This is a genomic window from Pyxidicoccus sp. M15, assembly GCF_056858435.1.
Genome location: NZ_CM166495.1, coordinates 1,601,563 through 1,659,233, shown reverse-complemented (window position 1 = coordinate 1,659,233; position 57,671 = coordinate 1,601,563). Strand labels below are relative to the sequence as shown.

General features: G+C 71.0%; 40 protein-coding genes, 1 pseudogene and 1 riboswitch (2 of these 42 only partly in view). Of the genes and pseudogenes, 19 read left to right on the top strand and 22 right to left on the bottom strand.

Translation table 11 applies throughout. The annotated features are described in order from the left end of the window. On the bottom strand, positions 1–621 hold the start of the coding sequence (locus ACX9TP_RS06610; RefSeq protein WP_482978868.1) for a DEAD/DEAH box helicase. 3,723 nt of this gene lie to the left of the window's left edge; only the first 621 of its 4,344 coding nucleotides appear in the window; it begins with the start codon at positions 619–621; its stop codon lies off the left edge, out of view. Positions 622–874: 253 nt separating this feature from the next. On the opposite strand from ACX9TP_RS06610, the gene ACX9TP_RS06605 reads away from it, so the two are divergent. Next, positions 875–2,362, top strand: coding sequence for a PAS domain-containing protein (locus ACX9TP_RS06605; RefSeq protein ID WP_482978867.1), 1,488 nt, complete (start codon positions 875–877; stop codon positions 2,360–2,362). A gap of 86 nt (positions 2,363–2,448) precedes the next feature. Here the strand turns inward: ACX9TP_RS06605 and ACX9TP_RS06600 are convergent, their stop codons facing one another. Together ACX9TP_RS06600 and ACX9TP_RS06595 are read right to left on the bottom strand one after the other, a co-directional pair. Beyond that, positions 2,449–3,042, bottom strand: a complete 594-nt coding sequence (locus ACX9TP_RS06600; protein ID WP_482978866.1) for a DUF2378 family protein — start codon at positions 3,040–3,042, stop codon at positions 2,449–2,451. 66 nt (positions 3,043–3,108) lie between these two features. Beyond that, positions 3,109–4,569: a hybrid sensor histidine kinase/response regulator gene (locus tag ACX9TP_RS06595; RefSeq protein WP_482978865.1), complete on the bottom strand. Its 1,461-nt coding sequence runs from the start codon at positions 4,567–4,569 to the stop codon at positions 3,109–3,111. A gap of 164 nt (positions 4,570–4,733) precedes the next feature. On the opposite strand from ACX9TP_RS06595, the gene ACX9TP_RS06590 reads away from it, so the two are divergent. The 8 genes from ACX9TP_RS06590 to ACX9TP_RS06555 all read left to right on the top strand — a co-directional run bounded on the left by ACX9TP_RS06590 (position 4,734) and on the right by ACX9TP_RS06555 (position 14,708). Then, positions 4,734–5,693, top strand: a complete 960-nt coding sequence (locus ACX9TP_RS06590) for a PLP-dependent cysteine synthase family protein (protein WP_482978864.1) — start codon at positions 4,734–4,736, stop codon at positions 5,691–5,693. A 90-nt stretch (positions 5,694–5,783) separates the two neighbouring features. Next, a complete protein-coding gene (locus tag ACX9TP_RS06585; protein WP_482978863.1) occupies positions 5,784–6,638 on the top strand; it encodes a peptidoglycan recognition protein family protein in 855 nt (284 codons plus the stop codon). Positions 6,639–6,709: 71 nt separating this feature from the next. Further along, on the top strand, positions 6,710–7,279 hold the full coding sequence (locus ACX9TP_RS06580; RefSeq protein WP_482978862.1) for a manganese efflux pump MntP: 570 nt from the start codon (positions 6,710–6,712) through the stop codon (positions 7,277–7,279). A gap of 64 nt (positions 7,280–7,343) precedes the next feature. Continuing rightward, on the top strand, positions 7,344–8,630 hold the full coding sequence (locus tag ACX9TP_RS06575) for a metal-dependent hydrolase family protein (RefSeq protein ID WP_482978861.1): 1,287 nt from the start codon (positions 7,344–7,346) through the stop codon (positions 8,628–8,630). 96 nt (positions 8,631–8,726) lie between these two features. Beyond that, positions 8,727–9,041 carry a hypothetical protein gene (locus tag ACX9TP_RS06570; protein ID WP_482978860.1) on the top strand — a complete coding sequence of 105 codons (315 nt, stop codon included), beginning with the start codon at positions 8,727–8,729 and terminating at the stop codon, positions 9,039–9,041. A 99-nt stretch (positions 9,042–9,140) separates the two neighbouring features. Next, entirely contained in the window at positions 9,141–10,391 is a 1,251-nt protein-coding gene (locus ACX9TP_RS06565; protein WP_482978859.1) for a TolC family protein, read from the top strand. After that, a complete protein-coding gene (locus tag ACX9TP_RS06560; RefSeq protein WP_482978858.1) occupies positions 10,388–11,581 on the top strand; it encodes an efflux RND transporter periplasmic adaptor subunit in 1,194 nt (397 codons plus the stop codon). Before ACX9TP_RS06565 ends, ACX9TP_RS06560 begins: the two co-directional genes overlap by 4 nt. Next, positions 11,571–14,708 (top strand): efflux RND transporter permease subunit, encoded by a 3,138-nt coding sequence (locus tag ACX9TP_RS06555; RefSeq protein ID WP_482978857.1) that lies wholly within the window; start codon positions 11,571–11,573, stop codon positions 14,706–14,708. Before ACX9TP_RS06560 ends, ACX9TP_RS06555 begins: the two co-directional genes overlap by 11 nt. A 62-nt stretch (positions 14,709–14,770) precedes the next feature. Here the strand turns inward: ACX9TP_RS06555 and ACX9TP_RS06550 are convergent, their stop codons facing one another. The 10 genes from ACX9TP_RS06550 to ACX9TP_RS06505 form a co-directional block, all read right to left on the bottom strand. Continuing rightward, a complete protein-coding gene (locus tag ACX9TP_RS06550; RefSeq protein ID WP_482978856.1) occupies positions 14,771–15,664 on the bottom strand; it encodes a hypothetical protein in 894 nt (297 codons plus the stop codon). Between the two features lie 157 nt (positions 15,665–15,821). Further along, positions 15,822–16,913, bottom strand: coding sequence for a Rieske 2Fe-2S domain-containing protein (locus ACX9TP_RS06545; RefSeq protein ID WP_482978855.1), 1,092 nt, complete (start codon positions 16,911–16,913; stop codon positions 15,822–15,824). 73 nt (positions 16,914–16,986) lie between these two features. Further along, the gene (locus ACX9TP_RS06540) at positions 16,987–19,461 is read right to left on the bottom strand and encodes a heavy metal translocating P-type ATPase (protein WP_482978854.1); all 2,475 of its coding nucleotides are present in this window, start codon (positions 19,459–19,461) and stop codon (positions 16,987–16,989) included. 104 nt (positions 19,462–19,565) lie between these two features. Continuing rightward, a complete protein-coding gene (locus ACX9TP_RS06535; protein WP_482978853.1) occupies positions 19,566–20,555 on the bottom strand; it encodes a GIY-YIG nuclease family protein in 990 nt (329 codons plus the stop codon). Positions 20,556–20,735: 180 nt separating this feature from the next. After that, complete coding sequence (locus ACX9TP_RS06530; protein WP_482978852.1) at positions 20,736–21,311, bottom strand: RNA polymerase sigma factor; 576 nt, start codon at positions 21,309–21,311, stop codon at positions 20,736–20,738. Further along, the gene (locus ACX9TP_RS06525) at positions 21,308–22,396 is read right to left on the bottom strand and encodes a cupredoxin domain-containing protein (protein ID WP_482978851.1); all 1,089 of its coding nucleotides are present in this window, start codon (positions 22,394–22,396) and stop codon (positions 21,308–21,310) included. The genes ACX9TP_RS06530 and ACX9TP_RS06525 overlap by 4 nt, the downstream gene beginning before the upstream one ends. 38 nt (positions 22,397–22,434) lie before the next feature. Next, the gene (locus tag ACX9TP_RS06520; protein WP_482978850.1) at positions 22,435–25,611 is read right to left on the bottom strand and encodes an efflux RND transporter permease subunit; all 3,177 of its coding nucleotides are present in this window, start codon (positions 25,609–25,611) and stop codon (positions 22,435–22,437) included. After that, entirely contained in the window at positions 25,608–26,648 is a 1,041-nt protein-coding gene (locus ACX9TP_RS06515) for an efflux RND transporter periplasmic adaptor subunit (protein ID WP_482978849.1), read from the bottom strand. The genes ACX9TP_RS06520 and ACX9TP_RS06515 overlap by 4 nt, the downstream gene beginning before the upstream one ends. A gap of 260 nt (positions 26,649–26,908) precedes the next feature. Continuing rightward, positions 26,909–27,457, bottom strand: coding sequence for a hypothetical protein (locus ACX9TP_RS06510; RefSeq protein ID WP_482978848.1), 549 nt, complete (start codon positions 27,455–27,457; stop codon positions 26,909–26,911). Further along, positions 27,454–28,815: a TolC family protein gene (locus tag ACX9TP_RS06505; protein WP_482978847.1), complete on the bottom strand. Its 1,362-nt coding sequence runs from the start codon at positions 28,813–28,815 to the stop codon at positions 27,454–27,456. Before ACX9TP_RS06505 ends, ACX9TP_RS06510 begins: the two co-directional genes overlap by 4 nt. 441 nt (positions 28,816–29,256) lie before the next feature. On the opposite strand from ACX9TP_RS06505, the gene ACX9TP_RS06500 reads away from it, so the two are divergent. After that, entirely contained in the window at positions 29,257–30,012 is a 756-nt protein-coding gene (locus ACX9TP_RS06500) for a hypothetical protein (protein WP_482978846.1), read from the top strand. Between the two features lie 40 nt (positions 30,013–30,052). Here ACX9TP_RS06500 and ACX9TP_RS06495 read toward each other — a convergent pair whose 3' ends face one another. The 5 genes and pseudogenes from ACX9TP_RS06495 to ACX9TP_RS06475 form a co-directional block, all read right to left on the bottom strand. Next, a complete protein-coding gene (locus tag ACX9TP_RS06495) occupies positions 30,053–30,262 on the bottom strand; it encodes a GMC oxidoreductase (protein WP_482982124.1) in 210 nt (69 codons plus the stop codon). Between the two features lie 203 nt (positions 30,263–30,465). Continuing rightward, a pseudogene (locus tag ACX9TP_RS06490) lies at positions 30,466–30,633 on the bottom strand (LysR substrate-binding domain-containing protein); the annotation flags it as partial. Positions 30,634–30,919: 286 nt separating this feature from the next. Continuing rightward, the gene (locus tag ACX9TP_RS06485; protein ID WP_482978845.1) at positions 30,920–32,347 is read right to left on the bottom strand and encodes a serine/threonine-protein kinase; all 1,428 of its coding nucleotides are present in this window, start codon (positions 32,345–32,347) and stop codon (positions 30,920–30,922) included. A 234-nt stretch (positions 32,348–32,581) separates the two neighbouring features. Next, positions 32,582–33,106 (bottom strand): GyrI-like domain-containing protein, encoded by a 525-nt coding sequence (locus ACX9TP_RS06480; protein ID WP_482978844.1) that lies wholly within the window; start codon positions 33,104–33,106, stop codon positions 32,582–32,584. A 160-nt stretch (positions 33,107–33,266) separates the two neighbouring features. Continuing rightward, positions 33,267–33,869, bottom strand: coding sequence for a TetR/AcrR family transcriptional regulator (locus ACX9TP_RS06475; RefSeq protein ID WP_482978843.1), 603 nt, complete (start codon positions 33,867–33,869; stop codon positions 33,267–33,269). 80 nt (positions 33,870–33,949) lie between these two features. On the opposite strand from ACX9TP_RS06475, the gene ACX9TP_RS06470 reads away from it, so the two are divergent. The 4 genes from ACX9TP_RS06470 to ACX9TP_RS06455 all read left to right on the top strand — a co-directional run bounded on the left by ACX9TP_RS06470 (position 33,950) and on the right by ACX9TP_RS06455 (position 39,336). Next, complete coding sequence (locus tag ACX9TP_RS06470) at positions 33,950–34,414, top strand: nuclear transport factor 2 family protein (RefSeq protein ID WP_482978842.1); 465 nt, start codon at positions 33,950–33,952, stop codon at positions 34,412–34,414. Between the two features lie 219 nt (positions 34,415–34,633). Next, the gene (locus tag ACX9TP_RS06465) at positions 34,634–36,100 is read left to right on the top strand and encodes a DUF4397 domain-containing protein (protein ID WP_482978841.1); all 1,467 of its coding nucleotides are present in this window, start codon (positions 34,634–34,636) and stop codon (positions 36,098–36,100) included. Between the two features lie 139 nt (positions 36,101–36,239). Next, complete coding sequence (pdxR, locus tag ACX9TP_RS06460; protein ID WP_482978840.1) at positions 36,240–37,733, top strand: MocR-like pyridoxine biosynthesis transcription factor PdxR; 1,494 nt, start codon at positions 36,240–36,242, stop codon at positions 37,731–37,733. A 112-nt stretch (positions 37,734–37,845) separates the two neighbouring features. Next, positions 37,846–39,336, top strand: coding sequence for a hypothetical protein (locus ACX9TP_RS06455; protein ID WP_482978839.1), 1,491 nt, complete (start codon positions 37,846–37,848; stop codon positions 39,334–39,336). A gap of 165 nt (positions 39,337–39,501) precedes the next feature. Here ACX9TP_RS06455 and ACX9TP_RS06450 read toward each other — a convergent pair whose 3' ends face one another. Beyond that, the gene (locus tag ACX9TP_RS06450; protein WP_482978838.1) at positions 39,502–41,493 is read right to left on the bottom strand and encodes a serine hydrolase; all 1,992 of its coding nucleotides are present in this window, start codon (positions 41,491–41,493) and stop codon (positions 39,502–39,504) included. Between the two features lie 103 nt (positions 41,494–41,596). Next, complete coding sequence (locus ACX9TP_RS06445; protein WP_482978837.1) at positions 41,597–43,666, bottom strand: serine hydrolase; 2,070 nt, start codon at positions 43,664–43,666, stop codon at positions 41,597–41,599. Positions 43,667–44,105: 439 nt separating this feature from the next. Here ACX9TP_RS06445 and ACX9TP_RS06440 point away from each other — a divergent pair, with 439 nt between their 5' ends. Beyond that, the gene (locus tag ACX9TP_RS06440) at positions 44,106–47,450 is read left to right on the top strand and encodes a hypothetical protein (protein ID WP_482978836.1); all 3,345 of its coding nucleotides are present in this window, start codon (positions 44,106–44,108) and stop codon (positions 47,448–47,450) included. A 111-nt stretch (positions 47,451–47,561) separates the two neighbouring features. On the opposite strand, the gene ACX9TP_RS06435 is transcribed toward ACX9TP_RS06440, so the two are convergent. Beyond that, complete coding sequence (locus tag ACX9TP_RS06435; RefSeq protein WP_482978835.1) at positions 47,562–48,494, bottom strand: YihY/virulence factor BrkB family protein; 933 nt, start codon at positions 48,492–48,494, stop codon at positions 47,562–47,564. A gap of 102 nt (positions 48,495–48,596) precedes the next feature. On the opposite strand from ACX9TP_RS06435, the gene ACX9TP_RS06430 reads away from it, so the two are divergent. Further along, on the top strand, positions 48,597–48,908 hold the full coding sequence (locus ACX9TP_RS06430; RefSeq protein WP_482978834.1) for a DUF378 domain-containing protein: 312 nt from the start codon (positions 48,597–48,599) through the stop codon (positions 48,906–48,908). Between the two features lie 109 nt (positions 48,909–49,017). Here the strand turns inward: ACX9TP_RS06430 and ACX9TP_RS06425 are convergent, their stop codons facing one another. Then, the gene (locus ACX9TP_RS06425) at positions 49,018–53,268 is read right to left on the bottom strand and encodes an Ig-like domain-containing protein (protein ID WP_482978833.1); all 4,251 of its coding nucleotides are present in this window, start codon (positions 53,266–53,268) and stop codon (positions 49,018–49,020) included. A gap of 150 nt (positions 53,269–53,418) precedes the next feature. Beyond that, positions 53,419–53,541, top strand: a riboswitch (SAM-I-IV-variant riboswitch). Positions 53,542–53,841: 300 nt separating this feature from the next. Here ACX9TP_RS06425 and thrA point away from each other — a divergent pair. The 3 genes in view from thrA to ACX9TP_RS06410 are tightly spaced (at most 28 nt apart) and all read left to right on the top strand, a layout consistent with a single transcriptional unit that may run on beyond the window. After that, positions 53,842–56,343, top strand: coding sequence for a bifunctional aspartate kinase/homoserine dehydrogenase I (thrA, locus tag ACX9TP_RS06420; protein WP_482978832.1), 2,502 nt, complete (start codon positions 53,842–53,844; stop codon positions 56,341–56,343). A 28-nt stretch (positions 56,344–56,371) separates the two neighbouring features. Beyond that, positions 56,372–57,499 carry an aminotransferase class I/II-fold pyridoxal phosphate-dependent enzyme gene (locus ACX9TP_RS06415; RefSeq protein WP_482978831.1) on the top strand — a complete coding sequence of 376 codons (1,128 nt, stop codon included), beginning with the start codon at positions 56,372–56,374 and terminating at the stop codon, positions 57,497–57,499. Further along, positions 57,411–57,671: the start of a trans-sulfuration enzyme family protein gene (locus ACX9TP_RS06410; RefSeq protein ID WP_482978830.1), read on the top strand. It continues 897 nt past the right edge of the window; the window shows 261 of its 1,158 coding nt (coding positions 1–261); its start codon is at positions 57,411–57,413; its stop codon lies off the right edge, out of view. Before ACX9TP_RS06415 ends, ACX9TP_RS06410 begins: the two co-directional genes overlap by 89 nt.

Genomic DNA, 57,671 nt, shown 5'->3' with positions numbered 1-57,671 from the left:
GAGCGCCTTGAGCCGCTCCATGGAGAGGGCGAAGTGGCTGCCCCGCTTGTCGCGCGCCAGGGCGTGGATTTCGTCCACGATGACGGTGCGCACCTTGCGCAGCGTGGCGCGGGCGCGCTCGGCGGTGAGGTAGAGGTAGAGCGACTCCGGCGTGGTGATGAGGATGTGCGGTGGACGGCGCACCATCTGCGCGCGCTCGGAGGCCGGCGTGTCCCCGCTTCTCACCTGCACGCGCAGGTCCTGGGGCGTGTAGCCCTCGCCGCGCGCGCGGGTGAGCAGCTCCTCCAGCGGCTGGAGGAGGTTCTTCTGCACGTCGTTGCCCAGCGCCTTGAGCGGCGACACGTAGAGCACCTGCGTGGCGTCCGGCAGCGTGCCCTCCAGCGCGAGGCGGAAGAGGGAGTCCAGCGCGGCGAGGAAGGCGGTGAGCGTCTTGCCGCTGCCCGTGGGCGCGGCGATGAGCACGTCCTGGCCGGCCTGGATGAGCGGCCAGCCCTCCACCTGGGGCCGGGTGGGCTCGCCCAGCCGCTCGGCGAACCAGCGGCGCACCACGGGATGGAACGACGCCAGCGCGGGATGCGCCGCGCACTCGGCGGCGAAGTCGAGGCTGATTTGCGGGGCCATGCGCACCTCTCTGGAAGCAGCCTGAACACAGGTACAGCCCGGCGTCAACGCGCCGCCAGTGTCTCCCGGCGCTACGTACTGCCCCACATTCGCGTGCCACGGCCCCCGACATGCATTGGGCAAACCCTGAACGCGCGTCTCCTCGCGGACGGGTGCGCGGACGGCGGTGTCACCTACTCCCCATGAGCGGCGACGCAGCGCGGCGGTACGAGGGAGTCGTTGCACCTCGCGTGCTACCTCTTTTCCAACCCCCATGGACTCCTCTTCCAGCCGCTACGCGCTCGAAGCACTCAACCCGGATGGCTTCCTTGCCCTCCGTCCTCACGGAGGCAGCGCCGCGGCCCCCGAGGACTTCCTCTGTGACTACGCCAACCCGGCCGCCGAGGCGCTGCTGGGGCCCGGACTGGTGGGCCCGCCGCTCCTCTCGAGCCGGCCCGCGCTGACGGGCATGCGCGCACCGTGGACGGCCACCCTCGCCACCGGCGAGCGCACCGAGCACGCGTTCAGCCACGGCGAGGGCGAGGCGGCGCGACAGGTGCGCGCCCGCGCCGTGCGCCTGGAGGACGGCCGCCTGGCCGTGTGGCTGGCGGACATCACCGAGGAGGCACGCTTCGTCGTGGACGCGGAGGCCTTCGAGGAGCGGATGAGCGCCTACGTGGAGTGCATGCCGGACGCCTTCCTCGCGCTGGACGGCGGCTTCCGCGTGCGCCACGCCAACCGCGCCGCGGAGAAGCTCCTCGGCCAGAGCCGGGACGAATTGCTGGGCCGCGTCCTGTGGGACGCCTACGCGGAGGAGCCCGAGTCGACGCTGCGCCGCCAGCTGCAGCGCGCGATGAGCACCGGGCGCACGGTGGAGTTCGAGGAGTGCCTGCCCACGCCCCAGCTCCACGTCCGCGTCACGGCGGTGCCCATGGCGGGCGGACTCCAGGTCTACGTGGCGGACATCACCCTGCGTCGGCGCACCGAGGACTCGCTGCGCCGCACCAGCGCCCTCTTCACCGCCGTGCTCCAGGGCAGCACGGACGCCATCTTCACGAAGGACCTGGCGGGCCGCTACACGCGCATCAACCCGGCCGGCGCGCGGCTGATGGGCAAGGCGGTGGACGAGGTGCTGGGCCACACCGACGCGGAGCTGTGGCCGGACGAGGCGCGCAACACCGCCTCGCATGACCGCGAGGTGCTGGCCTTCCGCCACACCTTCACCTACGAGGAAGCGCAGCGCGGCCCCAAGCCGCGCGTGTGGCTGTCCACCAAGGGCGTGCTCAAGGACGACACGGGCGCGGTGTTCGGCCTGTTCGGCATCAGCCGCGACATCACCGACCGCAAGGCCATGGAAGAGGCGCTGCGGCGCAACGAGGCGCGGATGCTCCAGGCGCTGTCCGCCGCGTCACTGACGCTCTTCGACTTGAGGCTGCCGGAGGGCACGCTGCACTGGGAGCGCAACGCCGCCGCCCTCTTCGGACAGGCGGAGCTCCCCGTGGAGGAGGCGCTGGGCACATTCTTGTCCCGCATCCACCCGGAAGACAGGCTGGGCGTGGCCGAGCGGCTGGCCCGCTGCGCCGAGGCCCCCGGCGAGGTGGTGCTGGACTACCGCGTGCTGCTGGCGGACGGACAGGTGCGGCGGCAGGCGCTGCGGGCCCGCTCGCGCGCGGAGGACGGCCGCATCGGCCGCGTGCTCGGCGTGCTGGCGGACCTCACCCACCGGCAGCCCGGCGCCAACGGCGTCATCCAGGCCGCGTGAGGCTCACGCGCGCGCCCGGGTGGCGCGTCACGTCCCCCGCTGGCGCTCGTGACGGCGGAGTGAGGCGCTCTTGCGGAGTGACGCCTTCAGCCGTGCACGCCCACCGCGGAGACCGGAGCCCGGGCCACACCGCGCGCCCAGGTGAGACGGAACGTCGCGGCGGTGCCGTCGAAGGCAATCGGCTCCACCTTCACCTGGCCCGCGCCCGCGCAGCGCAGCGTCTCCGCGAGGAAGCCGGCGGCGAAGTACGGGTTGTCCGCCGTCACGTCCTTCATCCACAGCGTGGCCGAGTCCTGCGTGGACTCCTCCACGCGCACCTCGTTGAAGTTGTTGCCGGCGCGGACGTTGTAGGGCACCCGCTCCAGCGTGCGGCGCGGGCCCAGGTGGGTGACGAGCGCCATGCTGGCCCGGCCCACGGACGTCTGCCGGAAGCCCTGGAGGTAGCGCGCGCCCAGCTCGAAGAGCGCCTCGTGCGGAAGCAGCGCGGGGTAGGCGTCCTGCGCGGCCACCCGGAGGAAGCCCCGCCACTGCTCCACCGTGTAGTGCGGGCGCAGCGGCTCCGACAGGTCCAGGCCCACCGCCTTCAGGCGCTGGCGGCCTTCACGGGTGAGGTGCGGGCCCAGGGCGCGCACGAAGAGGGCTTCCACGGACTGGGCGAAGATGAGCTTCTCGGACGGCATGACCGGAAGGTGGCAACAACTCCATCCGACCGCGAGGCTCAACGCACCGCATCCGTCCGCTTCTCATCACCGGGGTAGACGCACCGTGAAGGTCGTCCCACCCGGAGCGCTGGAGGCGACCTCCACGTCCCCCCCATGGCCCCGGACGATTTGTGAGGTGATGTACAGACCCAGCCCCAGCCCTCCGGCGGAGCCTCCCTCCGGCCGGGACTTGCGGCCCCGGCGCCAGGCGCTGAAGACGTGCGGCAGCTCCTCGGCGGGGATGGGCGGCCCCAGGTTGTGCACGCGCAGCACCGCGCCCTTCGGTCCGCCCTCGGCCTGCACCGTCACCAGGCTGTCCGCGGGGCTGTACTTCAGCGCGTTGGCCAGCAGGTTGCCCAGGGCCTGCTCCAGCCGGTCCGCGTCCCAGTCACCCCGGCCGTCCCCCAGCACCTCGAGCTGCACCAGGCGCCCGGGGTGGCTGGCGCGCAGCTCGTCCACGCTGCGGCGCACCACGTCGAACACGTCACACGGCGCGCGCGTCACGGGGATGCCGCCGCCCAGCCGCGCGCGGGCGAAGTCCAGCAGCTGGCGGATCATCCGGTCCATCCGCTCCGCGCTGGTGAGGATGCGGCCGGTGAGGTTGGCCTGGCGCTCGTCCAGCCCGCCGCGCCGCTGCAGCTGCTGCGCGGACATGGACAGGGCGTTGAGCGGGTTGCGCAAGTCGTGCCCGAGCATGCCGATGAACTGCTCGCGGAACTCCTCCGCGCTGCGCTCCTCGGTGACGTCGCGCAGGGAGGTCATCACCGACAGCACCCGGCCGCCCGGGCCCACCGCGGGCGAGATGACGAAGTCGAAGTACCGCGGGCCCCGGTCCGAGGACAGGCAGATGGAGCCGCGCTGCACCTGGCCCGTGCCCAGCGACTGCTCCACGAGCCGCAGGTAGGGCTCCAGCGCGGGGTCCTTCGCGCGCAGCTCCGCCAGCGTCAGCCCCGGGCCATGCGCGACATGGCTGCCGCGCGCCGCGTAGAGCGACTGGTTGGCGAAGAGCACACGCCCGGCGCCGTCATAGAGGACGATGGGGTCCGCGGCGCTGGAGATGGCCAGCTCCAGGAGCCGGCGCTGGTGCTCCACCTCCTGGGACAGCGCGCGGACCTCGCGCTCCGCCTGGCGCAGCCGCAGCAGGGCGTGCACCTGGGCGACCAGCTCCTCCGGGTCCACCGGCGCCACGAGGTAGCCGTCCGCGCCGTGCTCCAGGCCCTGCGCCCGGTCGCCCGGCCCCACGGCCTGCGCGGACAGGTGCAGCACCAGCACATTGTGGGTGCGTGGCGCCATCTTCAGCAGTCTGCACACCTCCAGCCCGCTGACGTCCGGCAGCCGCACGTCGAGGATGACCAGGTCCGTGTGCTCATCCGCCAGCGCCAGCGCCTCGCGGCCGGTGGCGGCCTCCACCACGCGGAAGCCGGCCAGGCCCAGCACCCGGGAAGTCACGTATCGGCTGGCGACGTCGTCGTTGACGTTGAGGATGACGGCGGGCTTGGAAGTCATTCGGTGGTCGGGACTCTTTCGTATCCGTCCCCCCCACCGCACGCAAAGCGTTACCGGCTCGGGAATGTCCGCTTCCCGGGTAGCCGGGCTACCGGAAGCCATCAAGTCTGCAAAAAGTTCAGAGACGCTCCCGCGAGGCCCGGTTTCGGGATAGTGAAGACCGCATGCGTCCTCCCTGTCGCCCGCTCCCCGCGGATGGCCGCTTCCTCCAGGCCGTGGGTCCCACGCCGCTCGTCCCCGTCCGCCTGGAAGAGGAGGGCCCCACCATCTGGTGCAAGCTGGAGTTCCTCAACCCCAGCGGCTCCACGAAGGACCGCATCGCCCGGTACATGCTGGAGAAGGCGTGGCGCCTGGGCGAGCTGAGCCCGGGCGGCGAGGTCATCGAGGCGTCCAGCGGCTCGACGAGCATCGCCCTGGCGCTGGCCTCCGCGCAGATGGGGCTGCGCTTCACGGCGGTGATGCCGGAGGGCGTCACCGACGAGCGCCTCATCACCATCCGCGCCTACGGCGGCGACGTGGTGCTGGTGCCGCGCGAGGTGGGCGTGCGCGGCGCGATTGCGCGGGCGGAGGAGTTGGCGCGCGAGCGCAAGGCGTTCGCCCCGCGCCAGTTCGAGAACCCGGACAACGCCGAGGCGCACCGCGTGTGGACGGGGCAGGAAATCCTGTCGCAGGTGCCGGGCGGCCTGGTGCACGGCGTGGTGAGCGGCGTGGGCACGGGCGGCACGGTGGTGGGGCTGTACCAGGCCTTCGCGGAAGCGGGCTGCCCGGTGACGGCCTTCGTGGCGCGGCCCATCGCCGGGCTGGGCTGCGACATCGAATGCTGCAGCTTCAGCCCCCGCGTGCCCGGCGTGGTGGACGGCATCTCCAAGCTGTACCGCGAGGCGGACATGCCGGGGCGCGTGGAGCTGGACGTGTCGGACGAGCTGGCCATGCGCACCGCGCGCGCCCTCATCCGCCGCGGCTTCCCGGTGGGCCCCTCCTCCGGCCTCAACTACGCCGCCGCCGTCGAGGCCGCCAGGCAGCTGGGCCCGGGCGCCCAGGTGGTGACGGTGTTCCCGGACCGGATGGAGCGCTACTTCTCCACCGAGCTCGTCCAGAAGCCCGCCCCCCGCGGCACGGCCTGAGGGGCACCTCGAAGTAGGAACCATGACGCAACTTCCCATGGTACCTCTCGATAATGGGGCAGGCTTTCCCACATTTTGAGAGTACCCCCCATGAGCGTCCGCCTTCCCCCCGTCTCCACCGCCACGACCTCCCGTACCGCTCCGGCGGCGACGACCCGCACCGCCGCGGTCGCAGCCAAGGTGACGGCGCCTCCCGCCGGCCTGCGCAAGGGGGATGAGGGCCCCAAGGTGAAGCAGCTCCAGGACGCGCTGGTGAAGCTGGGCTACATGACCAAGGCCCAGGTGGCCACCGGCCCCGGCACCTTCGGCCTGAAGACCGAGGCGGCGGTGAAGAAGTTCCAGGCGGACAAGAAGCTGCCCACCACCGGCTACTACGGGGAGCTGACGCACGCGGCGATGAAGAAGGCGCTGGCCAACGTGGACGGGCCGACGAAGCCGCCGCCGTCCACGCCGGGCACGTTCAAGAAGCCGCCCGTCGTCAGCGCGCCCTCGCCCAACTACAACGAGCGCGGCGGCAAGGACATCGACACCATCGTCCTGCACCACACCGCCTCCAACAACGGCGCGGGGGACCTGGCGTGGATGCGCAACCCGAAGAGCCAGGTGTCCGCGCACTACATGGTCGACCGTGACGGGAAGATCTACCAGCTCGTCAACGACCAGAAGCGCGCGTGGCACGCGGGCCAGGGCGAGCTGCACGGCGTGCCCAGCGACATCAACGGCCGCTCCATCGGCATCGAGCTCGTCAACGTCGGCGACGGCAAGACGCCCTTCACCGAGGCCCAGTACAAGTCGCTCACCCAGCTCACCGGCTACCTGAAGCAGCAGTACAAGGTGCCGATGAAGAACATCGTCGGCCACGCCGACGTCGCGGTGCCCAAGGGCCGCAAGAACGACCCGGCGCCCAACTTCGACTGGAACCGGCTGCGCAAGGGCATCTCCTGAGCCAGGGTGCTCCCTCAGGGGCCGGCCGCGGTGCGGTAGGCGGTCGGCACCAGATGCGATAGGGAGCGCCCATGCTCTCCCTGCCCCTGGTGATGCTGTCGCTCGGCCTGTCCATGGACGCCACGGCCGTGGCGATGACGAGCGGCTTCTCGGCGCCCCGGGTGCGGGTACGCGACGCGCTGCTGCTCGCGCTCTTCTTCGGCGGCTTCCAGGCGCTGATGCCCCTCATCGGCTGGGCGGCGGGCGAGCGCTTCTCGGACGCCATCGCCGCGTGGGACCACTGGCTCGCCTTCGTGCTGCTGGGCGGCATTGGCGTGAAGATGCTGCACGAGGCCTTCACCCACGAGGAGGGGGCCTCGGCGCCGCGCGCGAATCCGTTCAGCCTCCGGGTGCTGCTGGTGCTCGCGGTCGCCACCAGCATCGACGCCCTGGTGGCGGGCCTCACCCTGCCGACACTCGACGTGCGCCCGCTGCTGGCGGCCGCCTTCATCGGCGTCACCACCTTCGTGCTCTCCTTCGCGGGCGTGGAGGCCGGCCGGCGCTTCGGAGACCGCTTCGGGCGCAAGCTGGATGCCGTGGGCGGGCTGGTGCTCATCCTCCTGGGCGCCCGGACATTGTTCGAGCACCTGACGGCGGGCTGAGCCTCCGGCCGGATGGCCGTGTGGGGAGCCCGGCTCCAACGTCTCCTGGAACAGGAGGCGGCACATGGAGGTGTTCCGGTTCGAGAACGCCCGCATCTTCGACGGCCGGAGTGGAGCGCTCTCCGCGCCCTCGACCGTCCTGGTGCGGGGCGGGCGCATCGAGCGCATCTCCACCACGCCCCTTCCCGTGGACGGTGGCGCGCGGACCCGCGTCATCGACTGCGGGGGGCGCGTGCTGATGCCGGGGCTCATCGACGCGCACTGGCACTCGATGTTCACGACGGTGCCGGCGGCCGTCGCCGTCACCGCGGACATCGGCTACCTGAACCTGGTGGCGGGGAGGAACGCCGAGCAGACCCTGCTGCGGGGCTTCACGAGCGTGAGGGACCTGGGCGGTCCGGTGTTCGGCCTCAAGCGGGCCATCGACGAGGGCCTCGTCGCGGGGCCGCGCATCTACCCGTCGGGCGCCTTCATCTCCCAGACGGGGGGACACGGTGACTTCCGCCTGCTCAACGAGCTGCCCCGGGACGCCTCCGGGCACCTGAGCTACACGGAGCGCATCGGGGCCGCCGCCATCGCCGACAATCCGGACGAGGTCCGCCTGCGCGCCCGCGAACAGCTGATGATGGGCGCCAGCCAGATAAAGCTGATGGCGGGCGGGGGTGTCGCCTCGGAGCACGACCCGCTCGACTCCACGCAGTACACCGAGCCGGAGCTGCGCGCCGCCGTCGAGGCCGCGGAGAACTGGGGCACCTACGTCGCCGTCCACGCCTACACCCCGAAGTCCATCCAGCAGGCCATCTCCGCCGGAGTGAAGTGCATCGACCACGGGCACCTGGTGGACGAGCCCACGGTGAAGCTGATGAAGGAGCGGGACGTCTGGTGGAGCATGCAGCCCTTCCTGGATGACGAGGACGCCATTCCGATGCCGGACGAGGCCCGGCGGGAGAAGAAGCGGCAGGTCACCGACGGGACGGACAGGGCGTACCAGCTGGCGAAGAAGCACGGCGTCCGGCTGGCCTTCGGCACCGACATCCTCTTCGAGCCGAAGCAGGCCGCGCGGCAGGGGGCGCGGCTGGGCAAGCTGACCCGCTGGTTCACTCCCGCGCAGGTGCTGAAGATGGCGACGGGGGACAACGCCGCGCTGCTGGCGCTGTCCGGGCCGCGCAACCCCTACCCCGGCAGGCTCGGCGTCATCGAAGAGGGGGCGCTCGCCGACCTCCTGGTGCTGAGCGGCGACCCGCTGAAGGACCTCACGCTGTTCGAGGCCCCGGAGGAGAACCTGTTGGTCATCATGAAGGACGGCAGGCTCTTCAAGGACCGCCTCACCGCCGGGGGCCCCAGGCGGTGACGCCCCCTCGTGCGGCGGGAGGCCTGGCCCGCCCTCCACACCGCCCGTGAGGCCCGCGCGCGCGTTCCGTCCGGAAGCGTGCTAGGAACCGGCCTCGTGCTGCGCATCTGGCTCTGCCTCAGCCTGCTGCTGTTCGCCCCGAGCATGGGAGGGCTGCTGCCCACCCTGTCGGGCACGGCGAGCGAGGTGTGCACGCAGAGCTGCGCGGATGACGACGAGCGCGGGCAGTGCGCGCCCGACTGCGCCGACTGCACCTGCTGTGGCCATGTGCGCTCCGTGGCCGCGGCCGAGTTCGCGCCCCTCCTCCTGCCATACGTGGAGCGGCCGCCCCGCCTCGCGTACGAAGAGCGCGCGCCGCCCTCCGCCGACCTGGGCGACATCCTGCACGTCCCCATAGCCGTCCTCGCGTAGCCCGAGTCCGTCGTCTTTTCGCACGCGTCCGACAGGACGGGGATGCCTCCGGGGCATGCCCGCACCTGACGCTCGCCGACACTCCGCGAGGTCTTCCCCATGTTGTCCCATTGTCTCGCGACGGCCGCCCTCGGGCTCGCCGTCGCACTGCTCCCGCCACGCACTGGCGTGGCGCAATCATCCGAGTCCCCTCCCGTCGAGCTCACCCTGGAGGAAGCCCTGGCCCTGGCCCTGGCCCGCCAGCGCGCTCCCGCGTTGCTGGAGGCCACGGGCCGTGTCGCCGAGGCCCAGGGCCCCGTGGCCGGCGCCGCGCCCCTGCTGCGCAACAACCCCACCGTCGAGGTGCAGGCCGGGCCGCGCACCCTGGGTGATGGCACGCGGGGGGTGGAAGTGGGCGTGGGGCTCGTCCAGCCCTTCGAGCTGGGCGGCAAGCAGGGCGCCCGCCGGGAGTCCGCCCGCGCCGGCCTGTCCCGAGCGCAGGCGGACCAGCGCGACGCGGAGCGCCGCGTGCTGGGCGAGGTGGCCTCCTCCTTCCTGCGCGTCCTGCACGCGCGCGAGCGGCTGAAGCTGGCGCGCGAGGCCGAGGAGGCCGCCGCGAGCATGGCGCACTCCACGCAGCGCCGCTTCGAGGCGGGAGACGTGCCGGTGGTGGACGTCAACGTGGTGCGCGTGGCGCTCGCGCGGGCCCGGGCGGACGTGGCCGGCGCGGAGGGCGACGAAGCGTCCCTCCTCCACCTGCTGCGCGCGCTGCTGGGCATCGGGCTCGCGCGGCCCCTGGGCGTGCGGGGTGAGCTGCGGGCCCTGGCCACCGCCGCCGCGCCGGCGGCCCCCGGCGAGGAGCGCCCGGACCTCGTCGCGATGGAGGCCGAGGTGACGCAGGCCGAGGCGGACCTGCGCCTGGGCAAGAGCGGCGCCTGGCCCGACGTGGAGGTGGGCGTGCGCTACCAGCGCGAGGTGGATGAGACCGCCGTCCTCGGCACCCTCGGCGTGCCGCTGCCCCTCTTCTCACGGGCGCAGGAGGCGCGCGTGACGGGCGAGGCCCGCGTGCGCCGCCTGCGCACCGTGCTGGAGGCGGCCCGCTCCGCGCGGGACGCGCAGGTGGAGGCCGCGCGCGTGCGGCACCGCAAGCGACAGGACGCGGTGGACCTGCTGGAGCGCGAGGCCCTGCCCCTGCTGGCCGACAACGCCTCGCTCGCGGCCCGGTCCTACGAGGCGGGGGAGATGGGGCTCGCGGAGTTCCTCCTCGTCCGCCGCGACACCCTCGAAGCCCGCGTTGCCTACGTCGACAGCCTCCTCGACGCGGCGCTCGCGCGCGTGCAGCTCGCCGTCGAGACAGGAGCCCTGCCATGAAGCCCACCTTTCCGCTGCTGGCCGCCCTGCTCCTGCTGACCGCGTGCAAGTCGGAGTCACCCCGACACGAGGACGAGCACGGACACGAGGAGGCCCAGGGCGCCGAGCCGCACGGCGAGGGCCATGACGAGTCCAGCGTCCACATCGCCTCCGAGATGATGCGGGACTTGCGCGTCACCACCGCCCGCGTGGGCGAGCGTCCCGGCGGGGAGAGCGTCACCGCCCTGGGCGAGCTGACGTTCAGCGAGGATGCGTACGCGGAAGTGGCCTCTCCCATCGCCGCGCGCGTGGGCACCGTCTTCGTCACCACCGGCCAGGAGGTGAAGCAGGGCGACAAGCTCGCGGAGCTGCGCAGCCCCGAGCTGGGCAAGGCCCGCGCCGCGCTCCAGTCCGCCCAGGCCCGCGCCACCGCCGCGCGGCAGGCCGCCGAGCGCAAGCGCGCCCTCGCCGCCGAGCGCATCGTCGCGCAGAAGGACGTGCAGGCCGCGGAAGCGGAGGCGGCCTCCGCCGACGCGGACGTCGCCGCGGCCCGGGCGGAGCTGACGTCCCTGGGCGCGAGCGAGGACGAGCTGCGCGGCGGGCAGGGCGCGCCGGGCTTCGTGCTGCGCGCGCCGCTGTCCGGCACCGTCATCGAGCGGGACGCGCGGATGGGGCAGATGGCGGACGCCTCGCGCCCCCTCTTCCGCATTGGCGATTTGTCCTCGTTGTGGCTCATCGTCCACGCCTTCGAGCGCGACGCCGTGCGCATCCAGCGTGGCACCCAGGCGCGCGTCACCTTCGCGGCCTTCCCGGGGCAGGAAATCACGGCGAAGGTAGGCCACGTGGGGCAGCGCGTGGACGCGGCCTCGCGCACCATCCCCGTGCGGCTGGAGCTGGACAACCGCGATGGGCTGCTGCGTCCGGGCATGTCCGCGTCCGCCTTCCTTCCCCTGGGCGATGAGGGCGCGCCCATCACCACCGTCCCGGCGGCGGCGCTCCAGCGGCTGGAGGGCGGCTGGGTCGCCTTCCTGCCCACGGACACGCGAGGCGTGTTCGAGCGGCGCGAGGTGGGACGTGGCCGCACGCTGGGCGGCGAGGTGGAGGTGCTCTCCGGGCTGAAGGCCGGGGAGCTGGTGGTGGTGGAGGGCGCGTTCCTCCTCAAGGCCGAGGTGGAGAAGTCGAGCGGCGGAGGGGACCCCCATGCGCACTGACGGCCAGGGGCCTTCCTCCTCGGTGGTGGACCGCGTGCTGCGCGCGTCCTTCGCGCGGCCGGGGCTCACGGTGGTGCTCGCGCTGGCGCTCTCCGCCTTCGGAGCGGTGGCGCTCCACGGGCTGCGCCGCGACGTGTTCCCGGACCTGTCCGCGCCCATCTTCAACGTCATCGTGCAGAACGCCGCCATGGGCGCCGAGGAGCTGGAGACGGCGGTGGCCATCCCCATGGAGGTGGCGCTCGCGGGCCTGCCGGACGTGCGCCGCATCCGCTCCAACTCGCAGCTGGGCGTGACGCAGGTGACGGTGGAGTTCGAGCCCGACGCCGACTACTTCCGCAGCCGCCAGTACGTCGCCGAGCGCGTGGCCCAGGCGCAGGCGGAGCTGCCCCCTGGCACGGACGCGCCGCTCGTCTCCAGCCTCACGGGCCGGCTCAACGAGGTCTTCGAGTTCACCCTGGAGGCCGAGCCCGGCGCGGCCGACCTCATGACGCTGCGAGATTTGGCCGAGTTCGAGGTGAAGAACCGGCTGCTCGCCGTCCCCGGCGTCGCGGGCGTGGAGCGGCTGGGCGGCTACCTGCGGCAGTTCCAGGTGCAGCTGGACCCGGACCAGATGGTGGCGCGCGGCATCAGCCTGGACGCGGTGGAGCACGCGCTGGAGGGTGCCAACCTCAACGCCTCCGGCGGCTTCGTGGTGCAGGGGCCCATGGAGTGGACGGTGCGCGCCGTGGGCCGCGCGCAGACGGTGGAGGACCTGAGCGGCACCGTGGTGGCCCTGCGCGACGGGACACCCGTGCTGCTCGGCGACGTGGCGGACATCCGCGAGGCCCCCGCCGTGCGGCGCGGCATCGCCCACCGGCTCAAGGGCGAGGTGGTGAGCTGCCGGGTCATCAAGCAGTTCGGCGCGGACACGGAGCGGGTGGCGGCGGGCGTGCGCGACGCCATCACCGAGCTGAGCCGCGCCCTGCCTCCGGGCGTGCAGCTGCGCATCGTGTATGACCAGTCCGTGCTGGTGGACTCCGCGCTGGGAGGCGTCAGCCGGGCCATCCTGCTCGGCGCGTTCCTGGTGGTGCTCGTCCTCTTCGGGCTCTTGGGAGACTGGCGCGCGGCGCTCATCGTCACGCTCACCCTGCCCCTCTCCCTGGGCATCGCGGGCATCCTGCTGAAGGCGGCGGGCATCGGCATCAACACCATGACGCTGGGCGGACTGGCCATCGCCGTGGGCCTCCTGGTGGACGCGGCCATCATCGTCACGGAGAACATCGTCCACGACTTGCGCGAGGGCGCGGGGCGGAGGTCTCAACGCGAGGAGTCGCTCGCGGCCTCGCTGGAGGTGGGCCGGCCCATCGCCTTCGCCACGCTCATCGTCGTGTCCGTCTTCATTCCCCTGTTCGCGATGACGGGGATTGAAGGCCGCATGTACCAGCCGCTCGCGGCGGCCGTGGTGGCGTGCCTCGCGGCGTCACTGGGACTGGCCCTCACGCTGGTGCCGGTGGCCTCCGGCCTGTTCCTCCGTGCGCCCAGGCCGGACGCGCCGGAGGACGTGTGGCTGGTGCGCAAGGTGAAGGCCTTCTACGCGCCGCTCTTGGAGCGCTGCATGCGCCGGGCGGGGCTGGTGCGGCTGGTGGCGCTCGCCATCACCGTGCCGGCGCTGGGGCTGGCCTTCGCGGTGGGCAGCGACTTCATGCCCCGGCTCGACGAGGGCGCGCTGCTGCTCCAGACGGTGCTGCCGGCGGAGGCCTCGCTGGAGGAGGTGGACCGGCTCAACCACCTGGTGGAGGACGTGCTGCTGAAGTTCCCCGAGGTGGACGACGTGGTGCGCCGCACCGGCCGCGCCGAGCGCACCGAGGACCCGATGCCGCACACGCTCTCCGACGTGCTCGTGGTGCTCAAGCCGGAGCGGGGGCGCTCGCTGGAGAAGCTGGAGGCGGACATGCGCGAGGCGGTGGAGAAGGTGCCCGGCGTCAGCACCCTCTTCACCACGCCGCTGGGCATGCGCATCGACGAGGGCCTGGGCGGCAGCCCCGCCGACCTCTCCGTGCGCATCTTCGGGCCGGACCTGGAGGTGCTCGCCGGACTGGCCGAGCGCACCCGCGCCATCATGGCGAAGGTGGACGGCGTGGAGGACCTGCGCGCGGAGCAGCTGAGCGGGCTGCCGCAGCTGCGCATCACCGTGAATCGCGCCGCCGTGGCCCGCGTGGGCCTCACGCCCGGAGACGTCATCCGCGCGGTGCGCGTGGGGCTGGTGGGACAGGAGTCCTCCCAGGTCTGGAAGGGACAGCGGCGCTATGACCTGGTGCTGCGACTGGCGGACCACCGGCGCGGAGACGCCGCCGCCATCCGGAACCTCCTGGTGGACGGACATGACGGCACGCGCATCCCCCTGAGCCAGCTCGCGCAGATTGAGGAGACGTTCGGCGCGGGCAGCATCCGCCGCGAGGCGGGCAGCCGGCGCATCGCCGTGGAGGCGGGTGTCTCGGGACGGGACTTGGGCGGCACCGCGGCCGAGGTGCGCGAGCGGCTGGCGGCGGAGCTGAAGCTGCCCACGGGCTACTTCGTCGACGTGGGCGGCAAGGTGGAGAGCCAGGAGCGCGCGGCGCAGTCGCTGATGGTGGCCATCGCCGTGGCGCTGATGGCGGTGTTCATCCTGCTCTACCTCGCGCTGGACTCGCTGTCGGAGGCGCTCGTCATCCTCGCCACGCTGCCGGACGCCTTCGTGGGCGGAATCATCGCGCTGCTCATCGCCGGGGAGACGTGGAACGTGTCCAGCCTGGTGGGGCTCATCGGCCTGTTCGGCATCGCCGTGCAGAACGGGCTGGTGCTGGTGGCGCAGACGAAGCTGCTGATGGAGCGCGGCCGACCCTTCGACGTCGCCCTGCGAGAGGCGAGCATCAGCCGCGTGCGGCCCAAGCTGATGACGGCGAGCACCGCCATCCTCGGCCTGCTGCCGCTGCTGGTGCTGCCGCTGCACGGCACGGAGGTGGAGCGGCCCCTCGCGGTGGTGATGGTGGGCGGGCTCGTCACGTCCACCCTCTTCACCCTGCTGGTGCTGCCCACCTTCTACGCCTTCGTCCACGGGCTGCGCGAGCGCGTGGGCCAGAAGCTGGCGGCGCGGAGGACGGCGCCGTAGGCCCGGCGCTCCACACGGCGTGGAAGGAAGCTTCGTTCCACGCCGTGTCGCCGGGAGGAGGGCTACCTCGCGTAGGTGACGACGTCCTCGCGCACCTTGCTGACGATGCCCTGCCAGTTGCCGTTGGCGCCGTGGCTGAAGGCCTCGCCGTCATCGCGGAACTTCACCGAGTGGTAGCTCCACTTCGCCTTGCCGTCGCTGCACGCGGCGGTGCCGGTGTTCAGCGTGCCGCCGCAGAACCAGTCACCGGGGTTGCACTGCGAGCTGCCCGAGCTGCCCGACACGCCACCCGTCGTGTGGTAGGCGACGGCCTCGTCGTCCTGGCCCGGGAGGATGCCGGAGTACGCCGTGCCCTTGGAACCCGCGAACATGTAGAACCAGATGTTGCGCGTGGTGTTGTGGTTGTACATGGCGCGCGCCGTCGTCGTGACGAGGTCGCTGACGATGGCGTCACTCGTGGCCCACTCGCCCGCGTCCGCCAGCTCGCTGCCGCCGCCGGCGCCGGACGCCACGTCCACCCACTTGATGTTCCAGCCCGTCTGCGTGGTGCCGTCCGTGTTGCCGCACACGCCGCTGGAGTTGGGCACCGCGTTCTTCTTGTAGCGCGCCGAGCCGCCGTACAGCGACAGCGCGTAGCCAATCTGCAGGTCGCCCGCGCTGTGCACGGCGATGTAGCACCAGTTCGCTCCGGTGCAGAAGCAGTCCAGCGCGTCGCGGATGCGGTAGTTCTGCCCGCCGATGCGCTGCCGTCCGTCCCAGTTGACGGCCTTCTTGTTCACACCTGCCGCGGTGGAGCTGGGGCCCCAGTTGGAGAAGTCGGCATAGTTGCCGGCCTGCGTTCCGCCGGAGTTCTTCCCGTGGATCCACAGCGTGTAGTTGGTGGCGTGGGCTTGCGGCGCGGACAGCAGGACGGCGGCGACCGAGGCAACGAGTGCCGTGCGGACAGCGAGCAGCATGAAGACTCCGGGGGGATTGCGAGGGAATACCCCGGGCGGGGGACGGGGCGCCGGAAGGCTAGCAGCACGCACGGAGCGGCTCGCACGCACGGCTTCCGATTTTCTGACCCACCAACATGGGTCCAACGGACCCTACCCCGGCACCCTGAGCGAAGGCTCAGGTCCGCATCTTCAGCCGCGTCTCGTGCACGGTGTCGCCGACGGCGCCGGGCTTCTCCTTCTCCGCGGCGCGCAGCAGGCGGAGGATGCCGGGCCCGAGCACGTCAATCTCCGTGGACGCGTACGACTCCGTGCCGAAGCGGCGGATGGTGTCCGTCTGGAGCTTCAGGATGCGCGCGTCCTGGCCGAAGATGTGGAGCGCCACCGGCATGGCCAGCGGCAGCACGGCGCGCGTCAGCCAGCGCGGCAGCGGCAGGCGGAACGTCACCACCGCGTACACCAGCGTGTCCCAGTCCGACACGGGCGTCATCGCCGAGGTGACCATGATGTGGCTGCCCGAGCCGAGGCGGTACTCCACCTGGGCGATGGACGGCATCAGGAAGCGGTCGAAGTGCTGCACCTCGCCGCCGCCGGGGGCCAGCAGCTTCCCCACCACGCCGCTGGGGCGCGGCTCGCCGATGTACTCGGCCTCCACCTTGTCGGCGCTGCGCCGCACCACCACTTCGATTTCGTTGCGCTTCTCCTCGGTGCGGAACAGGCCGCCGTGGAGGTACGCGGTGTGCGGCACGTCCAGCGTGTTCTCCAGCGTGGAGTGCAGCGAGCCGGGCGCGCGGAGGATGCGGCGCACGGTGGTGTAGTCGCCTGCGTCCAGCAGCGGGAAGCGGTAGGGCTCCGTCGTCGGCACCACGCCGGGCGTGGAGTAGACCCAGACGAAGCCGTCCTGCTCGCGGGTGGCGTGGGACGTGGCGCAGCGGGCCCGGGCGCCGGGCTCGCCGAGGAAGCCGGGGATGGCGCGGCACTGGCCTTCCGTGTCGAAGCGCCAGCCGTGATAGCCGCACTGGAGCTGCCCTTCCTTCACGCGGCCCAGGGACAGCGGCACGTTGCGGTGCGGGCAGCGGTCCAGCAGGGCCGCGGCCTTGCCACCTTCTCCCCGGAAGAGGACCAGCGGGGTGCCCTGGAGCGTGCGGGCCAGCGGCTTGCTCCCCAGCTCGCGCGAGGTGCAGAGGATGAACCAGGCGTTCGGCAGGTGGACGATGGAGACATGACCTGTGGGCGCGCCAGGGGTGCGCGCCTCCTCGCGAGGGCTCATGCGGGGCAGTGTAACCCGCGCCCAGGCGAGGCGGGACCCGAGATGCACGGGTGCCCGCCCGGCAGGGCTACAGCTACAGCTTCAGCTTCCGCAGCCGGAGCGCATTGGCGATGACCGACACAGAGGAAAGGCTCATCGCCGCGCTGGCGAAGATGGGGCTGAGCAGCAGGCCGAAGAAGGGGTACAGCACCCCCGCCGCCAGCGGCACCCCCAGCAGGTTGTAGATGAAGGCGAAGAAGAGGTTCTGCCGGATGTTGCCCAGCGTCCCCTGGCTCAGCCTCCGCGCCCGGGCGATGGCTCGCAGGTCTCCCTTCACCAGGGTGACGCCCGCGCTCTCCATCGCGATGTCCGTGCCCGTGCCCATGGCGATGCCCACGTCCGCCTGTGCCAGGGCCGGCGCGTCGTTGACGCCGTCACCCGCCATGGCCACCACGCGCCCCTCCCGCTGGAGCTTGCGCACGGCCTCCCCCTTCGCGTCCGGAAGCACCCCGGCGATGACCTCGGTGATTCCGAGCCGCCGCGCCACCGCCTCCGCCGTGGTGCGGCTGTCGCCGGTGAGCATCACCACGCGCAGTCCCTCCTGGCGCAGCAACTCCAGCGCCTCCGGCGTGGACGCCTTCACCGGGTCCGCCACCCCGAGCAGCCCGGCGAGCCGCCCGTCCACCGAGACGAGCACCACCGTCTGGCCCTCTCCGCGCAGTGCCTCGGCGCGTGGGCCTGGCTCGCCCGCGTCCACGCCGCGCGCCACCATCAGCGCCGCGTTGCCCAGCGCCACCGACTCACCATCTACCCGGCCAGTGACGCCCTGCCCGGTGTGCGAGCGAAAGTCCTCCACCGGCGACAGCGCCACGCCGCGCGCCTTCGCGCCCTCGACGATGGCGGCGGCCAGCGGGTGCTCGCTGCCGCGCTCCAGGCTCGCGGCAAGCTTCAGGAGCCGGGCCTCGTCGAAGCCCGGGGCCGGCACCACCGACGCGAGGCGCGGCTTGCCCTCGGTGAGCGTGCCCGTCTTGTCCACCACCAGCGTGTCCACCGCCTCCAGGCGCTCCAGCGCCGCCGCGTCGCGGATGAGCACGCCCGCCTGCGCCCCCCGGCCCGTGCCCACCATCACGGACATGGGCGTGGCCAGCCCCAGCGCGCACGGGCAGGCGATGATGAGCACCGCCACCGCATTCACGAGCGCATGCGCCAGCCGGGGCTCCGGGCCCCACACGCCCCACACCACCGCCGTCACCACCGCCACCACGATGACCACCGGGACGAACACCGCCGCCACCCGGTCCGCCAGCCGCTGAATCGGCGCGCGGGTGCGCTGCGCCTCGCCCACCCGCTGGACGATGCGCGACAGCAGCGTGTCCTTCCCCACCCGCTCCGCGCGCATCACCAGCGAGCCCGTGCCATTCACCGTGCCGCCCGTCACCTTGTCGCCCGGCCCCTTCTCCACCGGGAGCGACTCGCCCGTCACCATGGACTCGTCCACCGCGCTGGCGCCCTCCAGCACCGCGCCGTCCACCGGCACCTTCTCCCCGGGCCGCACGCGCAGCCTGTCCCCCACGTGGACGTGCGTGAGCGGCACGTCCTCCTCGTGCCCGTCCTCGCGCAGGCGCCGGGCGATGGTGGGCGCCAGGCTCAGCAGGGCCCGCAGCGCCCCCGAGGTGGCGTGACGCGCGCGCAGCTCCAGCACCTGCCCCAGCGCCACCAGGGTGACGATGACGGCGGCGGCCTCGAAGTACAGCGGCGCCGAGCCCCCGTGCCCCGTGCGCAGCCCATGCGGCAGCGCGCCGGGGAACACCGTGGCGAAGACGCTGAAGAGGTACGCCGCGCCCGTGCCCAGCGCGATGAGGGTGAACATGTTGAGGTGCCGGTTGCGCACCGAAGTCCAGCCGCGTGCGAAGAAGGGCCAGCCGCCCCAGAGCACCACCGGCGTGGCCAGCACGAGCTGAGCCCACGCCAGCACCGACGCGGACACCGCGTGCTGCACCGGCTGGCCCGGAATCATGTCCGACATGGCGAGCACGAGCAGCGGCACGGTGAGCGCCAGGCCCACGCGGAAGCGCAGCCGCATGGACTGCAGCTCCGGGTCCGGCGCCTCCTCGGGCAGCACGGTGCGGGGCTCCAGCGCCATGCCGCAGATGGGGCAGCTTCCCGGCCCGTCCCGCACCACCTCCGGGTGCATGGGGCACACGTACTCGACGCGGGCTTCCAGCACGGGTGGGGACTCGGGCTCCAGCGCCATGCCGCACTTCGGGCACGCGCCCGGGTGGTCCTGACGGACCTCCGGGTCCATGGGGCACACGTACATCGTGCCCGGAGCGGCGGTCGGCTCGGGCTCGGTGGACGCGGGCGCGAGGTAGCGCGCCGGGTCCGCGCGGAAGCGCTCGCGGCACTTCGGGTTGCAGAAGAAGTAGCTGTGGCCCTCGTGCTCCAGGCTGCCCCCCTTGGGGGCGAGCGGGTCCACCTTCATCCCGCAGACGGGGTCGATGGCGTGCGCCTCCCCGCTCGTGGGGGGAGGCGGCGTGTGGGAGTGGTGGTGCGTGTGGGAGGAGTGCATGGTGTGTCCGTGCTCCTTTCGCCCAGGCCAACGAAGCACCCGGCCGGCTCTTACAGGGGACCGCTTCCAGGAGTGTGGCAACCCCGGAGGGAAGGTGCTCGCCCCTATGCTGGCGCGGGCCCGTTGTAGCCGGCGTCGCCATAGGGCTTGAGCCGGTCGAGCCAGAGCGCCTCCAGGACCTTGAGCTCCTCCTTCGGGTCTCCGCCCGGCTCCTCGGCGGGAGGCAGGACGTCGAGCACCTCGAAGGTGAAGCTGTCGGCGCCGTAGCGCCTCCAATCCGCGAGCAGGCCGGGGATGCGGTCCATCCCGGTGCTCAGCTCGAACTGGATGCGGTTGAGCGCGCCCTGGACGTTGAGGCTCGACCCCACCAGCGTCTTGCCATTCGCCTTGTTGCGGACGGCGAACACGCCCATGGGAGGCGGCTTCTCCTTGTACGCGCGTCGCACTTCGGCGCGCTGCATGCGGCTTCCAGGTTGTGCGGAGACATCATCAGCGGACATGGGGACCTTCTTGTGGGTGGGAGAGGAAGAGCGCTTCACGGAGGTGGGGCCGACGAGTCGGGCGAGCCGCTGCTCGAGTCGGGCGTGGGCGGCCGCGTCGCGCGGCGCCACCCAGTCAGGGCCCGCCAACGCCCAGTCGGCGTCGGTCAGGTCCACGCCGAGCGTCGTCAGCAGGCTCGCCTCGCAGACGAAGAACTGCTGACGGAAGGGGAAGAGGTAGCCGCCCTGCGCGCGCAGCGAGGCGACGGCGTCCTCGTAGGTGGTGAACCACCGGTTGAGGAAGAGGCCGCCGACGCGTGAGAGCAGCGCCTCGAAGTCGACCGCCGGAGGAGGTGCCTCCTCCCGCGCGGCCTTCAGCTCCACCCAGGAGGCATAGCCCTGCTCATGGGCGATGACGGCCAGCGCGTGCTTGCGCTGAACCTGGTCTCTTCGAGCGAGCAGCTCGGCCGATGACAGCCGTGCGAAGGGGGGAAGTACGCGCAGGCGTTCCGCGGCCCGGCTGGCGCGCGAGGGGTCAGACGAGCACAGCTCCTTCAGCAGGAGCGATGCGCGGACCTTGCACTCGTGCAGCGGGAGCGGCGGGGCGGTTCCCATGACAAGCCCTTCGTATCCGGCCCTCACCCGAGAATGGGCCGTGGAAGGAACTCATCAGGAACTGTCGCACTGCCGGGAGAAGCGAGGGTGACGTCGTCTTTTTCGGGCGCAGGCGCCCCTCGGCACCTGGGTGAGAGTTAACAGGGGGCCCAGGTCGTCGGCAAGGCGTGTGTCATCCACTCACACGCGGGACTTCTTGCACGAGCAGTCCAGGCAGCCGTGCGAGGCGCAGGTGCCACAGCTCCGCTCGAGCTGCTTCTTCAGGGCCTGCCGCGCCCGGTGCAGGCGGACGCCCGCGTTGTTGGCGGTGATGCCCGCCTCCTTCGCCACGTCCGTCACACCGCGCTCCTCCAGGTCCACCTTGCGCACCAGCTCCGCATACTCCGGCTTGAGGGTGGGCAGCAGCTCGCCCACGCAGGCGCAGACGGCGCTCTTCAACTCCGGGTCCTCGGAAGCCTCCGTCGCCTCACGGGCCTCGCGCTCCAGCGCTCGGCCCTCCGCGGCCTGGCGACGGTAGTGGTCCACCAGCGCGTTGCGCAGCAACCGGTAGAACCACGGCACCGCGCCCTCGCCATCGCGCAGCGCGCCGCCCTTCTCCAGCGTCTTCACGAAGGCCGACTGGAGGATTTCCTCCGCCACCGCCCGGCTGCCCACGCGACGCTCCAGGAAGCCGAGGAACTGACGGTGGTTGCCCACCAGCGCCGGAATCACGTCCTCGACGGGTACCTCGATGGTGTCCTGTTGTTCGCCGCTCATCGCACCACCAGCGTGCCCTTCATCATCTGCATGCCGCAGGTGAAAGCGAAGGTGCCTGTCTTGTCCGGAACGAAGTCCACCACCGTCTCCTTCAGGCCCGGAAGCGGCTGGCGCACGCCGAAGTCGGGGATGAGCAATTCGTCCCCACACCCGCCGGTGTCCTTGCGCACGAAGCGCAGCCGCGCCGGCACGCCCTGCTTCAGCGTCACCTCGCTCGGCTGGTAGCCGCCCTGCACGGTGATGGTGACCTCCTGCACCGCTGCGTCCGCCGGAGCCTTCGCGGCGGGCGCCTTCGCCGCGTCCACGGGCGTGAGCAGGAAGCCGATGAAGTACTCGGGGTCGTCCGGCATGGGCAGGCGCACCGTCACCTCACGCTCGCCGTCGGCGGGAGGCAGTGTGCCCGTGAGGAACTCTCCCGCCGCGCCGGGGACCAGCGGCGCGGAGGCACCACCGGCTTCCACCGTGCCCTTCTTCCCCGCCAGCGGCAGCGGCTGCCGGAACGCATCCGTCACCCAGACGCGCACCTCGCCGGACTTCAGCGACAGGACCTCCAGGTGCGTGTCCCCGCTCATCGCCACGATGCCGCCGTGCAGGGGCGTGTGGTCATGCGCCTGCATCGGCGTGGCGGAAGCGCCCTCGTGCCCGTGCTCCTCCAGGTGCGCGGAGAAGCGCGCCACCTCCGGCTTCCCGCCGCGCACCACCGTCACCACCATGGTCAGGTGGTCGTCCGAGTGCGCCGGCCCCTGCCCTTCGAGGTGGTCTCCCACCGGCGCCAGCTTCACGTCCGGATGACCGCCCTTGGCCACCTTCACCGTGCCGCTGGCCCCCTCCACCGGGCGCACCGCGAGCGCGTCGTCCAGCAGGTAGACGCGGTAGCCGCCCGCGCGGGTCACCACCAATTCCAGGTGCCCCTGTGACGTGGACTCCACGACTCCACCATGCGGCGCGGCGTGGGCATGCGGCTCGGCGGCGGCGTGCGACTTCGCCGCCGGAGCCTGCGCCTGCGCTTCGGAAGGCGCGTCCTTCTTGCTGCAAGCGGCCACCAGTCCCACCGCCATCACCGCCGCGATGACTTGCTTCCTCATCTCGAACATCCTCCAAACGTTCCTCACGGTGCTCACCGTCATAGCGAGCTCGCGAGCTGCTCACCGGGAGGCACTGCCTCCGGGAGCTGGGGGTCTTCTTCGGCGCGCGCCGCCGCCTTGCGCGCCAGGTAGCGCTCCAGGGCCGGACGCCCGAAGCGGAAGAACACGGCCGGCGTGACGAGCAGGTCCAACAGGGTGGAGCTGATGAGCCCCCCGAGGATGACCGTCGCCACCGGGTGCAGGATTTCCTTGCCCGGCGCTCCCGACGCGAGCGCCAGCGGCACCAGCGCCAGCCCCGCCGTCAGCGCCGTCATCAGCACCGGCACCAGCCGCTCCAGCGAGCCGCGCAGCACCAACTCCTTGCTGAACGTCTCCCCCTCCACCTCGACGAGGTGCAGGTAGTGCGAGATGAGCATGATGGTGTTGCGGCTGGCGATGCCACACAGGGTGATGAAGCCCACCAGCGTGGCCACGGACAGCGGCTGCCCGGTGAGCACCACCGCCGTCACGCTGCCCACCAGCGCCAGCGGGATGTTGAGCATCACCTGGAGCACCAGCCGCACCGAGCGGAAGTGCGCGTACAGCACCAGGAACATGCCCGCCAGCGACAGGAGCGACAGCAGGGCGATGAGGCGCGTCGCGGACTGCTGGCTCTCGAACTGGCCCTCGTACGTGACGAAGGCCCCGGGAGGCAGCGTCACCTGCGCGGCCACGCGCTCGCGGACCTGCTCCACCGCGCTGCCCAGGTCTCTCCCCGACACGTTCGCCATCACCACGATGCGCCGCTGCAGGTGGTCATGGTGGATGACGTTGGGCCCCTGGGACTCCACGACGTCCGCGATGGCCGCCACCGGCACCCGCGCCCCCGACGGCGTGTCCACCAGCGCCCGGCGGAACGCCTCCGCGTCCACTCGCGAGCGCTCGTCGTACCGCACCAGCACGTCGAAGGTGCGCTGTCCCTCCAGCACCTGCCCCACCACCACGCCGTTGAAGACCTTCTCCAGTTGCTCCGCCATGGCGCCGGGCTGCACGCCCAGCCGCGCCGCCTCCTCGCGCTTCAGCCGCACCTGGAGCTGCGGAATCAGCGTCTGCTGCTCCACCTGCAGGTCCACGATTCCGGGCACGCCCGCCATGACGGCGCGGACCTCCTCCGCCTTGCCGCGCAGCACGTCCAGGTCCTGCCCGAAGAGCTTCACCGCCACCTGCGCGCGAATGCCCGACAGCAGGTGGTCCAGCCGGTGCGAGATGGGCTGCCCCACGGAGATGGACATGCCCGGGAGCTGCGCGAGCCGCTCGCGGATGTCCCCGAGCACCACCTCCCGCGCGCGCCCGTCCCCCGCCTTGAAGTCCACGTCCAGCTCCGAGTAGTGGACGCCCTCCGCATGCTCGTCCTGCTCGGCGCGGCCGGTGCGTCGGCCCACCGTCTTCACCTCTGGGACCGCGGCGATGAGGCGCTCGGCGATGAGCCCGAAGCGGTTGGACTCCTCCAGCGACGTGCCCGGCGGCGCAATCAGCGTCACCGTGGCGGTGCCCTCGTTGAAGGGGGGGAGGAAGGAGCGGCCCAGGAAGGGCACCACCACCGCCGCCGCGAGCACCAGCACCGCCGCGCCCGTCATCACCGGGCGGGGATGCGCCAGCGCCACCTCCAGCACCCGCCGCGCTCGCGCCTTCAGCCAGCGCACCAGCGCGCCGTCGCCGTGCTCCAGCAGGCGCCCCTTCGGCAGCAGGTACGCGCACAGCGCCGGAGTCACCGTGAGCGACACCAGCAGCGACGCGAGGATGGACACGATGTACGCCACGCCGAGCGGCGCGAAGAGCCGGCCCTCGATTCCACCGAGTGCGAACAGCGGGATGAACACCAGCACCACGATGAGCGTGGCGAAGACGATGGAGCCGCGCACCTCGGACGAAGCCTTGAAGATGACGCGGAGCGCGGACTCGGGCCTGTCCTTCGCGCGGTTCTCCTTGAGGCGGCGGTAGACGTTCTCCACGTCCACGATGGCGTCATCCACCAGCTCGCCAATCGCCACCGCGAGTCCGCCCAGCGTCAGCGTGTTGATGGACAGGCCGAACGCCTTCATCACCAGCGCGGTGATGACGAGGGACAGCGGAATCGCGGTGAGGGTAATCGCCGTGGTGCGCAGGTTGACCAGGAAGAGGAACAGCACCACCACCACGAGCAGCGCGCCGTCACGCAGCGCCTCCGCCACGTTGCCGATGGCGGAGTGGATGAAGTCCGCCTGACGGAAGAGCGTCTCCACCCGCACGTCCGCGGGCAGCGTGGTGCGCAACTCCTTCAGTGCGTCGTCCACCTTCCCGGTCAGCTCCAGCGTGCTGGCGCCGGGCTGCTTCTGCACCGCGAGGATGACCGCGGAACGACCATTCATTCCGCCGTCGCCGCGCTTCACCGCCGGGCCCACCGCGACTTCGGCTACCTGCGACAGGCGCACCGGCACGCCGTCGCGTACCGCCACCACGGTGCCCGCCAGGTCCTCCGCGGACGCGCTGCGCGCGAGGTTGCGGACGAGGTACTCGCGGCCGCCCTTGTCCACGAAGCCGCCCGTGGTGTTGCCCTGCGCCAGCCCCGCCGCGCGCTCCACCTCCTCGAAGGTGAGCCCGAAGGCGAGCAGCTTCTCCGGGTCCACGCGCACCTGGAACTGCTTCACGCCGCCGCCCAGCACCGTCACCTGGGCGATGCCCGGAATCGTCAACAGGCGCTGGCGGAGCGTCCAGTCCGCGAGCGAGCGCAGCTCCAGCGGGGACGTGCTCCCGCTCTCGCTCTGCACGCCGAGCAGGAGGATTTCGCCCATGATTGAGGACACCGGCGTCAGGTGCGGCGTCACGTCGCGAGGCAGCCGCTCGCGCGCCACCTGGAGCCGCTCGGACACGAGCTGCCGGTCCAGGTAGATGTCCGTGCCCCAGTCGAACTCCACGTAGACGATGGACAGGCCCACGCCCGACGACGAGCGCACGCGCTGCACGCCCGGCGCTCCGTTCATCGCCGTTTCCAGCGGCGTGGTGACGAGCGTCTCCACCTCCTCCGGCGACAGGCCGCCCGCCTCCGTCATCACCGTCACGGTGGGACGGTTGAGGTCCGGGAATACGTCCACCGGCAGGCGCGTGACGGCCCAGCCGCCGTAGAGCAGCAGCGCCACCGCCGCCAGCACGACGAACAGGCGGTGCCGCAGCGCGAGGAGGATGACGCGGTCAATCACCTGCCGCCTCCCCTCGCCATGCGCAGCGCCGCCACGCCGCCCACCACCACGCGCTCGCCCGCCTTCAGGCCCTGGCGCACCTCGCGCCACTCGCCGTCCCGCCCGCCGAGCACCACCGGGCGCAGCTCGAAGGCCTCGGGCGTGGTGTGGACGAAGACGAAGGCACGGCCCTCCTCCTCCACCACCGCCGGCGCGGGCACCGCCAGCGCGTCCCGCCGTCCACCCTCGCCAATGGCCACGTCCACGAACATGCCCGGGCGCAGGCGGCCCTCACGGTTGTCCACCTCGAAGAGGACGCGGACGCTGCGCGTGGACTCGTCCACAAGTTGTCCCACGTTGTAGAGCCGTGCGGCGAAGTGCTGGCCCTCGTACGCGGGCGTGGCCACCAGCGCGCCCGAGGCGCCCTCCACCCGCGCCACGTCCCCCTCGTAGACACGCGCCTCCACCCAGACGACGGAGGCGTCGAGCACCGCGAACAGCGGGCGCGCCGGGTCCACCTGCTCGCCCACGGTGGCGCGGGCCTCCACCAGCACGCCGTCGATGGGAGCCACCAGCGGGAAGCGCGCCGTGCCCTGCCCCTGGCGCGCGCCGGACAGCACGTCTCGCGAGGCCTTCGCCCGGCCGAGCTCCTGCTCCGCCGTGCTCACGGTGAGCCGCGCCTGTTGGACTTCCTTCTCCGCCACCACGCCCTGCAGGGACTCCAGGCGTGCGAGGTCCCTGCGGGCCTGCTCCAGCGCGGCCTGCGCGCGGGAGACCTCCGCCTCCGCCTGGATGTAGCCCGTCGACAGGCCCGTGGCCTCCGAGGTGGAGAGGCTCTGCTGCACCAGCGCCAGCACCTCGCCGCGCTTCACGCGCTGGCCCACCAGCGGCACCGAGGCGCCGGAGGCCAGCACGCGGCCGGACACCGGCGCGGAGACCTGCGCGTAGCGGTCCGTGCGCGGCACCACCTTGCCGGGAGCCACCAGGCGCGACTCCAGCGGCCGCACCGCCGCGCGCTGGGTACGTACTTCGAGGAGGAATTGCGTCTCCTTGGGCACGGCGAAGCCCACGCCGGGGACGATGGGCTGCTGTTGCGCGGCCTGAGCCTGGACGTGGCCCTCATGCGCGTGGGCCCGGGGGCTCGCGAGCAGGGCGAGACATATAAAGGATACGTGCAGGAGCGTTCGCGTCGGGAGCCGGGCAGCCGGCGAGTTGTCATCCGCGCGGTACGCGACAGGAGCGCGCAACCGGCTCATCGCGCTCACCCGGCGCTCGAAGGCTGCCGGAGCCAGCTCCGTCATCAGGCACGTCGTGTCACTCACAGCAGCCCCCTCTTGCGCCGCGACACCCACCACGCGCCCACCGCCACCAGCAGGGCCACGCCGCCTGCGACACCCCAGCCGAGCCAGCCATCCCCCACCGCGGGGGCGTCCTCGTGCTCCGCCTCCACGTGCACCGTGCCCAGGGCCAGCACGTCCACCCTGTCGCCCCGGGTCACCGTCGCGACGGCGGCCAGTTCCACCTCGGGCGCCAGCTCCGCTTCGGCCACGTAGATGCCCGGTGACTCCATCTTCGACACCAGGGACTGCACGTCGGCCCCGGTCAGCGTCAGCTCCACCTGTGCGCCGCTGACGGGGGCGTTCGTCGCGCTGTCGGCCACCAGCAGGCGCACCGGCGTCTTCGGACCGTCCGCGTGCTCCGGGTGCTTGAGCACCACCTCGAAGAGGTCTCCCGTCGCCGCCAGCACATGCAGGGCCTCGCCTGTCGTGGCCACCGGGGGCGGCGCACCGTGCGACTCGCCCTCGTGCGCGCCCGCGAGCAGCGGCAGGGAGAGACACAGCGCCAGCATCCAGGTCATCGTTCTCATCGCGGCACCCCTCCCGTGGGCAGCCGTCCCTCCGCTCGCAGCAGTGCGGTGCGAGCGCGGGCCAGCTCCGCCGCCGCGTCCACCGCCTCGGCCCTCGCGGAGAAGGCCCTGTCTCGTGCCAGCAACAGCGCGTCCAGGCCCAGCTCTCCCGCCTCGTAGGCACGGCGCATCAGCTCCAGGTTGCGCTCCACGGAGGGCCGGGCCGCTTGCAGTGCGGTGTATGCGGCTCGCGCGGCTTCGAGCGTGCTTCGCGCCACGGTCGACTCAGCGTCCACCTGCCGCTCGCGGGCCACCCGCTCCGCTTCACGCGCCGAGCGCCTCGCGCCCGCCTCCGCCAGCTCGCGCTGGTTCCGCTCCCACAGCGGCAGCGGAAGGGACAGCCGCGCGACCAGCAGGTGCTCGGTGTGCAGGTCCGTGAAGGCACCGTGCGACTCGGGGCGCCGCTCCCGCTCGTAGCCCAGGCCCAGCGTCGGGTCCGGGAAGCGCTCTCTCCGCAGCAGCTCCACCTCCGCCTTCGCCGCGGCTTCCTCGGCGCGTGCCGCCTGGAGCTCGGGCCGCTCGTTCAGCAGAGGCGATGGCAGTGATGCCCGCGTGGCGCGCAGCTGCGGCCGGTCCTGTATCCCCATCGGCGCTGCCGGCGACGTCACGCTCGCACCCCCTGCATCTCCACGTGCCTCCTCATCCGTCGCCGGTCCCACTTCGGCCCCAGCCTTCGCCAGCACCGACACGCTCAGCGGAGCCCCGGCCGGGCGCCCCAGCCTCCGGTTCAGCGCCGCGCGCGCGCCCACCGCCTCCGCTCGAGCCATCGCCGCCCGAGCCTCCGCGCGAGCCCGCTCCAGCGCCGCGCCATTGCGCTCCAACTCCGGTACGTCTCCGGCCGCGAAGCGGCGCGCTGTCGCCTCCTCCAGCGTCCGGGCCAGCTCCAGCGCCTCCTCCGCGAGTCGTGCCCGCGCCTCGCGCCGCTCCAGCTCCACCGCCGCGCTCACGGCTTCCGCCGCGGCCTCCAACACCACCCCGCGCCGCCGCGCCCGGGCCGCGTCCACCGCCGCTTCTGCCCGGGCCACGCGCAGTCCCCGCTGCCCCGCCACCTCCACCGTCTGGCTCAGCATCAGCTCCACGCGCTGCTCGCCCTGGTTGCCCGTGAGCGCATCGCTGGAAACACTCGCCTCCAGCTGTGGATTCGCCTGGAACCACCTTCCGTCGGCGGCCCGCACGCCCTCGGCGGCCACCTCCTCGGCCCGCGCCGCCGCCACCTCCGGCGCGCGCTCCACGGCCTCCGCGACCACGCGCTCCAGCGACCAGGCGTCCGTGGGAGCGGCGGCCAGCATGAGGGACAGCGTGGCGGAGACGGCGAACATGTCCTCTTCACAACGCAAGCCGCATACCGGCTCAGCGCCCAGTGATTTCGCACACCTGCACACCGCGAACGGCCGCCAGGTGTGACCGCCGACGTCACACTGTGACCTGTCCGGGAGGTGCTCGGCCTGCGCCCCCCGTCGATACGAAGACGGGGAAGAACGCCTACGACGCGGCGCAGACCTGCTCGGCCGTGTACGTCTGGGCCGCGTTGGGCTGAGGCCCGGCCGCCGAGCGGCTCCCGAAGAAATAGAGGGGGCCGCACAACCAGCATTTCGAGGGTCCTACGTATGGAGGGCGGACCGGGGTTCCCGCCGCGCGCGACGACGTTTCGCCGCGGGCTGGGCTCGGTGGCCGCCGTTCCCCCAACTCGACCCCACTTCGCTGGCGCGGCCGCGCGAAGCGCCTGTCCTCAGGCGTTCCTCAACGAAAGTACATTCACCATGCAGATGCAGAAATGGCTCGTGTCGACGGTGCTCGGACTCACCCTCGTGGGAGGCGCCGGCTGCGGCCCCCAGGAGCAGCCCGCCCCCACTCCCGCCCCCGAGACGACCCAGCCCCAGCAGCCCGCGCCCCAGCAGGAGGACGAGGGCGGCACCGTCTCCGCCATGGCCGCGACGACCATCACCTGGGAGGACTTCACCCGCTCCCGCACCACCACCTCCCTCACGTGCATCAGCGCCAGCTACGCGCATTCGTGTGCCTTCTGCGCGAACAACAACGACTACCTGCTGGAGTACTCGAACAGCTCATGCACCGGCCCGAACGACACCTTCAACTCGTGCATCACCTGTGACAAGGCGTGGCTCACCGACATCCAGCCCGTCTACCTGCCGGACGGTGACCTCATCAACGTCATCGTCGAGCACAACGCCGCGTCGCCGGACGTGGTGGAGTTCCGACTGGAGTCCGGCTCGGCCGTGACGTGGTGGAAGCAGGTGGGCCTCGTCGGCGGCGGCGACCACTGGAAGGTGTGGAACGAGAACGGCAACTCCTGGTGCAACTGGCCCTCGGCTTCGACGGCCAACTGCAACACCAACTCGCAGTGGACGAGCATCGTGACCGACCCGGGCTCGTACTTCGTCTTCAGCAAGGCGAAGGGAATCTTCGCGGTCCACACCGAGATGTACAAGCTCTACAACCTCGCGGGCCGGCTCAGCGGCGGCGACCGCGTGACGTTCCGCTGGACCAAGGACTGACGTCCCGTCGCGACGGGGCCGCGCACCGGCCCCGCTCGCTTCAGCCGGCCACGAGCAGGCGTGACGCGAACTCGCCAATCATGATGGATGGCGCGTGCGTCCCGGCGGAGGGAATCGTCGGGATGATGGAGGCGTCCGTGATGCGCAGTCCCTCGATGCCGTGCACGCGCAGCCGCGCATCCACCACCGCCTCCCGACCCTTGCCCATGGCGCAGGTGCCCACCGGGTGGAAGTAGGGAGAGCCACCCAGCGTTCGATGAGTTCCGCTCGAAGCCCGCCACGAGCGCGTCCACGTCGGCCTGCGCCTCCAGGTCCACCAGCTGCTCGCGGTGGGCTTTGCCTCCCGCGGCGTCCGGACCGCGGGAGCGTCCGCCGGCCACAGTTCCGTTGCGTCAGGCTCAAGCCCAGCCCGTTCAGCGCGTTGAGCATGGCGTCCGTCCCGCCAGGCCCGATGAAGTCGGCGCGGCTCAGTGCCTTCGGCGTGCGTGGGTTGCCGATGCTCGCAAGGTAGCGGGTCGCCGCATACAGCCGCATCGGGTCGTCCCGGACCTTGGTGGCGATGAGGTCGGGCTGGGTGGGGCGGAAGTTGCGGATCGCGACATCCGCCTCCCGTCGGCGCAGGTCGACCGCGGTGTTGGTTGCGACCAGCTCGATTTCGATGCCCGGCGCTCGCGCCGAAGCTGCTCCACGATGGGCGGCAGCAGGAATGCCGAGTAGCTCTCATTGGCCGAGATGCGGACCAACCCGGTGATGCTCTGCGACTGTCCGCCGGCCGCGAGCGAGACGCGCCCCGCGGCGTCGCCCATGGCTCGCACGGGGTCGAGCAGCTCGCGCCCGCTCGGCGTCAGCGTGAGGCTCCGTCCCACGCGCTCGAACAGCACCACGCCCAGCTCGTCCTCGAGCGCGCTCACTTCCGTCCGCGGGGATTCGACGTGGCAGGGCGAGCGGTCCGGAACACGGGCGCGTAGCACTGCCCGTCCTGGTACAGGTAGCCGTTGTCGTCACAGCCCTTCCGGTCCAGGGCCTGCTTCAGCCAGCAATACCCCTGGATGGGAACCTGCCCCGGGCTTGGACAGCGGCCTTTGGAATCTGTCCGCCGCTGTCCCGGGATGGGATTGGGGGGAATGTCCTGGGCGATGCTCGCCAACGCGGAAGGTGGCGCGGCGGAGGACGAAGGCTCCGTCAGGGCGGAGTCCCCGACGGCCACCGCGCCCGCGTCCCTTGCCTCCAGACGCACGGAGACGCTCGCCACCGGGGGGACGCCTCCGTGCCGCGTGCCCAGCAGCCCCGCGATGGCCAGGGCCCCCATGGATACCGCGGCGGCGGCCGCGATGCGCCAGTGCCTCCTGCTCGCACTTCGCTCCCGCGACGAAACGCGCCGCGAGGCTTCATTCACGTGGGCGGGCCGGGCTTCTTCCGGGCTGAACAGAGGCACGTCCGCCGCCGGCCCTGCTTCACGCGCGGCAGCCTCCAGCGCTTCGGCCACTTCGCCTGCGCTGCCGCGCGCCTCCGGGTGCACGGAGAGCATCCGGGAAACGAGGTCATCCAGCTCCACGCAGCAGCGCCCATTGAGGACTCGCGGAGCGAGGTGGCTCGGTCCTTCCGGTCGCCACAGGCGAGCTCCCTCCCCCGCCAGTCCCAGCTCGCGAGAGTACTCGCCCGTCACCAACCGCCAGGCGGTGACGCCCAGCGCGTAGACGTCATCCGCCGGCCCGGGCGCATAGGGCACGGACCGGTCGGGACCGGGACGCAGCACTGTGCGCCACGCCTCCGGCGCACGGTAGGCCGGCGTTCCTGGAGGAAATGGCGGCCAGGTGATGGTAGCCGCGCCAACGTAGTGGCTGGAGCCGAAGTCGGTCAGGAAGGGTTGGCCATCTCCATCCCTCACGACGACGTTGCCGCCCTTCACATCCCGGTGGACGCCGCCCGCGGAATGCGTGGCCTCCAGCGCCCGCGCGAGACTGGCGAGGCACGAGAGCACCTGCCGGGAGGTCGGCCGTTGCTCCATCGCCCAGACATAAAGAGGTACGCCGTCCACCAACTCCATGGCGAGGTACGGGTAGACAGTGCCAGCCGCGTCCGCCCATTCCCCGTGGCCGACGAGGCGAGGGACGTTGGGATGACGGATGCGTGAGAGCAACTCCACTTCGCGTGTGAAGCGTTCATCCCGAGGACCCAGGGCCAGCTTGAGCGCCACGAACCCGGGGTGCCCGTCCGCCCTGATGGCGCGATAGACAGCGCCGTAGACGCCGCGTCCTCGCCGTTCCAGCGTGCGCCACGGCCCCACGCGTGTGCCCGGGCGAAGCCGTGCTGGGTCCAGGTTGCCAGGTGCCATGAGGGTCTCGTGAGGAGGAATGCGGTTCATCCACCCGCGGCGAGCCTACCCCCGTTTCCGGTACCCTTCGCGCGCTCTGTGGTCGCCCATCAGCGTCTTCTCGGATGGCGCCTCGTCCTCAGGAAAGCGCGGGAGTCCGAAATAGACGCGGGTGCCGTCGTCGAGTCGCCCCACACCATCCCCCCCTGCCCAGGCCGCGCTCCCATCAGGTGCGTGGCAAGGGCCGCCGGCCTGTTACGTCCTTCTCTTGACCGGTTGCCGAAGGATTGTCTTGAGTTTCGACGGCTCCGCTTTACGCGGATCTCCAAGGTACACCTCGTGGTGAGGCCCGTTGAAATCAAAGCCATTCGCCGGCATGTACTCTTCATGCAAACGCCTCAGTGTCGGCGCCTCATCGTCATATGAGCCAATGTGCATGATTTGCACCGACAGGCCTTCATCGTAGGTATCGAAATACACGCCAGACAAAGCCGCCGGATTCTTCTTGGTCCGCACCACCTCGACGGCCTCGTCGAACATCTCCCTCGTGATCCACTCCGGCTGCATGATCATCATGGTCCACTTCCACTCGTCTTTACGGCGCTGCACGAAGGCAGCGGGATCATCGGCACTCCACAATCCCTCGAGCGGCGCGACCACATAGTCCCTGTTCGCCAACTTCTTGCTGGCAAACTTCAAGGCATATGAAACCGCGTACAGCGCCTGAACTGCATCCTTATAGCTTTGAGCGATATTTGGATTGCCCGCGCCGTCAGCCATCACAAACGACATCCTGGGCACGACAACCACACTGAAGTCCTTGTGCGAAGGCGCATATATCTCCTTATGCAGTGCACGAAGGTTCATCTTTTCAGTGGACCCAGTGGCTGTGCGCACCTGTTGCTCTCTTTCTGTCCGCGGCAGGTTTATTGGATGGCGGTCAAGGTCTTGCGGTGGGTCGCATGCCGTCGAAGAGGATGGTGAGTGCGCGCTGGCGGAGGGGTTCGCTCCACTCATCAGTCATCGCTTCCTGGCAGAGCGCTGCGAGCAGGGCGACCAGCTCGACGGGGCGCAGGTCGTCGCGGACGGTGCCTGCTTTCTGGGCGCGTTCGAGCAGCAAATCGATGGCAGGCCGCAGGCGTGTCAGGGCGTCTCCGACGCGGACCTGGACCCCGGTTTCGGCGAGTCGGGCGAACACGGCCCTGTTCTGGGCACTCACCGCCATGACGCGGGCGCAGAACTCGAACAGGGCCGTGACTGCGTCCTGATTGCCGACCATCGCGTCGACTTCCGTGATGAGTCGGTCCAGCAGATTCATCACCACGGCTTGGAGCAGCTCGGGTTTGGTCGGGAAGTGCCGGAACACGGTACCAATCGCGACGCCAGCGCGCGCGGCCACGGCCTCGGTCGAGGCCGACGCGCCCTGCTCGGCGAACACGGCCTCGGCCGCCTCCAGGATGCGCTCGCGATTGCGGCGGGCATCGGCACGAACGGGTCGTTCACCCGCACCGCCGCCGTCAGGAGGCACACCGTCTCGAGCCATCCGTCACCCATCCTTGCAAAAGTGAGTCGGACTCATTATCAATCCTGAGTCGCACTCATCTTACGTCGGGAGGTTCGACCATGTCACAGTCGGCGGTCTGTACCGCGGGTCCTCTCACCATCTACCAGCGCATGCAGGAAGCACTCCTCGGGGACGGCGCTACCCTCCTCCCAGCCGAGCTGCTGGCCGAAGATGTCGTGGTCGAGACCCCGTTCTCCCCTCCAGGCATGCGACGTCATGAGGGCCGCGAGGCGTGGCTGGCGTTCTACCGCGCCAGAAGCGCGGCCCTGCCGGTGCGTTTCGAGCAGTTCCGCGAACTGGCCACCCACCAGACCGACGACCCTGAGGTCATCGTCGTGGAATACGAGCTGGCAGGGACGGTCACCACCACGGGCCTGCGCGCCTCGGCGACCCTCATTGGCGTGCTGCGGGTCCGCGACGGCCTCATCAAGCACTGGCGCGAGTACCAGGACGTCCTGGCCATCAGCGAGGCGCTGAAACTCACGCCCGAGGACCTCGGCGGAGCCGGCACGCCCACCCCATAGCGCTCGGGCTTCATGCTGCGACCGCGAGGTGAGGCTTTCGTGCCGGACGCACGAACCCTGGAAACGCTTTTTGCGCCCGTCCGTACGTGAATTCGAAGAGACGGCGCAGCACCCATCATCCAGCTCCGTGAGTTCTTTCCGTCAGGGCTGCGCCGACGCGCCGCACCTCGCTGCTGAGGTGCGGCCTTCAGTCAATCCATCCATTCACGGGAGAGACACATGCTGAGGAGCTTCTGGAGGAACCGCGTCCTGGTGGCGGCGCTGGCCGCGTCGATGTCCACGCTGGCCGCGGGCTGCGGTGAAGACGACGACAAGGATCCGCCGGACACCAAGACCGCGAGGCTGCGCGTCATCCACGGGTCGCCCGACGCTCCGGCGGTGGACATCTATGCCGAGGGCCAGTCGACGCCACTGTTCACCAACGTGAAGTACGGCGACACGACGAGCTACGCCTCCGTGCCCGCGGGCACGTACACCGTGCAGGTGCGCGCGGCCGGCGCGGCGGCGAGCTCGGCGCCCGTGTACTCCACCGGCCCGCTGGCGCTGGATGCCAACGCCACCGTGAGCGCGCTGGCCTCGGGCCTGCTCGGCTCCACCAACACCCAGCAGGCCTTCCGCGTGCTGCCGCTGGCGGAGGGCTTCGGCGCTCCGGCGGACGGACGGGCGCGCGTGCGCATCGTCCACGCGGGCGCGGACGCGCCCACCGTGGCGCTGGACGTGGGCGATGACGGCTCCTCCGAGGTGACGGCCCTGCAGCGCTTCCAGGACACCGGCGCCGCCGGGGTGGACCTGCCCGCGGGCCAGTCCTTCCAGGTGGGCGTGCTCGCGGGAGGCACCAAGGTGACGGCCTTCACCATCCCCGCCCTGCCGTCTCGCGGCGAGGTGTTCGTCATCGCCACCGGACAGCTCTCCGCGAAGCCTGGCGCCACCAACGGCTTCGGCCTGCTCGCGGCCGGGGTGGGCTTCATCCGGCAGAACCCCGTCGTCTACGCGCTGCACGCCTCGCCGGACGCGCCCCCCGTGGACATCTTCGCGGGCACCACCGAGCTGGTGGACAACCTGACCTTCGGCCAGCTCTCCAAGCCCATCCAGGTGCCGCCGGGCACGTACACCCTGGACGTCTTCGCGAATGCGCAGGGCGCCGCGCGCCCGGCGGGCTCCCCCGCCGGCGCCGACAGCACGCCCGCGCTGGAGGCCGGAGGCCGCTATCTCGTGGTGGCCACAGGCTTCCTGTCGCCCGGCGCGGGGGACCCGGCGACGTCCACCTTCGAGCTGCTCGCCTTCGCCGACAGCTTCGCCCAGGACAGCGACAGCATGAGGCTGCGCGTGGTGCACGCCTCGCCGGACGCGCCCGAGGTGGACGTGGCTCCGCTGGAGAACGGGCTCGTCCCGGCGCAGGCGGCCTTCAACGACGTGACCTACCGGCAGGCCTCCGCGCCCGAGGGCCTGGAGCTGCCGGCGGTCCAGGCCCGGGTGGGCGTGACCGCCGCCTCCGCGAGCGACCGCACGCCGGTGGCACGCTTCGACCTCGACACCGGGCTCTTCATCGGCAAGGGCGTCTTCGCGGTGGCCGCGGGCGCGCTGTCGCCCACGCACGGGGAGAATGAGGCGTCCTTCCGGCTGGTGGCGGTGGACACCAACGCCTCGCCGTGGGCCGCCGTCACCCTGCTGCCCGTCGTGCATTAGCCCCTGCTCGCGGTCCCCGGCGGGTGCCACGGTCCTCTCTACCGTGGCGCCTGCCTTCCCCCGCCCCCGTCCACGCCGTGGGCGGCGCGCCGTGAACGGCGTTGATACCCTTGCCGGTGAGCGTCAAGGAAGACGTCGCGTGAGAGGACGTGCGCGGATGGGCTGGGAGTTCGTGCTGAAGGTCGGTCCGGACTGGCGAGGTCCGCGCGCGCAGCAGATCGCCCGCGCCATCACCGAGGAGATCCAGCGTGGGCGCCTGGCACCCGGAGACCGGCTCCCGTCCACGCGCGAGCTGGCGGCGCAGCTGGGCGTCCACCGCAAGACGGTGGTCGCTGCGTTCTTCGAGCTGACGCGGGAGGGCTGGATCACCAGCGAGCGAGCGAAGGGGACCTACGTCTCGCTCGAGCTGCCGGTGTCCCCCGAGTCCTCGGGGAAGGCGATGGCGAGGGCCGCCGGATTCCGGTTGCCACGGCTCGAGCTCCCCGGGCCCGCGGGTTCTCGACGCGCGGAGCTGCTGCTGTTGGGCGGAATCCCGGAGCTCTCGTTCATCCCCCGCGCTGCATTGTCGCGCGCGTACCGCCACGCGCTCGACGGCCGCGGCGCCCGAAGGCTGCTCGACTATGGGGACCCGCGAGGCGAACCACGGCTCCGCGAGGCCGTGGTCGAGATGTTGACGCGCAGCAGGGGCGTGCGCGCGACGCTCGACACCATCAACATCGTCCGCGGCACCCAGCAGGGGCTGTACCTCGCGGCACGGACCCTGCTCGCGCCAGGAGACTGCGTCGCGGTGGAGGCGTACAGCCACCCGGCCTTCCGAGGCGTGTTCCAGCTCGTCGGCGTGGAGGTGGTGCCCATTCCGGTGGACGGTGAAGGCCTGGACGTCGCCGCGCTCGAGGCGGTCTGCGCCACCCGGCGGGTGAACGCCGTCTACCTCACGCCGCACCACCAGCTCCCCACCACGGTGACCTTGAGCGCGCCCCGGCGCCTGAGGCTGCTGGAGCTGGCACGCCAGCGAGGCATGCTCATCCTCGAGGACGACTACGACCACGAGTTCCAGTACGAGGGTTCGCCCGTGTTGCCGCTGGCGCACTCGGACCGCTTCGGCGTGGTCGTCTACTTCGGCACGCTGTCGAAGATTCTCGCGCCCGGCCTCCGGTTGGGCTTCGTGGCGTCCACCCCCGAGGTCGCCGAGCGCATCGCGAGCTATCGCGCGTACGTGGACCAGCAGGGGGACCACATCGTGGAGCGCGCGGTGGCGGAGCTCATCGAGGACGGAGAGCTCGAGCGACACGTCCGCCGAGCGCGGCGCCTCTATCGCTCACGCCGGGACGCGCTCGCGGAAGCGCTGACGCGCCACGTCCCCGACCTCGTCTTCACGCCACCGAATGGCGGACTGGCAATCTGGGCACAGGCGCCGGGCGTGGACGTCGACGCCTGGGTCGAGCACGCGCTGGCCGCCGGCGTGTCGTTCCAGGCGGCGAGCCACTTCCTGCTCGGAGCCGCACCCCGCGACTTCGCTCGCCTCGGTTTCGCCGCGTGCGATGAGGCTCAGCTCGTCGAGGCGGCGCGCCGTCTGGGCAAGGCGTACGCGGAGGCCACGGGCCGCGCGGCGCTGCCGCCCCAGAGGCGCTGACGGCGGCGTCGCGCGGCTCACGCCCGACTGGACCCCTGCGTTTTCCGGAACTGGACCCATATGCAGAAACCCGCTCGGCATTTTTTCCCGCGAACCCCAACGGGAGAAACCGATGACGAGACGATTGCTGATTGGCGGATGGGTCCTGGCGCTTGCGAGCTGTGGTGACCCGTCGACCCACGACCTCCAGACGCTGCAGGAGACCCAGGAGGTCTCCAGTTCCGCTCCGCTGCTCGTTCAGTCCGGGAGCGCCCAGCAGCTGCTCGCGGTGACAAGCGACGATTACGTGCTCTACCAGGAGGGCACCGAGGTCTTCGCCTCGGCCCTCGTTTCAGGAGCGCAGCGGCAGCACGTGGCCTCCGTCCCGGCGGGAAACGTCGCCTTCGTCTACGCCTCCGGGAAGGTGGCGTTCGTCTGGACGAATCCCGACCGTACGAAGCCCGGGTTTGGCGTGAGCCCGCTGTGGGTCTGGAGCGCGGAGTCCGGCGCGAACTTCGCTTCGGACGGTTCGCCAATCGGAACCTTCTCTACCGCGGCGAGCCCCGATGGGCGCTCGGTCCTGTACCCCACGCGAGGCAGCGCGGATGGAACCTCGGGAGACCTGGAGCTGGCGTCGGCCGACCTCTCGTCGCGCACGACGATGGCCGCCGGCATCCCGATGGGGTTCCCCTTCGGCTTCTGCCGTCCGTGGGCGAGCTTCGTGGGCAGCGGCGACTCCGCGCACCCGGTCGCGCTGTACTGCCGGCCCGGGGAGAGCACCGCGACGCTGTCCAGCTGGAGAGGGAGCACGAAGGCCGACCTGCTCAGCGGCGTGGCGACGCCGCCTTTCTTCACCGCGGACGAGAGCGGAACCACCTTCTTCACCACGCTCGCGTCTCCGTCCACGGCCGTCGTGGTCTCCGAGGACCGAGCGCCCATCGTCGTTGACCAGAATGTCACTCGCACGGGCTTCATCACCAGGGACGGGGTCGTGTATGTCGGCCTCGTCGGCACCCGGCCGGCGCTGAAGCGGTTCGACCCGGCCACCGGCGAGCGGACCACGCTGGTCGAGAACATCCGCGGCTTGCTGACGACGCTCGCCGGCTCGGACCTCATCACCAGGCCCTGGGGCTCGCCAGACCGCAAGAAGCTCGCTTATTTCACCCAGGCGTCGAGCCTTGGGCTCGACCAGCACCTGGTCGACGTGCGCGGTAAGCGCCAGCCCGTCGTGGTCGACGCCGAGCCTCGCAACTGGAGCGGCGTTCCCAACTTCACCGCCGACTCGAAGCATTTCCTGTTCGCGCGCTCGACCGACGCGGCGAACGGGCTGGGTGCCCTCTTCGCTCGGTCCGGCACGACCTCGCGGCAATACAGCGATGACAAGGCGTGGAACTACCTTCCGGCCAAGGGGAGCAACGTCTCGTACCTCGACAACTTCGACCTCGGCACGTTCACGGGCGACCTGAGGGTCGTGGACGTCTCCAGGAAGACCTTGGAGCCGCGGCGCATCGCCACCGGCGTCGACGCCAACTTCCTGGCGAGCCCTGACGGCCGCCTGCTCATCTACACCCGCAATGCGCCCGGGGTGAACGCCGGGCTCTACGTGGCGCGCGCCGAACCCTAGCGCGTCCGGACGAGGGCGCGGAGGTGTCCATCGCCGCGCCGCGTGAAAGCAAGGCCCCGTGGCACCTTGCGGCGCCACGGGGCTCCTTGCTGCTTGGAGGCGGCGGGAATCGAAGCCACCGCCGGAAGCCCACCCGTCAGTCCACCTTCGCCCTTCGTCGCCAGCTCACGGCGTCGCGGCGTTGTAGGCCGTGGCCAGCACGCTGCACGCGCTCGTCGGCGTATCCGAGTTGATGATGAGCGAAGCGTCGATTCCGTTCGGCAGGCGCATCACGCACGTGTGCGTTTCACGCCCGGACGTCGCGTAGTAGTTGCCATAGTGCGAATAGGCCATGCCGCCGTCGACCGCCGTCGCGGTGCTCCAACCTGCCAGGTTCGCGTCCATGTAAGACTTGCTCGACGCAGACAGGATATGGTCGCTGTAGCGCACGCCCGTGAGGAACTCCGCGAGTTGCTGCGCGTTCATCTGCAGCCCGTCGTGGCCACCGCAGCCGCTGCTCGTCGTGGCCCAGGACTTCCCGCCAATGGTGGCATCGGCGGTGTTGTACGAGAGGGCCTCGATCTGGCCGGCGGCCGGCTGGCACGAGATGTCCTCGATTCCGAGACGCTCGAAGGCGATGGAGTCGAGCGCTTGCAGGTACAGCTCGCGCGAGTTCGTCTCCGTGACGACCGGAATCGACGCGCCTTCCAGCTCTCGCCGCAGGGCGGGAATGAGGACTCGCAGCAAGGCGAGGTTTGCGTTCTTGAATTCGCGGCTCGCTCCCGGCATGGCCCCCACCTGCTCCACCAGGACTTTCAGCCCGTCCCAGTCGTTGCCAGCGCCCTGCACGCTCGTCGTCGCCAGGCGCTGGCTGAACCCCGAGGTATGCGTCAAGAGGTGCTCGAAGCTCAGGCCGTCGAACGTCGAATCGGGCGACCACGCGCTCGGCAGGCGCGCGAGGACCTCGGCGGTTGGCGCACTGCCATTCCGCTCGAGCAGGGCGAGCGTCGCCACCCCCGTGAGATGCTTCGTCACGCTGGCGACCGTCGAGGGCGTGCGCGACGTCATCACGTGCGTCGGGTTCGGCGCGCGCTGCGCGAAGCCGCCTGCCCCCGCGAGGGCGAGCTGCGACTGGTCGGCGACCGCGTACGAGAATCCCGCCACCTTCCCGGACAAGGCATTCTGGATTTGCGTCGCCATCAGCGCGGTGTCGGTGCGGCCCACGGGGTCCGCGGGCGCGTTGCCCCACGTGCCAATGTAATAACGGCCGCCGGCGGGGCGATCGATGACCTCCACGTCGCGCAGGGACCGGCCGGCTTCCGCCTGGTCTGCCCATTGGCTCTTGAAGAGCTCCCAGCTCGTGTAGACGTAGTAGGCCCAGCCGTCCGAGGCCTCGTCCGTGACGCCGACGTATTCCTGGCTCTGGTCGGCCCGGGTCACGCCGCTCAGGTGCCGCAGGCGTTTCCCTTGCCCGCGCGCCACCGCATACGCGTCGCCGAAGGCCGTCAGCGAGGTGCCGCGCAGGAGGTGCTGCGTGGGCGTCGTGCCCACTTCCCATACGCCCCAGTACCTCGGCTGGCCGTTCTCGAGCGCAATCTCGAGGTCGACCAGACGCTGCCCCTGCGCCGTGCGCTGCGCGTGCAGGCTCTGGAAGGCCGTCCACGACGTGCTCTCGGTGACCGGGGCGTTGTTTCCCGTGCCGTTCCACACGCCGTAGTACCACGTCGTGCCGCCGATGGTGACGACCTCCATCTCGACGAGCTTGCTGTTCTGCTGGCGCTGCGTCTCCACGCGCTCCAGGAACGCCGCCTTGCTCGTGTAACGGTACAGGGCGGAGCCACCAGTGCCGGGCGCCCACGTCCCGTAGTACCGCACCGTTCCGTTCGTATCCTCGTAGACGTCGAGGTCGATCAACCGCATGCCGGCCGCGTAGTGCTGGCGCCAGCGCTGCACGAGCTGCTCGAACGTCTTCGATTCATGCGTGCCGTGTCGCGCGGCCGCGCCTCGCGGGCTCAGGGTGCCGTCATCGCTGCTCGGCGGCGGGGTCGTGAGCATCCCGGCGCTCTCGTTCGACGCGCCTTCCACGTGATTGTCGACGTACTCGCCGCCGCAACCCGCGACTGTGAGAATCAAAGCCAGACTGCTGGCCGAAGCCATTCTTCTTGCGTTCGTCTTCACGGATAGACCCCTGCCTGATGTGTCGAGAGGACGGCTCGTCCCCAGTCTTGTCGCGCAGGCCGCCCGTCGCGCTTGCGCCGGGCGGCCTGCGCGGGGGAACCATTTACGGCGTCGCGGCGTTGTAGGCGGTGGCCAGCACGCTGCACGGGCTCGTCGGCGTATTCGAGTTGATGATGAGCGAAGCGTCGATTCCGTCCGGCAGGCGCATCACGCACGTGTGCGTTTCACGCCCGGACGTCGCGTAGTAGTCACCACCGTGCGAGTAGGCCATGCCGCCGTCGACCGCCGTCGCAGAGCTCCAACCTGCCCGGTTCGTGTCCATGTACGACTTGCTCGACGCGGACAGGATATGGTCGCTGTAGCGCACGCCCGTGAGGAACTCCGCGAGCTGCTGCGCGTTCATCTGCAGCCCGGCGTGGCCGCCGCAGCCGCTGCTCGTCGTAGCCCAGGACCTCCCGCCGAGGGTGGCATCGGCGGTGTTGTACGAGAGGGCCTCGATCTGGCCGGCCACCGGCTGGCACGAGATGTCCTCGATTCCGAGACGCTCGAAGGCGATGGAGTCGAGCGCTTGCAGGTACAGCTCGCGCGAGTTCGCCTCCGTGACGACCGGAATCGACGCGCCTTCCAGCTCTCGCCGCAGGGCGGGAATGAGGACTCGCTGCAAGGCGAAGTTTGCGTTCTTGTACTGGCGGCTCGCGCCCGGCGTCGCGCCCACCTGCTCCACCATGATTTTCAGCCCGCCCCAGTCGTTGCCAGCGCCCTGCACGCTCGTCGTCGTCAGGAGCTGGTTGAACCCGGAGGTATGCGTCAGGAGGTGCTCGAAGCTCAGGCCGTCGAACGTCGAATCGGGCAGCCACGCGCCCGGCAGGTGCGCGAGGACCTCGGCGCCTGGCGCGATGGCATTCCGCTCGAGCAGGGCGAGCATCGCCACCCCCGTGAGATGCTTCGTCACGCTGGCGAGCGTCGAGGGCGTGCGCGACGTCATCGCGTGCGTCGGATTCGGCGCGCGCTGCGCGAAGCCGCCTGCCCCCGCGAGGGCGAGCTGCGACTGGTCGGCGACCGCGTACGAGAATCCCGCCACCTTCCCGGACAAGGCATTCTGGATCTGCGTCGCCATCAGCGCGGTGTCGGTGCGGCCCACGGGGTCCGCGGGCGCGTTGCCCCACGTGCCAATGTAATAACGGCCGCCAGCGGGGCGATCGATGACCTCCACGTCGCGCAGGGACCGGCCGGCTTCCGCCTGGTCTGCCCATTGGCTCTTGAAGAGCTCCCAGCTCGTGTAGACGTAGTAGGCCCAGCCGTCCGAGGCCTCGTCCGTGACGCCGACGTATTCCTGGCTCTGGTCAGCCCGGGTCACGCCGCTCAGGTGCCGCAGGCGTTTCCCTTGCCCGCGCGCCACCGCATACGCGTCGCCGAAGGCCGTCAGCGAGGTGCTGCGCAGGAGGTGCTGCGTGGGCGTCGTGCCCATTTCCCACACGCCCCAGTACCGCGGCTGGTCGTTCTCGAGCGCAACCTCGAGGTCGACCAGACGCTGCCCCTGCGCCGTGCGCTGCGCGTGCAGGCTCTGGAAGGCCGTCCACGACGTGCTCTCGGTGACCGGGGCGTTGTTTCCCGCGCCGTTCCAGACGCCGTAGTACCAGGTCGTGCCGCCGATGGTGACGACCTCCATCTCGACGAGCTTGCTGTTCTGCTGGCGCTGCGTCTCCACGCGCTCCAGGAACGCCGCCTTGCTCGTGTAACGGTACAGGGCGGAGCCACCGGTGCCGGGCGCCCACGTCCCGTAGTACCGCACCGTTCCGTTCGTGTCCTCGTAGACGTCGAGGTCGATCAACCGCATGCCGGCCGCGTAGTGCTGGCGCCAGCGCTGCACGAGCTGCTCGAACGTCTTCGACTCGTGCGTGCCGTGTCGCGCGGCCGCGCCTCGCGGGCTCAGGGTGCCGTCATCGCTGCTCGGCGGCGGGGTCGTGAGCATCTGCGGAAAGGGCGCCAGGGGCGCGACACCTGTGACGCCGTCTGCCGTTTCGTTCAAATCGCCGCGCGTGATGAGCGCTTCGGCACTCTCGTGCGACTCGCCTTCCACGTTGTTGTCGACGTACTCCCCGCCGCAACCCGCGGCCGTGAGAATCAAAGCCAGACTGCTGGCCGAAGCCATTCTTCTTGCGTTCGTCTTCATGGACAGACCCTCGTTTCAAGGTTCGAGGGGCCGTTTTGCAACGGGCCTGCCACGTCGAGCCTCCCGGCCGCATCCAGGGGCTCTTCCGAGCCAGGTGGCTTCATGAGGCCAGGATTTCCAACCCCCGGCGGACCTCGGGAGGAAGGGCAAGACCTGCCCCCTCGGGCAAGAACGGCCTCGTCAGGAACGCCGTTGGGGCAATCCCTGCCCCACCCTCCCGTCAGTCACGCCGCCATGGGTCCAAACCCACCCCAACTCCGGAAATCGGAGGGGACCATGTAACCCCAGTTCAAGTCCTTGCGTACCGGGAGTCTTGAAACCGCCCACCGGGCGGCGGGGGTGCGGAGGTGAGCACCCTTCAAGAGCGGGAAGAGGCAACTTTCCCGTCACGCCGCCGATGATTGGACCAGGGATTTCTCGCCCCTTGAGGATTTGAAACATGGTTGCTTCGACCAGCGGCGTCAGCGGCAGCAGCACGACAAGCACCTCCGGAAGTGACGCGGCGGCAGCAGCCGCGGCAGCCGAAGCCGCGCGCCGCCGCGCCGAGGAGGCCCGCCGGGCCGCGGAAGCCGCGCGCAGGGCAGCCGAGGCCGCCGCCCGAGCCGCCGCCGAGGCCGCGAAGGCCGCCGCCGCGGCGAGGAAGGCCGCGGAGACCGCGAAGCAGCAGGCCGCCGACAAGACGAAGACGCCCGCGGAGCAGAAGACGGCGGGCGAGGCCGCGAAGCTCGCCCAGCAGAAGGCGGACGAGGCCACCCGGCTCTCCCAGCAGAAGGCGCAGGCGCTCCAGAAGGCCGAGGAGAACGTCGCCCTCACCGCCAAGAAGGCGGCGACGGAGATGACGAAGGCGAACGACATCGCCAAGAGGGAGAAGGTCGCCCAGCCCTTCACCGAGAAGGACATCAAGGCCACCGAGCCCAAGAAGAACGAGCTGGCGTCCGCCTTCGAGGGCACCCGCCGCAAGGCGGAGCTGGAGAAGCTGCTGGGCACCCAGGCGCCGTCGACCGCCGAGACGCAGCAGCGCATCAAGGGGGACCAGCAGTTCGAAATCCTCAACAGCAAGCCGGAGAACCGCGCCGCGCTGGAGCAGCTGGGCATCAAGAACGGCCAGGACCTGGTCGCCTTCGGCAACCGGCTGGAGGCCCAGGCGACGCGCGGCGAGAGCCCGCGCCCCAATGACGTCCCGCTCAAGGACGTGCAGGACAAGGAGGCCCTGGCGCGCATCATCTCCGCGGCGGGCGAGACGCGCACCGACGAGGCGGTGAAGAAGACGCTGAAGGACCCGCTCTTCACCACGGAGGTCCACTCGGGCAAGACGCCGCAGGAGGCGACGGAGTCCGTCGAGACCGCGGGCGCCCTGAAGCTGACCGAGCGCGAGTTCCTCAACGTCTTCCGCACCGACAGCGCGCGCGGCGCGGCCCGCACGCTGCTCAACCCGGACTCGCCCCCCGACAAGCGGCTGTCCGCGGCGCTCGCCCTGGGAGGCTCCATCAACCAGGCGCTGCCTCCCGAGAAGGTGAAGGAGGTGCTGGGCAAGATTGGTGAGAAGATCCCTGGCAACGATCTGCTCAACCGCGCCAACGCCCAGCTCCCCAACGCCAAGGCCGCGGTGGACGCCTACACCGCCCTCTTCGACCCGAACGCCTCTGACGCCGCCAAGGCCAAGGCCGGCGTGCAGCTGGCCAACGCGGCCAAGAACCTGCTCGGCGCCGAGGGCCCGCAGGCCCTGAAGGACCTGGGCCCGGCACTGCGCAAGCTGGACGGCCCCGCGCGCTTCGCCAGCGCCGGCCTCACGCTGCTGGACCCGAACGCCAAGCCCGAGGACAAGGCCGTCGCCGCGCTGCAGCTCGCCGGAGAGGCGCCGGGGGCCTGGCGCGACACCAAGGGGTTCGTCCAGGCGCTCCGCGACGCACGCGTCCCCAACCCGGAAGGACTGGTCAAGGACGCCCAGTCGCTGGCCAACAGCACCCTGGGGAACCTGCCGGATGACCTGAAGAGCAAGCTCACCGCCAACCAGGTCGGCGAGCTGCGCCGCGCCGGCAGCAAGGTGGACCTGAAGGACCTCACCCCGCTCCTGCAGAAGCTCGACGTGAACGACGCGGGGGGGCTCGACAACGTCCTCAAGCAGGTCAACAACGCCGCCACCCCGGAGGAGGCCAGGCGCTTCCTCGGCGCGGTGAACGGGCTGGACCCGAAGATTGCGTCCGAGGCCCTCAAGGACCCGGCCACCACGGAGAAGCTCGCGAAGCTGGCCGGCAAGATGCCGGTGGACGGCACCACGGACCACCTCGGGGACGTGCTCAAGCTGGCGAAGTCGCCCGGGGACCTGGACAAGCTCCTCACCTCGCTGGACGGGGTGGACGCGGCGGACGCCAACAAGCTCGCCAAGAGCCTCAAGGGGCTGGACGCCTCCGAGTTCAGCAAGCTCGTCAACACGGACGGCGCGCTGAGCGACCTGGCCAAGACGGTGAAGCACCTGGACGGCCAGGACCTGGACACCTTCGTGAAGCTCACGAGGAACATGGACGCGGACGGCATCGCCAAGCTGGCGAAGTTCGCGGGCAAGACCGACGGCACCATCATCAAGGACGTGCTGAGGGTGGCGGGCCCCGCGCTGGAGCACATGGACGGCCGCGTCCTGGGCCAGCTGGGCAAGACGCTGTCCAAGGGCCTGGACATGATGACGGGCCTGCTCGGGAAGATGGGCGTCACCGTCACGGCCGACGTCGCCGGCAAGGTCCTGAAGAACCTGAGCAAGATTGTCCCGGGCCTGGGCGCGCTGCCCGGCCTGTACGACGCGGGGCGGCTCACCAAGGAGGGCTTCGACCTCAAGTCGCAGGACAAGGACCTGAGCTTCCTGGCCTTCACGGGCGCCAAGCTCAACGCGCTGGACGCGGTGGGCGGCCTCATCCTCGACGCGACGGGCGTGGGCGTGGGCGTGGACCTGGCGGCGGGCGCGGTGCTCGGCGTGGCGGAGCTCGCCCTCGACATCGGCCTGAGCTCCGAGAAGGCCAAGATGGAGGAGGCCAAGGCGCAGGGGCAGGACTACGAGGCGCCGGACTGGGTGAAGGCGGTGAACCTCGTCGGCGCGGTCGCCGGCGGCCCCCTGGGCATCGCCCACATGGTCGAGCACTACGGCCCGAAGGAGTCGCTCGAGATGGCCAAGTGGGGCCTCGAGCAGGGCGGGAAGATCGCCGAGAAGGCCTGGGACGCCATGAAGGAGCTCGGCGGGAAGTTCGTCGAGCTCGCTGGCGAGGCGGTGGAGGCGCTGAAGGACCTGGGCGAGGCGGGCGTGGAGAAGCTGGAGGAGCTGGCCGCGGGCACCGGCAAGCTCGCCGAGGCCGCGGCGTCGGCGGCGCAGGAGGCGCTGAAGGACCTGGCGCGGGGCACGGGCGAGGCGGCGAAGAAGGCGGCGGAGGCCATCGCCCGCGGCGTTGACGCCGGGGTGGACTGGGCGAAGGACGCCGCCACCGAGCTGCTCTCCGACGGCGTCGACGCCATGAAGGACGTGGCGAAGGCCTGGGCGGACGGGCTGTCCGACGGCGCGAAGGCGGTCATCGACGGCCTGGAGAACCTGGACGAGGCCGGCGTGGAGGCGCTGCAGGACCTGGCCGGCGCGGGCGGGGACCTGGCGGAGTACTCCGTGGGCAAGCTGAAGAACCTGGCGGAGGCGGGCATCGGCGCGGCGGAGGATGCGCTCGGCGCGCTGGAGGACATCGGCGGCGCGGTGGGCGACCTGGCCAAGGGCGCGCTGGGCGGCCTCGGCAAGCTCTTCGGCATCGGCTAGACCGCCTCGGCGGGTCCGCCACCCTGGGCCGCGACACCCCGCGGCCCGGGTTGGCCCTCGTGCCGGGGCCCACCTCGCACCTGCTCGAGGGGCCAGAGCTCGACGTGCGGCTCACCGTGAGGCTTCAGCGCCCTCGCCGGGCCGTGCTGCCCGCCGGGGACGGCGAGCGAGGACGGCGTTGAGCTCGGCCCCCAGCATCAGCGCGAGCGAGGAGATCCACATCCACAGCAGCAGGACGATGAGGGTCCCCAGGGCTCCGTAGGTGATGCCGAAGGTGTTGAAGCGGGAGACATACCCGGCGAAGCACAACGAAGCGGCGAGCCAGACGAGCACCCCGGCCACGGAGCCGGGCGTGATGAGCTTGAACCCGCGCCGGGTATCCGGGAGCACCGAGTAGAGGGTCCCCCAGAGCAGCATCATCAGCAGCGCCGCGAGGGGAAATCTCAGCCAGGCGGCCAGCGTCGCCCAGGGCTCTCCGAGCCGGGTCGCAAGGGCGGGGGCCGCCACCGCGACGAGCCCGGCGAGCGGCGCCAGGACGGCCAGCGCCAGCATCACGCCGAGCGCTATCCCGAATACCTTCCAGCGCGGTCGGCGCTCCGTCACACCGTAGGCGGTGTTGAGGGCCGTCATGAGACTCACCACGCCAGCGGTCGCCGACCACACGGCGGCCAGCGCGCTGAACGTGAGCATTCCCCTGCCGGGCCCGGAGGTGAGGTGCGCGAGCTGCGCATAGACGAGCTGGGTGAACGCCGGTGGAATCGTGCGCCCCAGCGCCCCGATGCGCGCTTCCACCTCCGAGGGTTGGATGGTGAGGCCGGCCATGGCGACGACCAGGAGCAGGAAGGGGAACAGGGAGAGGACGCCGTAGAACGTGAGGGCCGCCGCTGCGTCACTCAGCTTGTTGCGCCGCCACTCGCCTCTCAGCCCGTCAAGGAGGCCCTTCCACTCCGCCGCGCTCCCGGTCCAGCGCCTCCGCGGCCTGGCCGGGCGTGGCTTCGCGATGGCCGCTTCCTTGTCGGTCAGGCTCCGGGACACGCGTTCCATGGTCGTCTCCTGGACCAAAGGTAGCCCCGCCAATGCACATCTTGAGGTGGAGGGCAGCCCGGGTTTCCAACCTGGAGCCACCGCCATCCAAGGAGTCGAGCCATGGAACGCGTAGATGCTGACCGCTTGAAGGGAGCGCTCGCCAAGGTGATGGCCGTGCTGGTCATCATCGGCGCAATCAACTGGGGCCTCATCGGCTTCTTCAACTGGAACCTCGTGGACGCCATCTTCGGCGGCGGCTCACGCGAGGAGACCAGCGCCATTGGTCGCCTCATCTATTCCATCGTGGGGCTTGCGGGAGCGGCGCTCGCGCTCACCTTCCCGTGGCGCCGGCCGCTGGAATCGACGACGACCACCGCCACGACGCGGACGACGGGAGGCAGGGTCAACCGGCGGGCGGACGTGAGGCCCTGAACCCGGGCTCGCGAACCGCGCTCACCTGAGGGTGCGGACGGCCTTCGCCTCCACATCCAGGAGCCCGGCAAGCCCGCAGGGTTGCCAGGCCGCATCCGCGTCCGAGGGTTCAGTTCACCTTCACGGAGATGGGCGCCGAGGTGGTGACGTTGCCCGCTGCATCATGGGCCCTGGCCGTCAGGGTGTGCGTGCCCTTGGAGGCATTCAGCAGGTTCCAGCTCACGCTGTAGGGAGCGGTGGTGTCGGAGCCGATGACGGAGGCGCCGTCGTAGAACACCACCTGGACGACGCCCACGTTGTCACTGGCACTCGCCTGGAGGGTGGTGCTGAAGGTGAGGAAGGAGAACGAGGTCCCGTTGGCAGGAGCGGTGATGGCCACGCCAGGCGCGGTGGAGTCCACCGTGACGGTGCGGCCGGCGGACACGGTGACGTTGCCCGCCGCGTCGTAGGCCCGCGTGGTGAGCATGATGACGCTGCCAGTGGCGACGGCCGTTGTGTCCCAGCTCCACCCGTAAGGCGCGGTGGTGTCGGTGCCAATCAGCGTCCCGCCCGCGTAGAGCTCGACCCGCTCCACGCCCAGGTTGTCGCTGGCGGTGGCGCTGACCGCGACGGTTCCCCGGACGGAGGCGTTCTGTGCCGGAGTGCCAAGGGCCGTCACCGGTGCGGCGTTGTCGACGCTTACCCCGACCCCAGCGGAGGTGCGCACGTTGCCGGCACTGTCAAAGACCTTCACGGTGAGGGCATGGGCCCCGTTCGTCACGCCAGCGGTGTTCCAGCCCACCTGGTAGGGCGGGACGGAGGAGGTTCCAATCAGGGCCGCGCCGTCATGGAACTCGACCCTCGCCACGCCCACGGAGTCGCTGGCGGTGGCCACGAGCACGGGCGTCCCCCGGAGGAACGCCCCTGGCGCGGGTGACGTGAGCGCCGCGTCCGGCAGGGTGTTGTCGGTGTTCACCACGAGCGACGGAGTGCTCGTGACATTGCCAGCGCGGTCGTAGGCCCTGGCGTTGAGCAGGCGGACACCGTCCGCCTGGGCGGCGCTGTTCCAGCTCACTTCGTAAGGCGCGCTGGTGTCGGTGCCAATCAGCACCCCGTCCGCGTAGAGCTCGACCCGCTCCACGTCCAGGTTGTCGCTGGCGGTGGCGCTGACCAGGACGGTGCCCCGGACCAGGGCATTCTGCGCAGGCGCGGTGAAGGCCACTGTTGGCGCGGTGTTGTCGACCGTCACGTTCACCGCCGGGGTGGTGGCGGTGTTGCCGTAGCTGTCCGTGGCGCGCGCGCTCAGCGTGTGGCTGCCGCTGGGCACCGTCGTGCTGTTCCAGACGTAGCTGTAGGGCGCGATGGTGACGAACCCCAGCACCTGGGCACCGTCCAGGAGGAACTCCACCTTGCTCACCCCGGAGCCATCGGAGGCGCTCGCGATGAGCGTCACCGTCCCGGAGAGCACCTCACCTCCACCTGGCGCGGTGAGCGAGACGGAGGGCGGTGAGACTTCAGGCGCGACGGTCACCACCACCGGCGCCGAGACTCCCACGTTGCCGGAGACGTCATGGGCCCGGGCGGTCAGGGAGGTCCGGCCCGTCCCGGTGATCTTCGTGTCGCAGGAGCAGGAATAGGGAGCCGAGGAGTCGGAGCCGACCAGCCGCTCGCCCGAATAGAAGTCGACCCGGATGACGCCCTCGGGATCCGTGGCGTCCGCGGCGAACTCCATGTAGCGCGTCTGCCGGGAGCCCTCGGCGGGAGAAGTGAGGGTGACCACTGGCGCCGACAGGTCGTTGGACGCCGTCACCGTCACGGGCGCCGAGCTGCTCGCGTTTCCTGCCAGGTCGCGGGCCCGGGCCGTCAACGTGCGGCTGCCGTTGGGGCCATTCCTGCTGTTCCAGCTCACGCTGAACGGCTCCGTGGTGTCCGTCCCTATCAGCGTCTCGCCGTCAAGGAAGTCCACGGCCGCCACGCCGAAGTCGTCGCTCGCCTCGGCCGTCAGCAGGACGTTTCCAGTCACCGCCGCGCCATTCGTGGGAGCGGTGAGCACGGCCAGGTGAGGGGGGACGGTGTCCGTCTCCTGGGCGACCGCGAAGACCAGGTCGTCGCGGTCGGTGAAGTCGTCCTCCGCCCGGCACTGCGGATGGTACAGGTCTACGTTCGACTGCATGCGCGCGCGAATGGCCTGCAGGTTGCCGGCGGGCAGGACGAGCTCCGCCGAGAGCGTCTGATGGGGCCCTGCCCCGTCCGTGGGCTGGAGGGCGGCGAACTTCGTGAACGAGGCCCCCGAGGCGGCATTCGCCAGGTGGTACAGGTCCAGGGTGTCCGCGGGGATGTAGCCGGCCCGCACGTCGACCTCGATGCGGACCCGCTTTCCGGCGGCCAGCGCCGTCCCATCCTCCCGGATGATGCGGATCCGCTCGACGGCCTCTCTCATGTGGGACCAATCGAACGAGTTGCCGTCCACGCAGCCGTCCAGCGTGTTGGGCGTGTTCCGCTCCTGGCTCCCACGTCCCAGCAGCAGCTCGCGGCTGTCGCAGCGCGCCGTCGCGGCGTCGCACCGGGGAACCCTCAGGGACGTGTCGAAGCGCACGTTGCCCGCGTTGCTCGTCTGCACGGGGACGTTCGCGCTGGGCCTGTTGTTGCCTCCGGCATCCCGGGCCAGGGCCTTCAGTGCGTGGCTGCCATTGGACACCTCCGCCGAGTCCCAGGCGAGCGAGTACGGCGCCGTCGTGTCGGTTCCGATGAGCAGGCCGTCCACGTAGAAATCCACCGCCGCGATTGCCCGGTCGTCGCTCGCGGTGGCCGTGAGGGTGACGAGACCGCTCAGGAGCGCCCCGCTGGCGGGCGAGGTGAGCGAGCTCTCCGATGGGGCGGTGTAGTCGTTGTTCACGACCACATTCACCACGCTCGGGGGCGAGGCGTTACCGCCCAGGTCATAGCCCGTCGCGCTGAGGACGTGCGGCCCATTGGCCACCCCATTGGAGTACCCGTAGCGGCTTTCCCAGACCACGGTGTACGGCGGGGCGTACCGGGTCTCGAGGAGGCGGCCGTCCAGATGGAGCTCGACGCGCACCGTGCCCCGGTCATCGGTGGCGTGGACCTCGAGCGGAATCGTGCCTTCCACGGTCGCCCCTTCCACGGGGGAGCTGAGCGCCACCTGGGGCGCCACGAAGTCATTGTCGAGCAGGACGTTGACGGGGGCGGAGGTGGTGAAGTTGCCGGCCAGGTCATACGCGCGGGCGGTGAGCGTGTGGAGACCGTTGGGCGCCGTCCGCGTCGCCCAGCTCAGCGAGTAGGGCGCGCGAGCGTCGCTGGCGACGCGGGTGGTGCCGTCGTACAGCTCCACGCGGTGCACGCCGAAGTTGTCGCTCGCCGCCACGGCGACGGTGACGACGCGCTCGAGCGTCGCGCCCTCCGTCGGGGAGGTGATGGCCACGGCCGGAGGCGTGGAGTCCGTCTCCTGGCCCACCGTGATGACGAGGTCGTCGTGGTCGGTGAAGTTGCCGTCGAAGTTGAGCGGGACGCAGGGCACCGGAGGCGTCTCTCGGCCGTTCGAGCGGTACACGCCGCGGAGGATGTGCCGCCCGCCCACCGGAAGCAGGTACGTGGTCGAGAGGGTCCAGCTTCCGAGCGCACTGGGTGGGAACAGGGTGTCCACGAGGGTCCAGGTGGGGTTGCTCGCATCGGGCGCGACGTAGAGGTCCAGCGCCTGGTAGCCGTAGGTCCCGGTCGTCTGGACCGTGGCCTGGACCGTCACTTCCTTGCCCGCCGTGAGCGCGGTGCCATCGCTTCGCGAGACGGCGAGCCGGTGCAAGGCAGCCGTGAAGTCTCCCGCGCTGTTCGAGCCATCCGCGCAGGAGCCGCCCAGGGTGTTGGGCGGGTGGAGCTCGCCGAAGCCTCCTCGCCCCTGCAGGAGATCCGCCGAGTCGCACTTGCTACCCACGGCCGCGCAGGCGGGCGCGCCCCACGTGGCGTCGTACGCGGCGATTCCGGCGTTCTCGAGTGACACCTCCACCGGAGCGCTCGTCGTCGATTGGCACCTGCTGTCCTGGGCCAGGGCGGTGAACACCGCCGGGCCGTTGCCATGGGTGGTGCTGTCCCAGACCAGCTCGAAAGGCGGCGTGGTATCCGAGACGAGCAACTGGCCATCGACGAAGAAGCTGACGCGCGTGACCCGGTCGTCGTCCGTCGCCTCGGCGCGCAGGGTCACCGTGCCGCTCAGGACCGCGCCAGCGGCGGGCGCGGCGAGCGCGACCTGCGGCGGATTCGGGCCGGTCCCGTAGCAGTCGATGGCCTGGCCCTGCGTGCGGAGGGTGGGCTCGGCGGTGCCGCCCTCGGATGGGGGCTCACAGGACGCGAACACGAGTCCTGCCACGAGCAATGTCACCGGGATGCGCATGGTTCCCCTGGGGAATCGAAGTGCGTTTCCCTTCAATTGAACAATTCCTGGAAATTGGATCGCGCTTCGTGGGGAGAGGCTCACGCACAAGGGATTGACAGACGCCCGGGAGACGTTTATCTGCTGTCTCAGCATCCAGAGCGGCCTCCGCTTCACGCGGTGGCCCGACAACCTGGGGTCGGACCTCCAAGGTGTCCAAACGATGCGGCTCGCGGAGAAGAACCTCCACGGGCAATCCAAGAGTCCGAAGCCACAGAGCTTCGGTGAGAGAGGACCCCCGTGGTTCCGTCCACCCGTGCCGCATCCCTGAACGCCACCGCTGACCGTCTCACGCCGTGCCGTGTCCCGGCCGCGTGCCGGTGTTGCGCCCGAATGCGCTAGCCCGGCGGCCACCGCCAGTCCGCGTCCGCCAGGGCCCCGCCTCCCCAATTCCTCTCACTTGCCGTGGGCGCGCGTGCGCCGCGACGGGCCTTCGTGTGCCCGAAAGCGCGGGACGTGTCTGCCTTTGACTGTCTTCAGGGGCCCGTGGGGCCCTCCAGAGGTTCGCAGATGAGCAGCGCTCCCTTCCAGGTGATGAAGTTCGGAGGCTCCTCCGTGGGCTCTCCCCGGCGGCTCCGTCAGGTCGTCGAGCTGATTGGCCGGCACGCGAAACAGGGCCCTCTCGCCGTCGTCGTCTCGGCCATGGGCGACACCACGGACTGGCTGATTGAAGCGGCGGGGCTCGCCACGAAGGGCGAGTTGGAGGGCGCGCTGACGGTGGTGGCGCGCATCGCCCACCTCGCCAAGACGAATGCCGCCGCGCTGGACCCGGCGCGCTCCACGGTGCACGCGGCGCGGGTGGACACGCTGCTCGCGCCCTTGCAGCAGCTGCTCCAGGGCATCTCCCTCACCCGCGAGTGCTCGCCGCTGTCGCGCGACAGGGTGCTCTCCTTCGGTGAGCTGGTCTCCGCCACGCTCCTCGCGGAGCTGCTCACCGCCGCGGGCACCGAGGCCACCTTCCGCGACGCCCGGCAGTTGCTGGTGACGGATGACCGCTTCGGCGCGGCGCGGGTGGACGTGGCCCGGACGCGCGAGCGGCTCCAGGCGTCGGTGGCGGGCTGGAGGACCTCCGTGCCCGTCCTCCCCGGCTTCATCGCCGGGACGCCGGACGGGCGCACCACCACGCTGGGGCGCAACGGCTCCGACTACACGGCGGCGCTGGTGGCCCAGGGCATCGACGCGGCGGAAGTCACGGTGTGGACGGACGTGCTGGGCCTGCACACCGCCGACCCGGACCTGGTGAGCGATGCCTACCCCGTCGCGCACCTCACGCACGGCGAGGGCCTGGAGCTGGCCGCCGTGGGCGTCCGCATGCTGCACCCGCGCACGATGATTCCGCTCATCGAGGCGGGCATCTCCCTGCGCATCCGCAACACGATGCACCCGGACCACCCGGGCACGCTCATCGACGCCATCGGCTCGCGGGACGGCCAGCGGCCCACGTGTATCGCCACGCGCGAGGAGCTCGCGCTGCTCGGCATCGAGGTGCGCAAGCTGTCGGACCAGTTCCAGCTCGGCGAGCGCGTGCTGGCCGCCCTGCGCGAGGCGGAGGTGACGGTGTGGCTGTCCGCGCAGTCCGCGAATGGCCAGTCGATTGCCGTCGTCATTCCCCGTCCGGACGTGCTGCGCGCGCAGGGCGCGCTGGAGAACGAGCTGTCCCAGGAGCTGGCCCGGAACGAGGTGGAGCCCCTCGCCATCCGCGAGCCGGTGACGCTGCTGACGCTGGTGGCCGAGGCGATGGGCCACGGCGTCAACGTCGCCGGGCGCTTCTTCAGCGCGCTGGGCGCGGTGGGCGTCAGCGTGCGGGCGAGCGCCCAGGGTGCCAGCTCCCGCTCCATCTCCTGCGTCGTGGACGCGGGGGACACCGCCATCGCCGTGCGCACCACGCACGCGGCCTTCAACCTGGCCCACCAGCAGGTGAGCCTGTTCCTCCTCGGCCGGGGCACCGTGGGAGGCCAGCTCCTGGCACAGCTCCGCGCGCAGCAGACGCTGCTCAGGGACAAGCACGGAATCGCGCTGCGAGTCGTCGGTCTCGCGGACAGCCGGCGCGCGCTGTTCGACGCGGCGGGCCTGCCGCTGGAGGGGCTGGAGGAGCGGCTCGCGCGCGTGGAGCCGGTGGACCCGGAGGCGCGCACGCTGGTGCCACTGCTGGACGAGCTGCGCCGGCTGCCGGTGCCCATCCTCGTGGACTGCACCTCCGCGAGCGGCATCGAGGCCCTCTACACGGAGGCCTTCCAGCGCGGCATCCACGTGGTGGGGGCCAACAAGAAGCCGCTGGCGCTGCCGTGGAATGAGCGAGAGGCGCTCCTCTCCGAGGCCCGGCGCCACCACGTGGCCTACCACTACGAGACGACGGTGGCGTCCAGCCTGCCGGTCATCGACACGCTGGCGAACCTTGTCCGCACGGGCGACACCGTGCGCCTCATCACCGCGTCACTGTCCGGCAGCGTGGGCTTCATCTGCAACGAGCTGACGGCCGGCGTGCCGCTGTCGGTGGCCGTGCGCACCGCGAAGGAGCGGGGCTTCACGGAGGCGGACCCGCGCGAGGACCTGAGCGGCACGGACGTGGCGCGCAAGGCGCTCATCCTCGCCCGGGAGCTGGGGCTGCCCCTCTCCCTCTCCGACGTGGCGCTGGAGCCGTTCGTCCCCGCCGAGCCACAGTCCGGCACGACGGTGGACGCGTTCCTCCACGCGCTGAAGGCCCAGGACGCGGCCTACGCGGACCGCGTCACCCGCTGCCGTCACGCCGGCACGGTGCTGCGCTACCTGGCGCGCATCGACCCGTCGAAGGTGGGCACCGGCTCACCCGTCATCCGCGTGGGCCCCGTCCCCGTGGAGGCCGGCCAGCCCGCGGCGGACCTGCGCGGCTCCGAGTCCTTCGTGTCCTTCACCACCACGCGCCACAGCGACTTCCCGCTCACGGTGCGCGGCGCGGGCGCGGGCGGCGCGGTGACGGCCTCCGGCGTGCTGGCCGACATCCTCCGCATCTCCCAGACGCTGCGCGGCCGCTGACCCCTTCACCGAGAGAAAGAGCCCCTCCATGAAACTCGCCACCGCGCTCGTCCACGCGGGCGTACGCAGAGACCCCGCCACCGGCGCCATCGCCGTCCCCATCTACCAGTCCGCCACCTACCAGCACCCCGCGCTCGGCCAGTCCACCGGCTATGACTACTCGCGCACGAAGAACCCCACCCGCTCCGCGCTCGAGGACGCGCTGGCCCGGCTGGAGGGCGGCAGCAATGGCCTCGCCTTCAGCTCCGGCATGGCGGCGTTGCACTGTGCGCTCCAGCTCTTCGGGCCGGACGACCACGTCATCCTCACCGAGGACCTCTACGGCGGCACCTACCGGCTGGTGGACCGCATCCTCCACGTCCCCTACACCTTCGTGGACACCACGCGCCCGGAGGCGGTGCGGGCCGCGCTGCGTCCCAACACGCGGGCCATCCTCGTGGAGTCCCCCACCAACCCGCTGATGAAGACGGCGGACCTGCCGGCCATCGCCGCCATCGCGCACGCGGCCGGGGCGCTGCTCATCGTCGACAACACCTTCCTCACGCCGTGGCTGCAGCGGCCGCTGGAGCTGGGCGCGGACCTCGTCGTGCACAGCGCGACGAAGTACCTCGCCGGGCACAACGACGTCGTGGCCGGCGCGCTGGTGGTGAAGGACGCGGCGCTGGGCGAGCGCCTCGCGTATCTCCAGAATGGCATCGGCGCGATTCTGGGCCCGCAGGATGCGTACCTCGTCCTTCGCGGGCTGAAGACGCTGGCCCTGCGCATGGAGAAGCACCAGGCCAACGCGCGCGAGGTGGCCGCGTGGCTCGGCGCACACCCGCTGGTGGAGCGGGTCTTCTACCCGGGCGTGGGCGGCATGCTGTCCTTCAACGTCATCGAGGCCGCCCTGGTGCCCGGGGTGCTCGCCTCCGTCCAGGTGTGTCTCTTCGCCGAGTCGCTCGGCGGCGTCGAGACGCTCATCACGTACCCGACGACCCAGACCCACGCCGACATCCCCGTCGCGCGCCGGGAGCAACTGGGAATCTCAGACCGACTGCTTCGCCTCTCCGTGGGAATCGAGGACTGTCATGACATCATCGCCGACCTGGCCCAGGCGCTCGAAGGAGCCCGCCGTGCGAACCCGCTTCGCGACGCGCTTGCTGCACACGGGTCATGAGACCGACCCCGCCACCGGCGCGGCGGCGGTGCCCATCTACCAGGTGTCCATGTTCGACCAGCCGGGCTTGGACCGGCCCGGCGAGTTCGACTACGCGCGCTCCGGCAACCCCACGCGCAAGGCGCTGGAGGGCGTGCTCGCGGAGCTGGACGAGGCGCACGCCGCCTTCGCC

Coding starts and splice junctions, on each gene's coding strand:
- ACX9TP_RS06605 (WP_482978867.1), top strand. CDS start 875: ATGGACTCCTCTTCCAGCCGCTACGCGCTCGAAGCACTCAACCCGGAT.
- ACX9TP_RS06600 (WP_482978866.1), bottom strand. CDS start 3,042: ATGCCGTCCGAGAAGCTCATCTTCGCCCAGTCCGTGGAAGCCCTCTTC.
- ACX9TP_RS06595 (WP_482978865.1), bottom strand. CDS start 4,569: ATGACTTCCAAGCCCGCCGTCATCCTCAACGTCAACGACGACGTCGCC.
- ACX9TP_RS06590 (WP_482978864.1), top strand. CDS start 4,734: ATGCGTCCTCCCTGTCGCCCGCTCCCCGCGGATGGCCGCTTCCTCCAG.
- ACX9TP_RS06585 (WP_482978863.1), top strand. CDS start 5,784: ATGAGCGTCCGCCTTCCCCCCGTCTCCACCGCCACGACCTCCCGTACC.
- ACX9TP_RS06580 (WP_482978862.1), top strand. CDS start 6,710: ATGCTCTCCCTGCCCCTGGTGATGCTGTCGCTCGGCCTGTCCATGGAC.
- ACX9TP_RS06575 (WP_482978861.1), top strand. CDS start 7,344: ATGGAGGTGTTCCGGTTCGAGAACGCCCGCATCTTCGACGGCCGGAGT.
- ACX9TP_RS06565 (WP_482978859.1), top strand. CDS start 9,141: ATGTTGTCCCATTGTCTCGCGACGGCCGCCCTCGGGCTCGCCGTCGCA.
- ACX9TP_RS06560 (WP_482978858.1), top strand. CDS start 10,388: ATGAAGCCCACCTTTCCGCTGCTGGCCGCCCTGCTCCTGCTGACCGCG.
- ACX9TP_RS06555 (WP_482978857.1), top strand. CDS start 11,571: ATGCGCACTGACGGCCAGGGGCCTTCCTCCTCGGTGGTGGACCGCGTG.
- ACX9TP_RS06550 (WP_482978856.1), bottom strand. CDS start 15,664: ATGCTGCTCGCTGTCCGCACGGCACTCGTTGCCTCGGTCGCCGCCGTC.
- ACX9TP_RS06545 (WP_482978855.1), bottom strand. CDS start 16,913: ATGAGCCCTCGCGAGGAGGCGCGCACCCCTGGCGCGCCCACAGGTCAT.
- ACX9TP_RS06540 (WP_482978854.1), bottom strand. CDS start 19,461: ATGCACTCCTCCCACACGCACCACCACTCCCACACGCCGCCTCCCCCC.
- ACX9TP_RS06535 (WP_482978853.1), bottom strand. CDS start 20,555: ATGGGAACCGCCCCGCCGCTCCCGCTGCACGAGTGCAAGGTCCGCGCA.
- ACX9TP_RS06530 (WP_482978852.1), bottom strand. CDS start 21,311: ATGAGCGGCGAACAACAGGACACCATCGAGGTACCCGTCGAGGACGTG.
- ACX9TP_RS06525 (WP_482978851.1), bottom strand. CDS start 22,396: ATGAGGAAGCAAGTCATCGCGGCGGTGATGGCGGTGGGACTGGTGGCC.
- ACX9TP_RS06510 (WP_482978848.1), bottom strand. CDS start 27,457: ATGAGAACGATGACCTGGATGCTGGCGCTGTGTCTCTCCCTGCCGCTG.
- ACX9TP_RS06505 (WP_482978847.1), bottom strand. CDS start 28,815: ATGTTCGCCGTCTCCGCCACGCTGTCCCTCATGCTGGCCGCCGCTCCC.
- ACX9TP_RS06500 (WP_482978846.1), top strand. CDS start 29,257: ATGCAGATGCAGAAATGGCTCGTGTCGACGGTGCTCGGACTCACCCTC.
- ACX9TP_RS06485 (WP_482978845.1), bottom strand. CDS start 32,347: ATGGCACCTGGCAACCTGGACCCAGCACGGCTTCGCCCGGGCACACGC.
- ACX9TP_RS06480 (WP_482978844.1), bottom strand. CDS start 33,106: ATGGCTGACGGCGCGGGCAATCCAAATATCGCTCAAAGCTATAAGGAT.
- ACX9TP_RS06475 (WP_482978843.1), bottom strand. CDS start 33,869: ATGGCTCGAGACGGTGTGCCTCCTGACGGCGGCGGTGCGGGTGAACGA.
- ACX9TP_RS06470 (WP_482978842.1), top strand. CDS start 33,950: ATGTCACAGTCGGCGGTCTGTACCGCGGGTCCTCTCACCATCTACCAG.
- ACX9TP_RS06465 (WP_482978841.1), top strand. CDS start 34,634: ATGCTGAGGAGCTTCTGGAGGAACCGCGTCCTGGTGGCGGCGCTGGCC.
- ACX9TP_RS06455 (WP_482978839.1), top strand. CDS start 37,846: ATGACGAGACGATTGCTGATTGGCGGATGGGTCCTGGCGCTTGCGAGC.
- ACX9TP_RS06445 (WP_482978837.1), bottom strand. CDS start 43,666: ATGAAGACGAACGCAAGAAGAATGGCTTCGGCCAGCAGTCTGGCTTTG.
- ACX9TP_RS06440 (WP_482978836.1), top strand. CDS start 44,106: ATGGTTGCTTCGACCAGCGGCGTCAGCGGCAGCAGCACGACAAGCACC.
- ACX9TP_RS06435 (WP_482978835.1), bottom strand. CDS start 48,494: ATGGAACGCGTGTCCCGGAGCCTGACCGACAAGGAAGCGGCCATCGCG.
- ACX9TP_RS06430 (WP_482978834.1), top strand. CDS start 48,597: ATGGAACGCGTAGATGCTGACCGCTTGAAGGGAGCGCTCGCCAAGGTG.
- thrA (WP_482978832.1), top strand. CDS start 53,842: ATGAGCAGCGCTCCCTTCCAGGTGATGAAGTTCGGAGGCTCCTCCGTG.
- ACX9TP_RS06415 (WP_482978831.1), top strand. CDS start 56,372: ATGAAACTCGCCACCGCGCTCGTCCACGCGGGCGTACGCAGAGACCCC.